This is a genomic window from Pseudomonas sp. AIG (assembly GCF_977020205.1).
This window is the reverse complement of sequence record NZ_CDROCK010000045.1, coordinates 1-57,230: the sequence shown is the minus strand read 5'-3', so window position 1 is coordinate 57,230 and position 57,230 is coordinate 1. Positions and strand designations below refer to the sequence as shown.

Annotated in this window: 53 protein-coding genes (1 of these 53 running past the window's edge); 25 read left to right on the top strand and 28 right to left on the bottom strand. The window is 58.7% G+C overall.

The features are described 5' to 3' along the window. Positions 1 to 92 carry the end of a hypothetical protein gene (locus ACWR1S_RS22965; protein WP_454565105.1) on the top strand. Its footprint begins 205 nt before the window's first position, so the window shows 92 of its 297 coding nt (coding positions 206-297); its start codon lies off the left edge, out of view; it ends in the stop codon at positions 90 to 92. Between the two features lie 50 nt (positions 93 to 142). Here the strand turns inward: ACWR1S_RS22965 and nagE are convergent, their stop codons facing one another. From nagE to ACWR1S_RS22930, 7 genes are all read right to left on the bottom strand, one after another. Then, entirely contained in the window at positions 143 to 1,888 is a 1,746-nt protein-coding gene (nagE, locus tag ACWR1S_RS22960) for an N-acetylglucosamine-specific PTS transporter subunit IIBC (RefSeq protein ID WP_454565104.1), read from the bottom strand. Between the two features lie 23 nt (positions 1,889 to 1,911). Further along, positions 1,912 to 4,425, bottom strand: coding sequence for a phosphoenolpyruvate--protein phosphotransferase (gene ptsP / locus ACWR1S_RS22955; protein WP_454565103.1), 2,514 nt, complete (start codon positions 4,423 to 4,425; stop codon positions 1,912 to 1,914). A gap of 142 nt (positions 4,426 to 4,567) precedes the next feature. Beyond that, on the bottom strand, positions 4,568 to 5,590 hold the full coding sequence (locus tag ACWR1S_RS22950) for an SIS domain-containing protein (RefSeq protein WP_454565102.1): 1,023 nt from the start codon (positions 5,588 to 5,590) through the stop codon (positions 4,568 to 4,570). Then, the gene (nagA, locus tag ACWR1S_RS22945; RefSeq protein WP_454565101.1) at positions 5,571 to 6,677 is read right to left on the bottom strand and encodes an N-acetylglucosamine-6-phosphate deacetylase; all 1,107 of its coding nucleotides are present in this window, start codon (positions 6,675 to 6,677) and stop codon (positions 5,571 to 5,573) included. Before nagA ends, ACWR1S_RS22950 begins: the two co-directional genes overlap by 20 nt. Positions 6,678 to 6,700: 23 nt before the next feature. Then, positions 6,701 to 7,432, bottom strand: coding sequence for a GntR family transcriptional regulator (locus ACWR1S_RS22940; protein WP_454565100.1), 732 nt, complete (start codon positions 7,430 to 7,432; stop codon positions 6,701 to 6,703). A 283-nt stretch (positions 7,433 to 7,715) separates the two neighbouring features. Beyond that, a complete protein-coding gene (locus ACWR1S_RS22935; RefSeq protein WP_077571251.1) occupies positions 7,716 to 8,231 on the bottom strand; it encodes a L,D-transpeptidase family protein in 516 nt (171 codons plus the stop codon). An 87-nt stretch (positions 8,232 to 8,318) separates the two neighbouring features. After that, positions 8,319 to 8,870, bottom strand: coding sequence for an NUDIX hydrolase (locus ACWR1S_RS22930; protein WP_077571252.1), 552 nt, complete (start codon positions 8,868 to 8,870; stop codon positions 8,319 to 8,321). Positions 8,871 to 9,017: 147 nt separating this feature from the next. Between ACWR1S_RS22930 and ACWR1S_RS22925 the strand changes: the two genes are divergently transcribed. From ACWR1S_RS22925 to purT, 5 genes are all read left to right on the top strand, one after another. Continuing rightward, a complete protein-coding gene (locus ACWR1S_RS22925) occupies positions 9,018 to 9,617 on the top strand; it encodes a CoA pyrophosphatase (RefSeq protein ID WP_077571253.1) in 600 nt (199 codons plus the stop codon). 47 nt (positions 9,618 to 9,664) lie between these two features. After that, entirely contained in the window at positions 9,665 to 10,189 is a 525-nt protein-coding gene (locus tag ACWR1S_RS22920; RefSeq protein ID WP_034154816.1) for a gamma carbonic anhydrase family protein, read from the top strand. Next, positions 10,186 to 10,401, top strand: coding sequence for a DUF1289 domain-containing protein (locus tag ACWR1S_RS22915; protein WP_454565099.1), 216 nt, complete (start codon positions 10,186 to 10,188; stop codon positions 10,399 to 10,401). Before ACWR1S_RS22920 ends, ACWR1S_RS22915 begins: the two co-directional genes overlap by 4 nt. Positions 10,402 to 10,538: 137 nt before the next feature. Next, positions 10,539 to 11,006, top strand: coding sequence for a preQ0 transporter (locus ACWR1S_RS22910; protein WP_454565098.1), 468 nt, complete (start codon positions 10,539 to 10,541; stop codon positions 11,004 to 11,006). 100 nt (positions 11,007 to 11,106) lie between these two features. Further along, entirely contained in the window at positions 11,107 to 12,288 is a 1,182-nt protein-coding gene (gene purT, locus ACWR1S_RS22905; RefSeq protein WP_102900595.1) for a formate-dependent phosphoribosylglycinamide formyltransferase, read from the top strand. Positions 12,289 to 12,390: 102 nt separating this feature from the next. Here purT and ACWR1S_RS22900 read toward each other — a convergent pair whose 3' ends face one another. The 3 genes from ACWR1S_RS22900 to ACWR1S_RS22890 all read right to left on the bottom strand — a co-directional run bounded on the left by ACWR1S_RS22900 (position 12,391) and on the right by ACWR1S_RS22890 (position 16,040). Beyond that, positions 12,391 to 13,707, bottom strand: coding sequence for an MFS transporter (locus tag ACWR1S_RS22900; RefSeq protein WP_454565097.1), 1,317 nt, complete (start codon positions 13,705 to 13,707; stop codon positions 12,391 to 12,393). Positions 13,708 to 13,973: 266 nt separating this feature from the next. Beyond that, a complete protein-coding gene (locus ACWR1S_RS22895; protein WP_454565096.1) occupies positions 13,974 to 15,215 on the bottom strand; it encodes a transporter associated domain-containing protein in 1,242 nt (413 codons plus the stop codon). A gap of 12 nt (positions 15,216 to 15,227) precedes the next feature. Continuing rightward, a complete protein-coding gene (locus ACWR1S_RS22890; protein ID WP_454565095.1) occupies positions 15,228 to 16,040 on the bottom strand; it encodes a cytochrome C assembly family protein in 813 nt (270 codons plus the stop codon). Positions 16,041 to 16,250: 210 nt separating this feature from the next. Between ACWR1S_RS22890 and ffh the strand changes: the two genes are divergently transcribed. The 6 genes from ffh to ACWR1S_RS22860 all read left to right on the top strand — a co-directional run bounded on the left by ffh (position 16,251) and on the right by ACWR1S_RS22860 (position 20,543). Beyond that, on the top strand, positions 16,251 to 17,627 hold the full coding sequence (gene ffh / locus ACWR1S_RS22885) for a signal recognition particle protein (protein WP_053117442.1): 1,377 nt from the start codon (positions 16,251 to 16,253) through the stop codon (positions 17,625 to 17,627). A gap of 410 nt (positions 17,628 to 18,037) precedes the next feature. Continuing rightward, positions 18,038 to 18,289 (top strand): 30S ribosomal protein S16, encoded by a 252-nt coding sequence (rpsP, locus tag ACWR1S_RS22880; protein WP_003185073.1) that lies wholly within the window; start codon positions 18,038 to 18,040, stop codon positions 18,287 to 18,289. Between the two features lie 5 nt (positions 18,290 to 18,294). Then, complete coding sequence (gene rimM / locus ACWR1S_RS22875; RefSeq protein WP_064393256.1) at positions 18,295 to 18,831, top strand: ribosome maturation factor RimM; 537 nt, start codon at positions 18,295 to 18,297, stop codon at positions 18,829 to 18,831. 2 nt (positions 18,832 to 18,833) lie between these two features. Further along, a complete protein-coding gene (gene trmD / locus ACWR1S_RS22870) occupies positions 18,834 to 19,586 on the top strand; it encodes a tRNA (guanosine(37)-N1)-methyltransferase TrmD (protein ID WP_077571260.1) in 753 nt (250 codons plus the stop codon). Positions 19,587 to 19,631: 45 nt separating this feature from the next. Beyond that, positions 19,632 to 19,982 carry a 50S ribosomal protein L19 gene (rplS, locus tag ACWR1S_RS22865; RefSeq protein WP_003175895.1) on the top strand — a complete coding sequence of 117 codons (351 nt, stop codon included), beginning with the start codon at positions 19,632 to 19,634 and terminating at the stop codon, positions 19,980 to 19,982. A gap of 147 nt (positions 19,983 to 20,129) precedes the next feature. Continuing rightward, positions 20,130 to 20,543, top strand: coding sequence for an acyl-CoA thioesterase (locus ACWR1S_RS22860; protein WP_454565094.1), 414 nt, complete (start codon positions 20,130 to 20,132; stop codon positions 20,541 to 20,543). A gap of 118 nt (positions 20,544 to 20,661) precedes the next feature. On the opposite strand, the gene ACWR1S_RS22855 is transcribed toward ACWR1S_RS22860, so the two are convergent. Beyond that, a complete protein-coding gene (locus ACWR1S_RS22855) occupies positions 20,662 to 22,470 on the bottom strand; it encodes a cation:proton antiporter (protein WP_454565093.1) in 1,809 nt (602 codons plus the stop codon). Between the two features lie 108 nt (positions 22,471 to 22,578). Here ACWR1S_RS22855 and xerD point away from each other — a divergent pair, with 108 nt between their 5' ends. The 7 genes from xerD to ACWR1S_RS22820 all read left to right on the top strand — a co-directional run bounded on the left by xerD (position 22,579) and on the right by ACWR1S_RS22820 (position 29,793). Next, positions 22,579 to 23,475 (top strand): site-specific tyrosine recombinase XerD, encoded by an 897-nt coding sequence (xerD, locus tag ACWR1S_RS22850; RefSeq protein ID WP_123594924.1) that lies wholly within the window; start codon positions 22,579 to 22,581, stop codon positions 23,473 to 23,475. A 166-nt stretch (positions 23,476 to 23,641) separates the two neighbouring features. Continuing rightward, positions 23,642 to 24,373: a bifunctional protein-disulfide isomerase/oxidoreductase DsbC gene (gene dsbC, locus ACWR1S_RS22845; RefSeq protein WP_454565092.1), complete on the top strand. Its 732-nt coding sequence runs from the start codon at positions 23,642 to 23,644 to the stop codon at positions 24,371 to 24,373. 131 nt (positions 24,374 to 24,504) lie between these two features. After that, positions 24,505 to 25,809: a homoserine dehydrogenase gene (locus ACWR1S_RS22840; RefSeq protein ID WP_007908972.1), complete on the top strand. Its 1,305-nt coding sequence runs from the start codon at positions 24,505 to 24,507 to the stop codon at positions 25,807 to 25,809. A 109-nt stretch (positions 25,810 to 25,918) separates the two neighbouring features. After that, on the top strand, positions 25,919 to 27,328 hold the full coding sequence (gene thrC, locus ACWR1S_RS22835; protein WP_454565091.1) for a threonine synthase: 1,410 nt from the start codon (positions 25,919 to 25,921) through the stop codon (positions 27,326 to 27,328). A gap of 120 nt (positions 27,329 to 27,448) precedes the next feature. Further along, complete coding sequence (locus tag ACWR1S_RS22830) at positions 27,449 to 28,822, top strand: transporter substrate-binding domain-containing protein (RefSeq protein ID WP_454565090.1); 1,374 nt, start codon at positions 27,449 to 27,451, stop codon at positions 28,820 to 28,822. Positions 28,823 to 28,938: 116 nt separating this feature from the next. After that, positions 28,939 to 29,346, top strand: coding sequence for a response regulator (locus ACWR1S_RS22825; protein ID WP_454565089.1), 408 nt, complete (start codon positions 28,939 to 28,941; stop codon positions 29,344 to 29,346). Between the two features lie 165 nt (positions 29,347 to 29,511). Then, positions 29,512 to 29,793 carry a DUF3509 domain-containing protein gene (locus tag ACWR1S_RS22820; RefSeq protein WP_454565088.1) on the top strand — a complete coding sequence of 94 codons (282 nt, stop codon included), beginning with the start codon at positions 29,512 to 29,514 and terminating at the stop codon, positions 29,791 to 29,793. 175 nt (positions 29,794 to 29,968) lie between these two features. Here the strand turns inward: ACWR1S_RS22820 and ACWR1S_RS22815 are convergent, their stop codons facing one another. Next, positions 29,969 to 30,928, bottom strand: coding sequence for a TIGR02285 family protein (locus ACWR1S_RS22815; protein ID WP_454565087.1), 960 nt, complete (start codon positions 30,926 to 30,928; stop codon positions 29,969 to 29,971). Continuing rightward, the gene (locus ACWR1S_RS22810) at positions 30,876 to 32,075 is read right to left on the bottom strand and encodes a CaiB/BaiF CoA transferase family protein (RefSeq protein WP_454565086.1); all 1,200 of its coding nucleotides are present in this window, start codon (positions 32,073 to 32,075) and stop codon (positions 30,876 to 30,878) included. Before ACWR1S_RS22810 ends, ACWR1S_RS22815 begins: the two co-directional genes overlap by 53 nt. 146 nt (positions 32,076 to 32,221) lie before the next feature. Between ACWR1S_RS22810 and ACWR1S_RS22805 the strand changes: the two genes are divergently transcribed. From ACWR1S_RS22805 to ACWR1S_RS22795, 3 genes are all read left to right on the top strand, one after another. Next, a complete protein-coding gene (locus ACWR1S_RS22805) occupies positions 32,222 to 32,764 on the top strand; it encodes a YaeQ family protein (protein WP_007908961.1) in 543 nt (180 codons plus the stop codon). A 55-nt stretch (positions 32,765 to 32,819) separates the two neighbouring features. Further along, the gene (recJ, locus tag ACWR1S_RS22800; protein ID WP_095119341.1) at positions 32,820 to 34,529 is read left to right on the top strand and encodes a single-stranded-DNA-specific exonuclease RecJ; all 1,710 of its coding nucleotides are present in this window, start codon (positions 32,820 to 32,822) and stop codon (positions 34,527 to 34,529) included. Positions 34,530 to 34,799: 270 nt separating this feature from the next. Continuing rightward, entirely contained in the window at positions 34,800 to 35,906 is a 1,107-nt protein-coding gene (locus ACWR1S_RS22795; RefSeq protein WP_454565085.1) for an NADH:flavin oxidoreductase/NADH oxidase, read from the top strand. A gap of 206 nt (positions 35,907 to 36,112) precedes the next feature. Here the strand turns inward: ACWR1S_RS22795 and ACWR1S_RS22790 are convergent, their stop codons facing one another. Beyond that, positions 36,113 to 37,741: a glucan biosynthesis protein D gene (locus tag ACWR1S_RS22790; RefSeq protein ID WP_454565084.1), complete on the bottom strand. Its 1,629-nt coding sequence runs from the start codon at positions 37,739 to 37,741 to the stop codon at positions 36,113 to 36,115. A 400-nt stretch (positions 37,742 to 38,141) separates the two neighbouring features. Between ACWR1S_RS22790 and ACWR1S_RS22785 the strand changes: the two genes are divergently transcribed. Continuing rightward, the gene (locus ACWR1S_RS22785) at positions 38,142 to 38,327 is read left to right on the top strand and encodes a hypothetical protein (RefSeq protein WP_007908956.1); all 186 of its coding nucleotides are present in this window, start codon (positions 38,142 to 38,144) and stop codon (positions 38,325 to 38,327) included. Between the two features lie 38 nt (positions 38,328 to 38,365). On the opposite strand, the gene ACWR1S_RS22780 is transcribed toward ACWR1S_RS22785, so the two are convergent. The 3 genes from ACWR1S_RS22780 to ACWR1S_RS22770 form a co-directional block, all read right to left on the bottom strand. Further along, complete coding sequence (locus tag ACWR1S_RS22780; protein ID WP_223026401.1) at positions 38,366 to 38,656, bottom strand: type II toxin-antitoxin system RelE/ParE family toxin; 291 nt, start codon at positions 38,654 to 38,656, stop codon at positions 38,366 to 38,368. Further along, positions 38,634 to 38,882 (bottom strand): CopG family ribbon-helix-helix protein, encoded by a 249-nt coding sequence (locus tag ACWR1S_RS22775; RefSeq protein WP_454565083.1) that lies wholly within the window; start codon positions 38,880 to 38,882, stop codon positions 38,634 to 38,636. Before ACWR1S_RS22775 ends, ACWR1S_RS22780 begins: the two co-directional genes overlap by 23 nt. Before the next feature lie 203 nt (positions 38,883 to 39,085). Continuing rightward, positions 39,086 to 39,592 carry a BRO-N domain-containing protein gene (locus ACWR1S_RS22770; protein ID WP_454565109.1) on the bottom strand — a complete coding sequence of 169 codons (507 nt, stop codon included), beginning with the start codon at positions 39,590 to 39,592 and terminating at the stop codon, positions 39,086 to 39,088. Between the two features lie 438 nt (positions 39,593 to 40,030). On the opposite strand from ACWR1S_RS22770, the gene ACWR1S_RS22765 reads away from it, so the two are divergent. After that, complete coding sequence (locus ACWR1S_RS22765) at positions 40,031 to 40,195, top strand: hypothetical protein (RefSeq protein ID WP_160056119.1); 165 nt, start codon at positions 40,031 to 40,033, stop codon at positions 40,193 to 40,195. On the opposite strand, the gene ACWR1S_RS22760 is transcribed toward ACWR1S_RS22765, so the two are convergent. From ACWR1S_RS22760 to ACWR1S_RS22725, 8 genes are all read right to left on the bottom strand, one after another. Further along, on the bottom strand, positions 40,192 to 41,676 hold the full coding sequence (locus ACWR1S_RS22760) for an APC family permease (RefSeq protein ID WP_007908950.1): 1,485 nt from the start codon (positions 41,674 to 41,676) through the stop codon (positions 40,192 to 40,194). The genes ACWR1S_RS22765 and ACWR1S_RS22760 overlap by 4 nt on opposite strands. A gap of 232 nt (positions 41,677 to 41,908) precedes the next feature. Next, positions 41,909 to 43,333 carry a gamma-aminobutyraldehyde dehydrogenase gene (locus tag ACWR1S_RS22755; RefSeq protein WP_454565082.1) on the bottom strand — a complete coding sequence of 475 codons (1,425 nt, stop codon included), beginning with the start codon at positions 43,331 to 43,333 and terminating at the stop codon, positions 41,909 to 41,911. Positions 43,334 to 43,498: 165 nt separating this feature from the next. Continuing rightward, positions 43,499 to 44,326: an ABC transporter permease gene (locus ACWR1S_RS22750; protein ID WP_454565081.1), complete on the bottom strand. Its 828-nt coding sequence runs from the start codon at positions 44,324 to 44,326 to the stop codon at positions 43,499 to 43,501. Further along, positions 44,316 to 45,236, bottom strand: coding sequence for an ABC transporter permease (locus ACWR1S_RS22745; protein ID WP_454565108.1), 921 nt, complete (start codon positions 45,234 to 45,236; stop codon positions 44,316 to 44,318). The genes ACWR1S_RS22750 and ACWR1S_RS22745 overlap by 11 nt, the downstream gene beginning before the upstream one ends. A 16-nt stretch (positions 45,237 to 45,252) precedes the next feature. Beyond that, positions 45,253 to 46,290 (bottom strand): ABC transporter ATP-binding protein, encoded by a 1,038-nt coding sequence (locus ACWR1S_RS22740; protein ID WP_454565080.1) that lies wholly within the window; start codon positions 46,288 to 46,290, stop codon positions 45,253 to 45,255. Positions 46,291 to 46,650: 360 nt separating this feature from the next. Then, the gene (gene ydcS, locus ACWR1S_RS22735; RefSeq protein WP_454565079.1) at positions 46,651 to 47,802 is read right to left on the bottom strand and encodes a putative ABC transporter substrate-binding protein YdcS; all 1,152 of its coding nucleotides are present in this window, start codon (positions 47,800 to 47,802) and stop codon (positions 46,651 to 46,653) included. A gap of 83 nt (positions 47,803 to 47,885) precedes the next feature. Then, on the bottom strand, positions 47,886 to 49,343 hold the full coding sequence (locus ACWR1S_RS22730; RefSeq protein WP_414916573.1) for a gamma-aminobutyraldehyde dehydrogenase: 1,458 nt from the start codon (positions 49,341 to 49,343) through the stop codon (positions 47,886 to 47,888). A 131-nt stretch (positions 49,344 to 49,474) separates the two neighbouring features. Beyond that, positions 49,475 to 50,389, bottom strand: a complete 915-nt coding sequence (locus tag ACWR1S_RS22725; RefSeq protein WP_007949637.1) for a LysR family transcriptional regulator — start codon at positions 50,387 to 50,389, stop codon at positions 49,475 to 49,477. Positions 50,390 to 50,567: 178 nt separating this feature from the next. Here ACWR1S_RS22725 and ACWR1S_RS22720 point away from each other — a divergent pair, with 178 nt between their 5' ends. Then, a complete protein-coding gene (locus ACWR1S_RS22720) occupies positions 50,568 to 51,287 on the top strand; it encodes a tellurite resistance TerB family protein (RefSeq protein WP_454565078.1) in 720 nt (239 codons plus the stop codon). A gap of 9 nt (positions 51,288 to 51,296) precedes the next feature. Here ACWR1S_RS22720 and ACWR1S_RS22715 read toward each other — a convergent pair whose 3' ends face one another. From ACWR1S_RS22715 to tssI, 3 genes are all read right to left on the bottom strand, one after another. Continuing rightward, positions 51,297 to 51,968 carry a hypothetical protein gene (locus ACWR1S_RS22715; RefSeq protein ID WP_454565107.1) on the bottom strand — a complete coding sequence of 224 codons (672 nt, stop codon included), beginning with the start codon at positions 51,966 to 51,968 and terminating at the stop codon, positions 51,297 to 51,299. 551 nt (positions 51,969 to 52,519) lie between these two features. Continuing rightward, positions 52,520 to 55,792, bottom strand: coding sequence for a hypothetical protein (locus tag ACWR1S_RS22710; protein WP_454565077.1), 3,273 nt, complete (start codon positions 55,790 to 55,792; stop codon positions 52,520 to 52,522). Further along, the coding region (gene tssI, locus ACWR1S_RS22705) for a type VI secretion system tip protein TssI/VgrG (protein WP_454565076.1) at positions 55,789 to 57,230 on the bottom strand (1,442 nt) is incomplete at its 5' end. The genes ACWR1S_RS22710 and tssI, both read right to left, overlap by 4 nt.

Here is a 57,230-nt window from a genome sequence, read left to right as displayed (position 1 = left end):
CGGGTCTGATGCTGGGTACTCATTCGGTTATGGCCAAAGGAAGCGCTGGTATGTCATCTACTCGTACGTTTGCCGTTGTTGCAGCGAAGTAACTGCCGATAAAAAAGCCGCTGTGCTTCATAGCCCGGCGGCTTTTCATGGGTCAGTAAGGCTGTTGGACTTTTATTGCGGGTAAAACCTTCGCACTTGGCTCACTGCGATTGAGCAGAGCTTCAAGTGCTCCACTCAAACTCGCAGCTTTGTCACCCACTAACAAGTGCCAAACCCCACCCTCCAACTGGCTGACACCCTGACAACCCAGCTCTTTCAACTGCGCGTCGGACAGAGCCTTGCCATCTGCCAGCAACAAGCGAATCCGGCTCATGGCAATGCAATCCAGTTGCAGCACGTTGTCGCCGCCACCCAGTGCATTCAGCCATTGCTGCGCTTCCGAACTCGCGACCACAAAAGCTTTCGGCTCATCAGCAACAACAGCGGTTTCAACCAAAATCGCACGCCCCAGCGCCGGCATCGCCAGGCGAATCTCATCCGCAATGCTGTCCGCCATCGGCCCGACCACCACCTGCAAACTACCGCCCTTGCCCGGACGCACAACCGCCATCGCACCCAGCGCTTTCAGATCCGCATCCGACGCCTTATTGCGATCGACCATTTCAAGTCGCAGTCGAGTGGTGCAGGCGCCGACCGTCAGCAAATTTTCCGCTCCGCCGAGTGCCTTGATGTAAGCACTGGCGCGTTCGTTCTGAGTCAACACGGCTTTTTCACTGACCGCCACATCCTCACGCCCCGGCGTCTTCAGATTGAAGCGACGAATACAGAAATCAAACACCGCGTAATACACCACGGCATAGGCCAGCCCGACCGGAATCACCAGCCAGCCATTGGTCGAACGCCCCCAACCCAGCACCATGTCGATGAAACCGCCGGAGAAGGTGAAGCCGAGGTGAATGTTCAGCGCATTGGTAATCGCCATCGACAACCCGGTCAGCAGCGCATGCAGCAGATACAGCAGCGGTGCCAGGAACATAAAGGCGAATTCGATCGGCTCAGTTACCCCGGTGAGGAATGACGTCAGCGCCATCGACAGAAAGATCCCGCCCATCACCTTGCGCCGCTCCGGCAGGGCATTGCGATACATCGCCAAACATGCGGCAGGCAGGCCGAAGATCATCATCGGGAACATGCCGGTCATGAACTGGCCACCCTTCGGATCGCCAGCGAAGTAGCGCGACAAGTCGCCAGTCACCAGTGCACCCGTGGTTGGATCGGTGAAGTTGCCGAACACAAACCACGCCATGTTGTTGAGGATGTGGTGCAGGCCGGTGACGATCAGCAGGCGGTTGAACACGCCAAACACGAACGCGCCGATACTGCCGCTTTCCATCATCAGCGCACCGAAAGCATTGATGCCGTGCTGGATCGGCGGCCAGATATAGCCGAACACCACGCCCAGACCGACCGCCGCGAACCCGGTGACAATCGGCACAAACCGTCGGCCACCAAAAAAAGCGAGGTACTCCGGCAGCTTGATGTCCTTGAAGCGGTTGTACAGCGCGCCGGCCATCAGGCCGCTGACGATCCCGGCGAGCATGCCCATGTTGATGCTTGCGTCGAGCACCTTGAGCGTGGAGATCATCACCAGATAACCGATCACTCCGGCAAGACCGGCGGTGCCGTTGTTGTCCTTGGCGAAACCGACGGCGATGCCGATGGCGAAGATCATTGCCAGGTTGGCGAAGATCACTTGGCCGGCATCGTGGATGATCGCGATGTTCAGCAGGTCGGTGTCACCCAGGCGCAGGAGCAGGCCGGCAATCGGCAGGATCGCGATCGGCAGCATCAGCGCGCGCCCGAGGCGTTGCAGGCCTTCGATAAAGAGTTGATACATGGCGGTTCTCCTTCTTGTTGTTATTAGCGCAGAGGCCAGTGTTGATGGCAGGCGTGACGCACGGCGGCGGCGCTGCTCAACTTGAGCAGGTCGCGGCTGAGGCGCTGGCATTCGGCTTCGTGCACCTGGCGCACGCGATCCTTGATTTCACCGATCTGCACCGGGCTGACCGACAGTTCGGTAACGCCCAAGCCGATCAACACGGGTGTGGCCAACGGATCAGAGGCGAGTGCACCGCAGACGCCGACCCAACGCTTGTGCACGGCCGCGCCTTCGCAGGTCATGGCGATCAATCGCAGCAGCGCCGGGTGTAGGGCGTCGACGCGGGCGGCCAGACCGGCGTGATCGCGGTCCATGGCCAGGGTGTATTGCGACAAATCGTTGGTGCCAATCGAGAGGAAGTCAGCGTGTTCGGCCAGTTGTTCAGCTTGCAGCGCGGCGGCGGGGACTTCGATCATCACGCCGATTTCTGGACGCTGGCTGATACCGAGTTCGTTGCACAGCGCATCGACGCGTTGGCGTATGTGCAGCAGTTCGTCGACTTCGGTGACCATCGGCAACAGGATCCGGCAGCGGTGCAGCGGGCTGACTTGCAGCAGTGCGCGCAGTTGCTGATCGAGGATTTCCGGGCGGGCCTGAGCCAGACGAATACCGCGCAGGCCGAGCACCGGGTTGGCTTCGATGGGCAGCGGCAGGTAGTCGAGTTGCTTGTCGCCGCCGACGTCGATGGTGCGGATGATCACCGACTTGTCGCCCATCGCATCGATCACGGCTTGATAGGCGCAGCGCTGTTCTTCGACATCCGGCGCGGTCTGGCGATCGACGAAGAGAAACTCGGTGCGCAGCAGACCGACGCCATCGGCGCCGTTGGCAAAGGCGTCTGCCGCTTCAGCGCTGGAGGCGACGTTAGCGACGACTTCGATGTGTACGCCATTTCGCGTTTCGGCCGGCAGGTGAGCTTTAGCCTGTTGAGCATCGCGACGTTGCTGACGATCAATTTGCGCCTGTTGAACTTCAGCCAAGCGCTCAGCGTTTGGCGTCAGTTCCAGACGACCGCCATCGGCATCGAGCACCACCGATTGACCTTGCGGCTGATCAAGCAATGCCGAACCCAGCGCCACCATGCACGGCAAACCTTTGCCGCGAGCGAGAATCGCCACGTGCGAAGTCGCGCCACCCTCGGCCATGCACAATCCGGCGACACCTTGCGCGCTGAGTTGCAGCAGATCCGACGGCGTCAGTTCATGCGCCGCGACGATGGCGCCGGCCGGCACATCGTAATTCCAGGCTTCGCCGAGCAATGCCCGCAGCACGCGTTGCTTGAGGTCGCGCAGATCATTGGCGCGTTCCGCCAGCAAAGCGCTGCCGGTGTGTTGCAGCATTTCGCACTGCACGTCGATCGACTGGCTCCAGGCGTGAGTCGCCGCAGAACCTTGTTCGATGGATTGCTGCGCGGCGTCGAGCAGCGCCGGGTCTTCGAGCAGTGCCAGATGCGCGGCGAAGATCGCTTCTTCATCGGCATTATTGTGTTTTTTCGCTTGAACAAGGGTGCCGTCGATTTTGTTGCGTACCTGAGTCAGCGCCGCTTCGAGCACCTGCTGTTGCTGCAGCGGATCATGATTGCCCGCATCCGTTGGCAAACTGATTGCGTTCAAACGAAACAGCGGCCCGCCAACCAGTCCCGGCGCAGCGCAGACACCGTGTAATACGCCTGCTTCGGCCGGGCGTTTAATAGCGGCAACATTGACCGGCGCCGCCGCGTGATGATCATCCGGCAACGCGGTGGCCAGCGCCGAGAGCAACGCTTGCAACGCCGCTTCGGCATCCGGGCCATGACAGCTGACTTGCACTTCATCCTGCTCGCCAACCGCCAGGCCCATCAAACCGATCAGGCTGTCGCACGGCGCCGATTTGCCAGCGAAATGCAGTTGCGACTGGCTTTTGAAACCTTGCGCGGTCTGCCGAATCAGCGCTGCCGGGCGCGCATGCAAACCACCGCGATGAGCCACCAACACATGACCCTGAACCTCCGGCCCACCGATAACTGCAGCGCTCGCTGCCGAACCATTGCGCGCCACAATGTGCAGCAACGGCTCGCCAACCTTCACCGCTTTGAGCGTAATCGGCCGTACCTGAAAATCCTGGCTGTTGGTCAGAATCAACAGGCTGACGAGGCTTTTGCATTGCTGGCCGACCTTGTCCAGGTCATAGCGCAACAACGGCTGACCCTTGCTGACACGCGTGCCATCCTTGACCAGCATCGAGAAGCCTTCGCCGTTCAACTCAACGGTGTCGAGCCCCAGATGCAGGAGGATTTCCGCGCCGTTGTCGGCCCGCACAGTGAGCGCGTGGCCGGTGCGCGCGACGTGAATGATCACCCCGGCGCACGGCGAGTACAGGGTGTCGTTGATCGGGTCGATGGCAATGCCGTCGCCCATCGCGCCGCTGGCGAACACCGCGTCCGGGACTTTGGCGAGCGTGAGCACCGGGCCGCTGAGCGGGGCGCTGAGGGTCAGCTCTTTATTGTTGTTGTGCATGGCTCGGTCTCATCAGTAATTTCGCTGATCCTTGTAGGAGCTGCCGCAGGCTGCGATCTTTTGATCTTGGTTTTTGTGAATCTAAATCAAAAGATCGCAGCCTTCGGCAGCTCCTACATGGAGTTACATCCTTTAGCCGTTATCAGTGCGTGCGGGTCACTTTGCTCAGGTGGCGCGGCTGATCCGGGTCCATGCCACGGGCCACGGCCAAACCGGCGGCCATCACGTAGAAGCTCTGAATCGCCAGAATTGGATCGAGGGCCGGGTGTTCGGCGCGGGTCAGCGTCAGATCGCGCTCGGCGATGTCATCCGGCGCAGCCAGCAAGACGCGGGCGCCGCGTTGACGCATCTCCGCCGCAAGACTCAGCAGGCCAGCCTGCTCGGCGCCGCGTGGCGCGAAGACCAGCAACGGATAGTGTTCGTCGATCAGCGCCATCGGGCCGTGACGCACTTCGGCGCTGCTGAACGCTTCGGCCTGAATCGCCGAGGTTTCCTTGAATTTCAGCGCCGCCTCCTGAGCAATGGCGAAACCGGCGCCACGACCGATGACCATCAAACGCTCGCAATCGCGCAGCGCTTCGATGGCCACGCTCCAGTCCTGTTTCGCCGCTTCGCGCAGGCCTTCAGGCAGGGCGTTACCGGCCTCGAGCAATTCGCTGTCCTCTTTCCAGTGCGCGATCAAACGGGCGCTGGCGCTGAGGGTGGCGATAAAGCTTTTGGTCGCGGCGACGCTGCTTTCAGTCCCTGCGAGCAGCGGCACGCTGAATTCACACGCGGCTTCCAGTGGCGAGTCGGCGGCATTGACCATCGACACACTGAGCGCGCCACGCTTGCGCAGCAGACGCAGGCTGTTGACCAGATCCGGGCTCTGCCCCGATTGCGAAAACGCGAACGCGACCTGACCGCTGACCTTCAACGGCGCTTGTTGCATGGTCACCACCGACATCGGCAACGACGCCACCGGCACACCCAGTTGCTGCATGGTCAGGTAGGCGAAGTAGCTCGCCGCGTGGTCGGAGCTGCCGCGCGCAACGGTCATCGCCACTTGCGGTGGCTGACGGCGCAGACGGCCGGCGATCTCGATCATTTGCGGGTCGAGCTGTTGCAGTTGGGCTTGCACGGCCTCGAACGAGGACAGTGCCTCTTCAAGCATTTTTGAAGTCAATGTCTTCTCCTTCGACCATGACGGCGGTCAGTGTGAGTGAGCGATCCAGCCGCACGCAGTCGGCCCAGGCACCCGGTTGCAGGCGCCCGCGTTCGTTGATGCCGAGGTAGTCGGCGGGGAATTGCGACAGGCGTTGCGAGGCCTCGGCGATCGGCAAACCGATCTTCACCAGGTTGCGCAGGGCCTGATCCATGGTCAGCGTGCTGCCGGCCAGCGTGCCGTCGGGCAGGCGCACGCCGCCCAGGCATTTGGTCACGGTGTGGCTGCCGAGCTTGTATTCACCGTCGGGCATGCCGGCGGCAGCGGTCGAATCGGTCACGCAATACAGGCACGGGATCGAGCGCAGGGCCACGCGGATGGCGCCGGGGTGCACGTGCAGCAAATCCGGAATCAGCTCGGCGAATTTGGCGTGGGCCAGCGCAGCGCCGACGATGCCCGGTTCGCGGTGATGCAGCGGGCTCATGGCGTTGTAGAGGTGGGTGAAACTGGTCGCGCCGGCCTCCATTGCAGCAACGCCTTCCTCGTAGCTGCCAAGGGTGTGGCCGATCTGCATGCGCACGCCACGGCTGCTCAGTTCGCGGATCAAACCGTCGTGGCCGGCGATTTCCGGGGCGATGGTGAGCACCCGGATCGGCGCCAGTGCCAGATATTCTTCGACTTCGGCCATCAATGCGGTGTGGGCGAAGTTCGGTTGCGCACCGAGTTTGCCGGGGTTTATGTATGGGCCTTCGAGGTGGACGCCGAGGACGCGCGCGGCACCTTTCGGACGCTGTTCGCAGAACTCTCCTACTTCCTTCAGGACGCTGGAGATCTCGGCACTCGGCGCGGTCATGGTGGTGGCCAGCAGCGAGGTGGTGCCGAAACGCACGTGGGTTCTGGTGATGGTTTCGAAAGCGCTGGCGCCTTCCATGATGTCTTTGCCACCGCCGCCGTGAACGTGCAGGTCGATGAAGCCCGGCAGCAGATACGGCAGGTCATTGCTCGCCGGATCGCAGGGCACGCCTTCGATCGACACGACTTTGCCGTGTTCGTGGATCAGCCGGCCGCGAATCCAGCCGCTGGCGGTGAGGATGTTGTCTTCGGACATTTCGGTTCTCGCTTTGGGCCGTTTTAGCGGCGCAGCTCTGCAACAAAGTCGTAATAGTCGTTGCGGCAATAGGTGTCGGTGACTTCGATTGGCGTGTTGTCTTCCAGATAGCCAACCCGGGTCATCAGCAACATGGCGGTGCCGGGGGCGATGCCGACCAGCGCGGCGAACTCGTCCGAGGCGTTGATTGCCTGAATGTGCTGCAAGGCGCGGACGATCGGTTTGCCGATGCCGTCGAGGTATTCGTAGAGCGAATCGCCGACCAATTGTGGTTTGGGCATGACCGAGGCGGGCAGGGTGCTCATTTCGATCGCCATAACGGTGTCATCGGCTTTGCGCAGACGTTTCATGCGCGCGACCTTGTCGTTCGGCGACAGGCTCAGGCGGATCAGTTCTTCGTGAGTCGGCAAAGTGATTTCGCGTTCCAGCCATTGCGAGCTGGGCACGAAGCCCTTCAGCCGCAGCATCTCGCTGAAACCGGAGAGGCGCGACAGCGGTTGTTCGAGGCGTGGCGTGATGAAGGTGCCGGAACCTTGCAGACGACGGATCAGGCCTTGATCGAGCAGGACTTCCAGCGCCTTGCGTGCGGTGACACGAGAGATGCCGAGCATTTCACTGAGATTGCGTTCGGACGGCATCGCCTGCTCGGACTTCCACTGCCCGGCATGAATCGCGGCTTCCAGATTGCGCGCCAGCTGCAGGTACAGCGGCGTCGGCTGGGAGTCGTCCGGGCGTAGGGTATGGAGGTCGTTCATGTAGGGCATTTCCGTCGCGAGTATAGGATTGTTGTGGCTCGCTTGTGGGGCGGAAATTAATACCACTTGAATACCATGTCAACGCGCGAAAATGGGCTTTGGCCCAGTAGGATGGCGGGTTTCAGGGGGTATGGTTTCAAGTGGTATTAGTGGTGGCCTGTAAAAAACAAAAGATCGCAGCCTGCGGCAGCGCCTACAGTTGAGAGTGGTATCACCTCTGTAGGAGCGGCCGCAGGCTGCGATCTTTTGATTTATTTTTTTGCGGGTGACCAGCGGTCGCTGGTTAAGGGCGGATTTCGACCATCGTGCCGTCTGGCACCAGATTCCACACTTCGCGCATGTCGACGTTACGCATGGCGACGCAGCCGTCAGTCCAGTCCAGGGTGTGGAACAGGTCTTCCGGGGTTTCTTCCGAATCCGGCGTGCCGTGGATCATGATCATCCCGCCGGGCTCGACGCCTTCACGTCGGGCGCGGGCCGAATCGCTGATGTTCGGGTAGGAGATGTGCATCGACAGATTGAATTTGTCGCTGGTCTTGCGCCAGTCGATCCAATAGAAACCTTCCGGCGTGCGTTTGTCGCCTTCTATCAGTTTCGGACCTTTTTTCGCGCCTTTGCCCAGGGAAATGCGATAGGTCTTCAGTGGCTTGCCGTCGGCGATCAGTTGCAGTTGATGCGCCGATTTGAGTACCAGGACTTTCTCGATGAGCGGGGTATTCGCAGGCGTCACGGTGGTCACGAATGACGCTTGGGAGACGGTAACGAACGACAGGCAGAACAGGGCAAGCAACCAGCGCATTGAAACGATTCCCCAGGAATGAAGCAGATACATGATTTATAGGTGTTGTGCAGACGTGCTCGGGTTATCGGCTGGCCGGCGACGAAATCAAGTAATGGCAGGCTGAGCGAGCGGCGGAATCGATTCCGAACGAACCGGATACACCTCAACACGCCGATCAGCGAAGAAGCATTCTAAGGTACGCCCCACCGTGCGGAAAGCCAGCTCGTCCCAGGGAATGTCGGCTTCGTCGAATAGTTGTACTTCGAGGCTTTCGGGGCCGGCGGCAAAGTCCAGATCGACCAGCTCGGCACGGAAGAACACATGCACCTGACTGATGTGCGGCACATCGATCAGCGTATAGATGCTCAGGTTGCGCACCCGGGCGCAGGCTTCTTCGGCAGTCTCGCGCTCGGCGGCCTGCTCGATGGTCTCGCCGTTTTCCATGAAACCGGCAGGCAGCGTCCAGTAACCGAGGCGCGGCTCGATGGCGCGGCGGCAGAGCAATACTTTCGTGCCCCAGGTCGGCACGCAACCGGCAACGATATTGGGGTTCTGATAGTGAATGGTCTGACAGCTGTCACAGACAAATCGCAGCCGCGAATCGCCTTCGGGAATGCGCTGGGTGACCGGGTTACCGCAGTGGCTGCAAAATTTCATGCTGGGCTTCCTGAATGCTGCGCCTATCTTGGCGTGCAGCGGTGTCGGTCGGCAAGTTGTCGTTTCGCGACACGACGGGTTTCGGGGGCTTGGGCGCTCGCAATGATTGGTGCATGATGCAGGGTAAGGCACTGATCGAGAACACTCATGCTGGACGAGCTACTGCATAGGGTAAGCAACCACACACCGCGCACGCTGGAGACCGACACACGTTTCCCCGAGGCCGCCGTTCTGGTGCCGATCACCCGCAGTGACCAACCGGAACTGGTGCTGACCTTGCGTGCCAGCGGGCTCTCGACCCACGGCGGCGAAGTCGCCTTCCCCGGTGGGCGCCGCGATCCGGAAGACCCGGATTTGATCTTTACCGCGCTGCGTGAGGCTGAAGAAGAAATCGGCCTGCCGCCCGGACTCGTCGAAGTCATCGGCCCGCTCAGCCCACTGATCTCCCTGCACGGCATCAAGGTCACGCCTTATGTCGGCGTTATTCCCGATTTTGTCGAATACCGCGCCAACGATGCCGAGATTGCCGCGGTCTTCAGCGTGCCGCTGGAATTCTTCCGCAAAGACCCTCGCGAGCATACCCATCGCATCGACTATCAGGGCCGCAGTTGGTATGTGCCGAGCTATCGCTACGGCGATTTCAAGATCTGGGGCCTGACCGCGATCATGATCGTCGAGTTGATCAATCTGCTCTATGACGCCAAGATCAGTCTGCATCAACCACCGAAAAGCTTTATTGACACCTAAGCCATCGCTCGAATGGCCATCACACCGTGAGCCCTGAGGAAAACAAGATGAAATACCGCCTGGGCGACGCCCGTGTCGAGACCCACCCACAGAGCTGGGTCGCCCCCAATGCCGTGCTAGTGGGCAAGGTCAAACTGGAAGAGGGCGCTAACGTCTGGTTCAACGCCGTACTGCGTGGCGATAACGAACTGATCCTGATCGGCAAGAACAGCAATGTGCAGGATGGCACGGTGATGCACACCGACATGGGCTTTCCGCTGACCATCGGCACCGGCGTGACCATCGGCCACAACGCGATGCTACATGGCTGCACCGTTGGCGATTACAGTCTGATCGGCATTAATGCGGTGATTCTCAACGGCGCGAAGATCGGCAAGAACTGCATCATCGGCGCCAATTCGCTGATCGGCGAGGGCAAGGAAATTCCGGATGGCTCGCTGGTGATGGGCTCGCCGGGCAAGGTCGTGCGTGAGCTGACCGAGCCGCAGAAGAAGATGCTCGAAGCCAGCGCCGCCCACTATGTGCATAACTCCCAGCGTTATGCGCGCGATCTGGTTGAGCAGGAAGAATGACTACGCCCGAAAGACCGGTTGCCTCGCCCTGCGTAAATATCTGTGCGCTGGATGAGGCTGATATCTGCACGGGCTGTCAGCGTACGGTTGCAGAGATCACCCGCTGGGGCCGCATGACCAACGACGAGCGCCGGCTGGTGCTGGGGTTGTGTCATGAGCGGGCGAAGGCGAGTGGGTTGGTGTGGATGATTGGGTCGGCCCCGAACAAATAGCAAAGAGCAAAAGATCGCAGCCTTCGGCAGCTCCTACATTTGAAATGCGTTCCCTTGTAGGAGCTGCCGCAGGCTGCGATCTTTTGATTCTGCTTTGGCTGAAGTAATCTGTGCGCCAATCTGCCAGGTCGCCCGCCATGATTTTCCTCATCGCCTACATCAGCAGCGTCGTGCTGATCAACTTCGCCTTTTCCACCGCACCGCACCTGGACATCATCTGGTCGGCCTGGGGCGGTCTGGTCTTCATATTGCGCGACATGGTGCAGACCCGTTTCGGCCACGGCGCGCTCGTGGCGATGCTGGCGGCGTTGGTGCTGTCCTACGTCACGTCAGATCCTTCCATTGCCCTTGCCAGCGCCACAGCGTTCGCGGTGTCCGAGATCATCGACTGGCTGGTGTTCAGCATCACCAAGCGGCCGTTGCGCGACCGCTTGTGGATCAGTTCGGCGCTGAGCATTCCTATCGACACTTTCATCTTCTTCGGCATGATCGACCTGCTGACGCCACCGGTGATCATCACCGCTCTGCTGTCGAAATTCGCCGGGGTTACCGCCGTCTGGCTGATCATGGCCTGGCGCGAGCGTAAACAGGCCGTCGCCAGCTGAAGCCAAACCCTCGGGTTCATGTAAAATGCCGCGCTTTCTCCCCATGGAAAGCGCGTCCGGCGTTGCTTTCCTCGATGATCCGCTTCTTTGAGGACCTGAGATGACCCGTATCGGAACTCCATTGTCGCCAACCGCGACCCGCGTATTGCTGTGTGGCTGTGGTGAGTTGGGCAAGGAAGTGGTGATCGAGCTGCAACGCTTGGGCGTTGAAGTGATTGCCGTCGACCGCTACGCCAACGCGCCGGCCATGCAAGTTGCGCATCGCAGCCACGTGATCAACATGCTCGACGGCGCCGCTTTGCGCGCGGTGATCGAAGCCGAGAAGCCGCACTTCATCGTGCCGGAAATCGAAGCCATCGCCACCGCCACCCTGGTTGAGCTGGAAGCCGAAGGCTTCACCGTGATCCCGACCGCGCGCGCTGCGCAATTGACCATGAACCGCGAAGGCATCCGTCGTCTGGCCGCTGAAGAGCTGGATCTGCCGACCTCGCCTTACCACTTTGCCGACACCTTCGAGGACTACAGCAAAGCCGTTGAGGACTTGGGTTTTCCGTGCGTAGTCAAGCCAGTGATGAGTTCATCGGGCAAAGGCCAGAGCCTGCTGCGCAGCGCCGATGACGTGCAGAAAGCCTGGGATTACGCGCAAGAGGGCGGTCGTGCCGGCAAGGGTCGGGTGATCATCGAAGGCTTTATCGATTTCGACTATGAAATCACCCTGCTGACCGTGCGCCACATCGGCGGCACCACCTTCTGCGCGCCAGTTGGCCACCGTCAGGAGAAGGGCGACTATCAGGAATCCTGGCAGCCACAGGCCATGAGTCCGATTGCCTTGGCTGAATCCGAGCGCGTTGCCAAAGCGGTGACTGAAGCGTTGGGCGGTCGTGGCCTGTTCGGCGTTGAGCTGTTCATCAAAGGTGATCAGGTGTGGTTCAGCGAAGTCTCGCCGCGCCCGCATGACACCGGCCTGGTGACCTTGATTTCGCAGGACCTGTCGCAGTTCGCCCTGCACGCTCGCGCGATTCTGGGCCTGCCGGTGCCGCTGATTCGTCAGTTCGGGCCTTCGGCTTCGGCGGTGATTCTGGTGGAAGGGCAGTCGACGCAGACCGCGTTCGCCAATCTGGGAGCTGCGTTGAGCGAGCCGGACACGGCGTTGCGACTGTTTGGCAAGCCGGAAGTGAATGGTCAGCGTCGCATGGGCGTAGCGCTGGCGCGGGATGAGTCGATCGAGGCTGCTCGTGCCAAGGCGACCCGTGCTGCTCAGGCGGTTGTCGTAGAGCTGTAAACCGAGTCGCGGCATTCGCGAGCAGGCTCGCTCCCACAGGGTTCTGTGTATGTCACAGACCTAATGTGGGCGCGAGCCTGCTCGCGAAGCTTTGATCTTCTGTCAGGCAACCCGATTCAGATCGTTATCCCTCGTCTCTTTCAGACACAGCACCGCAATCAAACTCAGCACCGCCGCCGCCGACACATACCCGCCGACATAACTCAAACCACCCATCGCCACCAGTTTCTGCGCAAAGAACGGCGCCGCCGAGGCCCCGACAATCCCGCCCAGGTTATACGCCGCCGAAGCGCCGGTATAACGCACGTGGGTCGGAAACAGCTCCGGCAACAATGCGCCCATCGGTGCAAACGTCACGCCCATCAAAAACAACTCGATACACAGAAACAGCGCCACGCCCCAGGTCGAACCCTGCGTCAGCAACGGCTCCATCAGAAACCCGGAAAGAACCGCCAGCACACCACCGATGAGCAGCACCGGTTTGCGTCCATAACGGTCGCTGGCCCACGCCGACAGTGGCGTCGCGGCGGCCATGAACAGCACGGCAAAGCACAGCAATCCCAAGAATGTCTCGCGGCTATAGCCCAGCGTGGACACCCCATAACTCAGGGAAAACACCGTCGAGATATAGAACAGCGCATAGCAGACCACCATCGCCGCCGCGCCCAACAAGGTCGGTGCCCAATACTGGCTGAACAGCTCAACCAGCGGCACTTTCACCCGCTCCTGACGCGCGATGGCGTTGGCGAAGACCGGGGTTTCGTGGAGTTTCAGGCGCACATACAGGCCCACCATGACCAGAACGGCGCTGAGCAGAAACGGAATACGCCAGCCCCAGCTGCGGAACTGCTCGTCATCCAGGGTCATGGCCAAAGTCAGAAACAAGCCGTTGGCCGCGAGAAAACCAATCGAAGGGCCGAGCTGTGGAAACATGCCGAACCACGCGCGCTTACCTTTCGGCGCGTTTTCCGTGGCCAGCAGCGCAGCACCGCCCCATTCACCGCCCAATCCCAGGCCCTGACCAAAGCGCAGCACGCACAGTAGAATCGGTGCCCAGGCGCCAATCGTGGCGTAACCCGGCAGCACGCCGATCAGCGTCGTACATACGCCCATCAACAATAGCGAAGCGACCAGCGTCGACTTGCGCCCGATGCGGTCACCGAAGTGGCCGAACAACGCCGAGCCCAGCGGTCGGGCGAGGAAGGCAATGCCAAAGGTCAGAAATGCCGACAGCATCTGCGCGGTGCCGGAGGTCTGCGGAAAGAACACCGGCCCGATCACCAGTGCAGCGGCCGTGGCGTAAACATAGAAGTCGTAAAACTCGATCGCGGTGCCGATAAAACTTGCCGTCGCGACTCGGGTGGCGGAGTTGCTCGGTTGGGCAGGCGCGGTGGCGCTGTAAGCGGTACTGGTCGTCATGCGGTGATCCCTGACAGTCATGAGCTCCGTTGGAGCGAATTATTATGGTCGAACACCCAGGGATGTGGGATGAGGCGCGGTCGCTGTTTCAGGTAGGAACAGTCGCCGGTGTACAGCTGAAATGGCCGAAGCCTGTCGGGTGCGGGGTAAGCACGAGGTTCGGCGGCGCTTGGGTAAGCGCCTCGATTATAGGAAGGGGGCTAACAATCAAACAAGAGCAAAGATTGCAGGGTAGGAGCTGCCGAAGGCTGCGATCTTTTGATCTTTTACCTGGCAGGCACCACAGCAGGCACAGAAGAGGTATGCCAGATCAACACCTTGCTCACGCGGTTCTCCTCGGTCTCGAGAATTTCCAGGCGATAACGCCCGATTTTCAGGCAAACCGAGCTTTCCGGAATGGTTTCCAGCGCCTCAGTGACCAGACCATTGAGGGTCTTAGGCCCATCACTCGGCAAATGCCAGCCGAGGCATTTGTTCAATTCGCGGATCGACGCGGTACCGTCAATCACCATCCGCCCGTCAGCCTGCGGATGAATGTGCGGGTTCTCCAGGCTGTGCTCGCTTTCGAATTCGCCGACAATTTCTTCGAGAATGTCTTCCAGCGTGACGATGCCAAGCACTTCGCCGTACTCGTCGACCACCATGCCGAGCCGCCGCTGCTGTTTATGGAAGTTCAGCAGTTGCAGTTGCAGCGGCGTGCTTTCCGGCACGAAATACGGTTCGTAACTGGCCGCCAGCAGCGCTTCGCGGGTCAGATCATCGTTGTTCAGCAGGTGGCGGATCTGTCGGGTGTTGAGCACCGCTTCAACCTGGTTGATGTCGCTGTGAAACACCGGCAGGCGCGTGCGCTTGTTATGGCGCAGTTGTTCGATGATCTCTTCGATCGAATCGTCGAGGTTGATGCCGTCGACATCGCTGCGCGGCACCAGAATGTCATTGACCGTGATGTTATCCAGCGCATGAATGCCCGAAACCGGGTGCGCGCGAACCGGATGTTCGGGGTCGTCGTGGCGATCCGACTGCACATCGTCTTCGCTTTGCTGCACGACCTGAGCCTTACGCGTAAACGGGCTCATCAGCAAAGCGCTGATACGACTGAACAGCCAGGCAAACGGGTAAATGATTTTCAGCGGCACGGCCAGCAAGGTGTTACCGAACGCCAGCACCGCGTCGGGATAACGCTGGGCCACGGTGCGCGGGAAGTAATCGGCAAACACCAGCAGGATTGCCCCGGCGCCGAGGCACGCGGCCCAAGGGCCGTTTTCTTCGCAAAGGAATATTGCCAGCAACGTCGCGATAACCACGGCGAGGGCGCGACACAGGGTGTTGCAGAGAATCAGGCTGTCGAGCGGGAAGCTCAGCTTCGCCAGCGGTTTATCGCTGGCGCGCGAGGCGGTGCGTTGCGCCAGCAGGTGCTGCTGCGCGATTTCGACGGCGGTAAACAGCCCCGACCACAAAATCAGCAGGACAAATACCGCGAGCATCGGCCCTAGGGGCAAACCGTCCATTTATGCCGCCCGTCAGATGTGCAGGATGTATTCACGAACCAGTTTGCTGCCGAAATACGCCAACATCAGCAGGCAGAAACCGGCGAGGGTCCAGCGAATCGCCTTGTGGCCGCGCCAGCCGAGGCGGTTGCGGCCCCACAGCAGCACGCTGAAGACGATCCAGGCCAGGCACGCCAGCAGGGTCTTGTGCACCAGATGCTGGGCGAACAGGTTCTCGACGAACAGCCAGCCGGAGATCAACGACAGCGACAACAGTGTCCAGCCGGCCCAGAGGAAACCGAACAACAGGCTTTCCATGGTTTGCAGCGGCGGGAAGTTTTTGATCAGCCCGGACGGGTGCTTGTGCTTGAGCTGGTGGTCTTGCACCAGCAGCAGCAAGGCCTGGAACACCGCGATAGTGAACATGCCGTAGGCGAGGATCGACAACAGAATGTGCGCGAGGATGCCTGGCTCTTCATCGATGATCTGCACCGTGCCGGTCGGCGCGAACTGCGCCAGTAGCACGGTGATCGCGCCCAGCGGGAACAGCAGCACCAGCAGGTTTTCCACCGGAATCCGCGAACAGGCGATCAGGGTCAGGGCGATCACGGCCGCCGCGATCAGGCTTGAGGCGCTGAAGAAATCCAGGCCCAGACCGATCGGGGTCAGCAGATGAGTGAGCAGGCTGGCGCTGTGGGCCACCACGGCGAGGACGCCGAGTGTAACCAGCAGGCGCTTGTTCGCCTTGGCGCCGGTGGCCAAGCGGGTGCTCTGATAAAAGGTCGCAGCGGCATAAAGAAGGGCGGCGGCGAGGGTGGTCAGCAAACTGGGTGACAAGGGGAGCATAAATCCTGTTAGGCAAGCCCGAAAGGGGCTGAGTTTGGCATAGAACCGCCATGGCACGAAAGACTCAGGAAGCTGACAGCGAGGTGTCCGCCAGCCGCAGTCTTCGCTATAATCCGCGACCTGCCCACGCCGCAGGCTCGCCGAGCACATGTTGATTCCGGTCTGGGCCGCCATTATCCCGGTCTACACAGGGCCTGAAAGGATCGCGCAATGTTTGAAAACTTAACCGACCGTCTCTCGCAGACGCTGCGCCATGTCACCGGCAAGGCGAAGCTGACCGAGGACAACATCAAAGACACCCTGCGTGAAGTGCGCATGGCGTTGCTCGAAGCCGACGTCGCCCTGCCGGTGGTCAAGGACTTCGTCAATTCGGTCAAGGAACGCGCTGTCGGCACCGAGGTGTCGCGCAGCCTGACGCCGGGCCAGGCGTTCGTGAAGATCGTCCAGGCCGAACTCGAAAGCCTGATGGGCGCGGCCAACGAAGACTTGAACCTGAGCGCTGTGCCGCCTGCCGTCATTCTGATGGCCGGTCTGCAGGGTGCCGGTAAAACCACCACCGCTGGCAAACTGGCGCGCTTCCTTAAAGAGCGCAAGAAGAAGTCGGTCATGGTTGTGTCGGCGGACGTTTATCGTCCTGCGGCGATCAAGCAACTGGAAATGCTCGCCGGTGAAGTGGGTGTGACCTTCTTCCCGTCCGACCTGAGCCAGAAGCCGGTTGACATCGCGCAAGCCGCTATTAAAGAAGCAAAACTGAAATTCATCGACGTGGTCATCGTCGACACCGCCGGTCGTCTGCACATCGACGAAGAGATGATGGGCGAGATCAAGGCGCTGCACGCCGCGATCAACCCGGTCGAAACCCTGTTCGTGGTCGATGCCATGACCGGCCAGGATGCCGCCAACACGGCCAAGGCCTTCGGTGATGCCCTGCCGCTGACCGGTGTGATCCTGACCAAGGTCGACGGCGATGCCCGTGGCGGTGCTGCTCTGTCGGTTCGCGCCATCACCGGTAAGCCGATCAAGTTCATCGGTATGGGCGAGAAGAGCGAAGCGCTCGATCCGTTCCACCCTGAGCGTATCGCCTCGCGCATTCTCGGCATGGGCGACGTGCTCAGCCTGATCGAACAGGCCGAAGCGACCCTCGATAAAGACAAGGCCGACAAACTGGCCAAGAAGCTGAAGAAGGGCAAGGGCTTCGACCTCGAAGACTTCCGCGATCAGCTGCAACAGATGAAGAACATGGGCGGCCTCGGCGGCCTCATGGACAAACTGCCGAGCATCGGCGGCGTCAACCTGTCGCAAATGGGCAACGCCCAGAACGCTGCAGAGAAACAATTCAAACAGATGGAAGCCATCATCAACTCCATGACCCCGGCCGAGCGCCGTGACCCTGAGCTGATCAGCGGTTCGCGCAAGCGCCGGATCGCCATGGGTTCCGGCACTCAGGTGCAGGACATCGGCCGCTTGATCAAGCAGCACAAGCAGATGCAGAAGATGATGAAGAAATTCACCGCCAAAGGCGGAATGGCGAAAATGATGCGCGGCATGGGCGGAATGTTGCCCGGCGGCGGCATGCCAAAGATGTGAGGTGTCCCGTCTCACCCATTCTGCTCACTTATGGCGGCGCCTGATGCCCTCATGATGCGTTGCCGCTCCTCGCCATAGCGAGCTATGACTCGTCGCGGCGCCTTGCTTGAGGGCATCAGTCACTCGCCAAAAGTGAGCGAAATGGGTGAGACAGGACACTAAGACTTCGCCGGTCGTCGCACCGGCGCAGACCCTGCAAGGACGCAGGATCAACAGCAAACCCGCACTCGGCGGGAGCTGACTGGCCGTTTTCATCGACGGCTCTATATGCAGATCTGCACGGCATGCCATAGGCGCCGGAAAAAGTCATTTGCAAAAGTCCGGATATTCCTTAGAATATGCGGCCTTTCGGGCACCCATGCCCGCTGTGCATTTAGATTTGCAGCACCGACTACAGGAACGATGTTCACATGCTAACAATCCGTCTTGCCCTTGGCGGCTCCAAAAAGCGCCCGTTTTACCACCTGACCGTAACCGACTCGCGTAACCCGCGTGACGGCTCCCACAAAGAACAGGTTGGTTTCTTCAACCCTGTTGCCCGTGGTCAGGAAATCCGTCTGTCCGTGAACCAAGAGCGCGTAGCCTACTGGCTGAGCGTTGGTGCACAACCTTCTGAGCGCGTTGCTCAGTTGTTGAAGGAATCTGCCAAGGCTGCGGCCTGAGCAATATGAACGCGACGCCTGCTGTTGCCGATGATTTGATCGTTATTGGCAAAATTTATTCTGTTCATGGCGTTCGCGGCGAAGTGAAGGTTTATTCCTTTACTGATCCGACTGAAAACCTGTTGCAGTACAAAACCTGGACGCTCAAGCGCGAAGGCAATGTGAAACAGGTCGAGCTGGTCAGTGGACGCGGGAGCGACAAGTTCCTGGTCGCAAAGCTCAAGGGTCTTGATGATCGTGAAGAAGCTCGTCTTCTGGCCGGTTATGAGATCTGCGTGCCGCGCAATCTGTTCGCTGAATTGACCGACGGTGAGTACTACTGGTACCAGCTGGAAGGTCTGAAGGTCATCGACACCCTTGGGCAATTGCTCGGGAAAATCGATCATCTTCTGGAAACCGGCGCCAATGATGTAATGGTCGTCAAGCCTTGCGCTGGCAGCCTGGATGATCGCGAACGCCTGTTGCCCTATACGGAGCAATGCGTGTTGGCCATCGACCTGGCAGCGGGCGAGATGAAGGTGGATTGGGACGCGGACTTCTAAACGTGGCTAATTTGCGCGTAGAAGTGATCAGTTTGTTTCCCGAGATGTTTTCCGCCATCGGCGACTACGGCATCACCAGTCGTGCGGTCAAACAGGGGCTCTTGCAGCTGACCTGTTGGAATCCGCGGAACTACACGACGGATCGGCATCACACTGTGGACGATCGCCCGTTTGGCGGTGGTCCGGGCATGGTGATGAAGATCAAGCCCCTGGAGGATGCTCTGGTTCAGGCCAAGGCAGCAGCCGGGGAGGCGGCGAAGGTGATTTACCTGTCCCCCCAAGGCCGTCAACTGACTCAGTCGGCGGTACGCGAGCTGGCACAATCGGATGCATTGATCCTGATTGCCGGCCGCTATGAAGGCATTGACGAGCGCTTTATTGAGGCTCATGTCGATGAAGAGTGGTCGATTGGCGACTATGTACTGTCTGGCGGCGAGCTGCCGGCGATGGTCCTGATCGATGCGGTTACACGGCTGCTGCCTGGAGCTTTAGGGCATGCGGACTCCGCCGAGGAAGATTCCTTTACGGATGGTCTGCTGGATTGCCCGCACTACACCCGACCTGAGGTGTATGCGGATCAGCGTGTACCCGACGTGTTGCTGAGTGGCAACCACGCGCATATCCGGCGTTGGCGTTTACAGCAGTCCCTTGGTAGGACCTTTGAACGACGCGCCGATCTTCTGGAAAGCCGCTCGCTTTCTGGAGAAGAGAAGAAGCTGCTCGAGGAATACATCCGCGAGCGGGACGATAGTTAACAACGTATCGATGGTAGATCGAACGATTTACCTTAGGAGCACAGCATGACCAACAAAATCATCCTTGCACTCGAAGCAGAGCAGATGACCAAAGAAATCCCTACCTTCGCCCCAGGCGACACTATTGTCGTTCAGGTGAAAGTGAAGGAAGGCGATCGTTCCCGTCTGCAAGCGTTCGAAGGCGTTGTAATCGCCAAGCGTAACCGCGGCGTGAACAGTGCGTTCACCGTTCGTAAAATCTCCAACGGTGTTGGCGTAGAACGTACTTTCCAGACCTACTCCCCGCAGATCGACAGCATGGCTGTTAAACGTCGCGGTGACGTACGTAAAGCCAAGCTGTACTACCTGCGCGACCTGTCGGGTAAAGCAGCTCGCATCAAGGAAAAACTGGCTTAAGCCCAGCTTCCGATGCAGAAAAAAGCAGCCTACGGGCTGCTTTTTTGTTGCCCGAAATTCCTCCCATTCCCCTGTAGGAGCTGCCGAAGGCTGCGATCTTTTGATCTTGCTTTCGATCCGCGATCCACTGTTTACGAGCTGTTCGACATGACCCCCCGCGACCAGGAAATCCAACGCCGCACCGAACTCTCGGTGACCCGCGTAACCAAAGCCGTCTTCCCGCCCACCACCAACCACCACAACACCCTGTTCGGCGGTACCGCGCTGGCATGGATGGACGAAGTCTCGTTCATCACCGCCACGCGTTTCTGCCGACTGCCACTGGTGACCGTTTCCACCGACCGCATCGACTTCAATCACGCGATCCCGGCCGGTTCCATCGTCGAGTTGGTCGGGAAGGTGATCAAGGTCGGCAATACCAGCCTCAAGGTCGAGGTGGAAGTGTTTGTCGAGAGCATGAGCTGTGATGGTCGCGAGAAGGCCATTCATGGGCAGTTCAGCTTTGTCGCCATTGATGATGACAAGCGGCCGGTACCGGTGCTGCCGGGTTTTGCTGTCTAAGCCGAATGCTAGTCGAGCCCTTCGCGAGCAAGCTCGCTCCCACAGGATGTGTGTCGCTCACAGATTTTGTGTTCAGCGCGAACCCTGTGGGAGCGAGCTTGCTCGCGAAGGCATAAAGTCATGCGCCGCTGCTCTCAGGCTGAATCAACGCCAACAACGTCCATCCCGCCCCAGGTTTCAACGCCGTCTCCGGCGTCACCACATGCACCCAGCCACTGTCATCGCGCATGAACAGCAAGGTCGCACGATTACCATGCAGCGCCCGGTAATCCTCCCAGCCAAAGCCATCCGTCAATGTCGTGCTGTACAGTTCGGCTCCCTGGCCCATCTGGCTGGCCAGTTTCGCGTAGGTATACGCCTCGCTGCCCAACTGATTGCCGCGATGCTCAAGGCTGGCGCGGTGTTTGTCGCTGCGTCGGCTCTCATGACCACTGGCCAGACCAAACAAGCGCTGATGACCAAAATCATGACGAAAGCGCATCGCGGCCAAGGTATTCAGCTCACCTGACGGCGACAGCGCGAGCAAATGCCCAAGTCCGACCAGATCCAGATGCGCATCGGCATGTTGCGAAGCCGGGTTGCCGAAGTAGGTCGGCAAACCCTCCATGCGTGCCGCACGAATGTTTTCCCAGCTTGAATCGGTCAGCAGCACGCGACTACCCAGTTGCTGCAGCGACTTGCCCAGCGCCCGCGCCGGGCCGTTGGCACCGACGATCAGGAAGCCACTCGGCGCTGGCTCCGCAACTTTGAGCAGTCGTGCCAGTGGCCGCGCAGTCGCACTTTGCAGGACCACAGTGCCGATGATCACCGCAAACGTCAGCGGTACCAGCAGCAATGCGCCCTCGTGTCCCGCTTCATGCAGACGAATCGCGAAAATCGCCGACACCGCCGCCGCGACGATCCCGCGTGGCGCGATCCAGCAGAGCAACGCGCGCTCACGCCAACTCAGGCTGGAACCGGCCGTGCTGAGCAGAACGTTCAGCGGTCGAGCGATCAGTTGAATTACCAGCAGCAGAATCAGCACCAACGGCCCCAGACCGATCAAGGCGTACAAGTCCAGTCGCGCCGCCAGCAAGATGAACAACCCGGAAATCAGCAGCACGCTGAGGTTTTCCTTGAAGTGCAGAATGTGCCGTACATCCACGCCCTTCATGTTCGCCAGCCACATGCCCATCAGTGTTACCGCCAGCAGGCCGGACTCGTGCATCACTTCGTTGGACGTGATGAAAATCCCCAGCACCGCCGCCAGCGAGGCGAGGTTATGCAGATACTCCGGCAGCCATTGCCGGCGAATTACCGTGCCGAGCAGCCAGCCACCGACAATGCCGAACACTGCGCCGCAGAGAATCACGCCGCCAAAGGTCAACAGGCTCTGCTTGAGGCCATGGCCCTCGGCACTGGCGATGATGAAGCTGTAGACCACCACGGCGAGCAGGGCGCCGATCGGGTCGATGACAATGCCTTCCCAGCGCAGAATGTTGGCGATCGAGGCTTTCGGCCGCACTACTCGCAGCATTGGCACGATCACCGTGGGGCCGGTGACCAGCGTCAGGCTGCCGAAGAGAATCGCCAGCATCCAGTCGAAATCCAATAGAAAGTGAGTCGCCACCGCGATGACAACCCAAGTGGAAATAGCGCCAAGGGTCACCAGTCGATGGACGACGCTACCGATCTCCTTCCATTCAGACAGATGCAGCGTCAAACTGCCCTCGAACAGAATCAGCGCTACAGCAAGCGACACCAGCGGCATCAGCAGCGGGCCAAACATTTCCTGCGGATCGAGCCAGCCGAGCACCGGACCGACCAGAATGCCGGTCAACAACAGAAACAGAATCGCTGGCAGCTTCAGGCGCCAGGCCAGCCATTGGCAACCCAGCGCCGCCGCGCCAATCCCGCCAAATGCCAATAGGATTTGCTGCTCGTTCATTGATGCTCCCTGTTCCTTGAAATAGCGGGCTATGAAAGACTAGCGCCCATTCCTACAGTTCACTCTACATTTGCGCGCAGTCTTTGAAGCTGTGTGTCTTGAGCGCCCATGCCTGCCATCGACCATCCATTGATTGACCAATTCCTCGACGCTTTATGGCTGGAGAAGGGCCTGTCCGATAATACCCGTGGTGCCTATCGCAGTGATCTGGCGCTGTTTAATGGCTGGTTGCAGGAGAAAAACCTGGAACTGATCAATGCCGGTCGCGAGTTGATTCTTGATCACTTGGCCTGGCGTCTGGAGCAGAACTACAAACCGCGCTCCACGGCGAGATTTCTCTCCGGCGTGCGTGGCTTTTATCGCTATCTGCTGCGGGAAAAGCTGATCAGCGTCGACCCGACCTTGCGCGTCGACATGCCGCAACTTGGTAGGCCATTGCCCAAATCTCTGTCGGAAGCCGATGTCGAGGCGCTGCTCAAGGCACCCGATTTGAGCGAAGCCATCGGCCAGCGTGACCGCGCCATGCTCGAAGTGTTGTACGCGTGCGGTTTGCGGGTGACTGAGCTGGTCAGTCTGACGCTGGAGCAGGTCAATTTGCGCCAGGGCGTATTACGAGTGATGGGCAAGGGTAGCAAGGAACGATTGGTGCCGATGGGCGAGGAGGCGATTGTCTGGATCGAGCGCTATATGCGTGATGGCCGTGGCGAACTGCTCGGCGGTCGGCCCAGTGATGTGCTGTTCCCCAGCCAGCGCGGCGAGCAGATGACTCGCCAGACGTTCTGGCACCGGATCAAGCATCAGGCCAAGGTAGCGGGCATCGGCAAGTCGCTGTCGCCGCACACCTTACGCCATGCGTTTGCCACACACCTGCTCAACCATGGCGCGGATTTGCGCGTGGTGCAGATGCTGCTCGGCCACAGCGACCTTTCCACCACGCAAATCTACACCCACGTCGCGCGCGCGCGCCTGCAAGACCTGCACGCCAAACACCACCCGCGCGGCTGAACACAAATCTCCCTCCATGAGGTGGGTGTGCTGTGTGGCGACAGGCGCATTCGGCCACCGTGGCCTTATGTGTTAGGCTTTGCCGGTTTGCACGATGGACGGTTATGACCCGGTGTTCCGACACGGGCGTTCTGATCGTTTCATTTGTCCGCCTTCAGGAGTTCTCATGCGTCTGACCCAGATTTTCGCCGCCGCAGCCATTGCGTTGGTCAGCACCTTTGCCGTCGCCGATGACGCGGCCGACAAAGCCATTCGTCAAAGCCTGGAAAAACTCGAACTCGAGGTTCCGGTAGAAAGCATCAGCGCCAGCCCGCTGCCGGGCATGTACGAAGTCAAGCTCAAGGGCAGCCGCGTGCTCTACGCCAGCGCCGATGGCCAGTACATCGTGCAGGGCTACCTGTTCGAGCTCAAGGACGGCAAACCGGTCAACCTGACCGAGAAGACCGAACGCCTGGGCATCTCCAAACTGATCAATGCCATCCCGGTGGCCGAAACCGTGGTTTACCCGGCCGTGGGCGAAACCAAATCGCACATTACCGTGTTCACCGACACCACCTGCCCGTACTGCCACAAGCTGCACGCCGAAGTGCCTGAGCTGAACAAGCGCGGCATCGAAGTACGCTATGTCGCGTTCCCGCGTCAGGGTCTGAACTCGCCGGGTGACGAGCAACTGCAAGCCGTGTGGTGCTCGAAAGACAAGAAAGCCGCCATGGACAAAATGGTCGATGGCAAGGAAATCAAGGCCGCCAAGTGCGAGAACCCGGTTGCCAAACAGTTCGCCCTTGGTCAGTCGATCGGCGTGAACGGTACACCGGCCATCGTTTTGGCTGACGGACAAGTGATTCCGGGCTACCAGCCTGCGCCACAAGTCGCCAAACTGGCGCTGGGCGCGAAGTAAATTCGCATCGTCACGGTCAGCCCTGACGATCATGGTCCGGCAGCAGCATCGCCGGGCCATTAATAGAGAGCCGCGAGCACGCGGTTGTTTTCCGGCCGACTCCGCGTCGGCCGTTTTATGGGGAGTTCACAGTGAATCCGGTCAAAGTAGGCATCTGTGGGTTAGGGACCGTCGGTGGCGGTACCTTCAACGTACTTCAGCGCAACGCCGAGGAAATTGCTCGTCGTGCCGGGCGTGGGATCGAAGTGGCACAAATTGCCATGCGCACGCCAAAGCCTCAGTTCCAGACGACCGGTATTGCGATTACCAACGATGTCTTCGAAGTGGCCACGAACCCTGAGATCGACATCGTCATAGAGCTGATGGGCGGCTACACCGTTGCCCGCGAGCTGGTACTCAAGGCCATCGAGAATGGCAAGCATGTGGTCACCGCGAACAAGGCTCTGATTGCCGTTCACGGTAATGAAATTTTCGCCAAGGCACGCGAGAAAGGCGTGATCGTGGCGTTCGAAGCGGCCGTGGCCGGTGGCATTCCGGTGATCAAGGCGATCCGTGAAGGCCTGTCCGCCAACCGCATCAACTGGGTCGCCGGGATCATCAACGGCACCGGCAACTTCATCCTCACCGAAATGCGCGAGAAGGGCCGTACCTTCGAAGACGTGCTGGCCGAAGCCCAGGCACTGGGTTACGCCGAAGCCGATCCGACCTTCGACGTTGAAGGCATCGACGCCGCGCACAAGCTGACGATTCTGGCCTCCATCGCGTTCGGCATTCCGCTGCAATTCGACAAGGCTTACACCGAAGGCATCACCAAACTGACCACCGCTGACGTCAACTACGCCGAAGCGCTGGGCTACCGCATCAAGCACCTCGGCGTGGCGCGCAGCACTGCCGCTGGCATCGAGTTGCGCGTGCACCCGACGCTGATCCCGGCCGATCGCCTGATCGCCAACGTCAACGGCGTGATGAACGCGGTGATGGTCAACGGTGACGCCGCCGGTTCGACGCTGTTCTACGGCGCGGGCGCTGGCATGGAGCCCACCGCTTCGTCGGTGATCGCTGATTTGGTCGATGTGGTTCGCGCCATGACTTCCGATCCGGAAAACCGTGTACCGCATCTGGCCTTCCAGCCGGACTCGCTGTCGGCCCATCCGATCCTGCCGATCGAAGCCTGCGAAAGCGCGTATTACCTGCGTATTCAGGCCAAGGACCATCCGGGCGTACTCGCTCAGGTGGCGAGCATCCTCTCGGAGCGCGGCATCAACATCGAGTCGATCATGCAGAAGGAAGTCGAGGAACACGACGGTCTGGTGCCGATGATCCTGCTGACCCACCGTGTGGTCGAGCAGCGCATCAACGATGCCATCGCCGCCCTCGAAGCGCTGGCCGGCGTGAATGGTCCGGTTGTGCGGATCCGCGTCGAGCACCTGAACTAAACAGAAGCAGCTGCAAGCTTCGAGCTGCAAGCGGCAAGAGAAAAGCGGTCTGGCTTTTACTTGCAGCTTGTAGCTCGTAACTTGAAGCTCAAACCGAAGGTTTGAAATCATGCGTTATATCAGTACCCGCGGCCAGGCACCGGCCCTGAATTTCGAAGATGTCCTGCTGGCCGGTCTGGCGACCGACGGCGGTCTGTACGTTCCGGAAAACCTGCCACGTTTCACCCAGGAAGAAATCGCTTCCTGGGCCGGCCTGCCCTATCACGAGCTGGCCTTCCGGGTGATGCGCCCGTTCGTCACCGGCAGCATCCCGGACGCCGATTTCAAAAAGATTCTTGAAGAAACCTACGGCGTGTTCTCGCACAGCGCCGTCGCGCCGCTGCGTCAGCTGAACGGCAACGAATGGGTGCTGGAGCTGTTCCACGGCCCGACCTTGGCGTTCAAGGACTTCGCCCTGCAACTGCTCGGTCGTCTGCTCGACTACGTGCTGGAAAAGCGCGGCGAGCGCGTCGTCATCGTTGGCGCTACTTCCGGTGATACCGGTTCGGCCGCCATCGAAGGCTGCAAGCACTGCGAGAACGTCGATATCTTCATCCTGCACCCACACAATCGTGTGTCCGAAGTGCAGCGCCGGCAGATGACCACGATTTTCGGCGAGAACATCCATAACATCGCCATCGAAGGCAACTTCGATGACTGCCAGGAAATGGTCAAGGCGAGCTTCGCCGATCAGAGCTTCCTCAAAGGTACGCGTCTGGTGGCGGTGAACTCGATCAACTGGGCGCGGATCATGGCCCAGATCGTTTACTACTTCCACGCAGCCCTGCAGTTGGGCGGCCCGGCGCGTTCGGTATCGTTCTCGGTGCCGACCGGCAACTTCGGCGACATCTTCGCCGGTTACCTGGCACGCAACATGGGTCTGCCGATCAACCAACTGATCGTCGCCACCAACCGCAACGACATCCTGCACCGCTTCATGAGCGGCAATCAGTACGTCAAGGACACCCTGCACGCCACGCTGTCGCCGTCGATGGACATCATGGTCTCGTCGAACTTCGAACGCCTGCTGTTCGACCTGCACGGTCGCAACGGCGCGGCGATTGCCGGTTTGATGGATTCGTTCAAGCAGGGCGGTGGTTTCAGCGTCGAGCAGGAGCGCTGGACTGAAGCACGCAAACTGTTCGACTCGCTGGCCGTGGACGATGCACAGACCTGCGAAACCATTGCTGAAGTCTACGAGCAGACCGGCGAAGTGCTGGATCCGCACACCGCGATCGGCGTCAAGGCTGCACGCGAATGCCGGCGCAGCCTGGACATCCCGATGGTCATCCTCGGCACTGCGCACCCGGTGAAATTCCCGGATGCAGTAGAGAAAGCTGGTGTAGGAAAAGCGCTCGAACTACCTGCACATCTTTCTGATTTGTTTGAGCGAAACGAGCGTTGCACCGTTTTGCCAAATGAGCTGAAAGCCGTGCAAGCCTTTGTCAGCCAGCATGGCAACCGCGGCAAGCCGCTTTAAGCTTGCAAAAGCTGTCACATTTTGAAGCCCGTCTCCTGACGGGCTTTTTTGTTTCTGCTGCCACACTGCTCGGGTTTTCACCCACGAAGGACGGGTGAGTCGATCACGAAGGAAGTGGCAATGCTGTTTTATAGAGGTTTGAAACCGGCACTGGGTGTGGTGTTTTTGTTCGGATTACTGGGGTTGATGCGCTGCAGCGTGGCGGCTCAATTGGCGCTGCACGACGACGGCGTGGCGTCCAGAGTCCAGCCCATCGAACTGGCTGCGCATGAGCGCCAATGGATTCGTGACAACCCCAAAGTGACGGTGACGTCGGTGCAGTACCCGTTGTATCTGTTTCAGGATGAACACGGGCAGTGGAGCGGTTTGAACAACGATGTGCTCAAGCACGTGACGGCGATGACCGGACTGCAGTTTGTGCATCAGGAGTCGTTTTCCACCGATCACATGCTTGAACGTCTGGAGAGCGGAGCGGCCGATATCAGTACGACCCTGGCCATGAGCGAGGAGCGCAAAGCCTTTCTGGATTACAGCCACGCTTTCGGCGGCGCAGGCTGGGTGTTTGTCGGTCATGCTGACGCACCGCGGCTCGAATCTTTCGAGCAATTGAGCAAACGGGTTTTGGTGTTGCCGGCCCGCCATGCGCTGGAAGACATGATCCGGCGTGATTTTCCTTCAATCGAGATTCGCTCGGTCAAGACCTACGCCGAGGCAAGGGCGCTGGTCGAGAGCGGTGATGCCTACGCCACCATCGAAAACGAAATCGGCGCGCAACTTTACCCCTTGGGCATGCTCAAGGTAGGCGGTCTGGTCGAGGGCAAATGGGAAGCCGATAACCTCGCCGTGCGCAAAGGCATGCCGGTGCTGCTGAGTATTCTCAACAAGGCGCTTGAGGCGTTTCCTGCGGCGGAATTGCGCGCCATCCGCCTGAAATGGCTGGAAGGTATTGCACCGGCGCCCGTGCCGTCGGTCTGGCAGCAGCTGCTCGAGTGGGGCTGCTGGGGCATGGGCGGACTTGGCGTATTCGGCCTGCTGTCTCTGGTGTGGAATCGGCGTCTGGCGGCAGTGATCAAGCTGCGGCGCGAGGCGGAACAGGATCTGGGCGATCAACTGGCGTTTCAGCATGCACTGATCGATTCCATGCCCGATCCGGTGTTTGTCCGCGATCTGCAAGGGCGACTGATCATGTGCAACCGCAGTTATGAGGACGCACTGTCGATTCGACTTGATCAAGTGCTGGGGCGGTTGTTGATCGAGGTCAACGCGTTGCCCGAAGCGACGGCGCTGATGTTGCACGATGAGTTCATGGTGCAGTTGCGCACGCGCAAGTCGCGTTTCAGCAAACGGCGATTGCAGTTCAAGAGCGGCACCCGTGAGGTCTATCAATGGACGGTGCCGTTCTACAGTGCCGACGGTAAATTGCGTGGGCTATTGGGTGGCTGGACGGACATCACCCAGCGCCGCACTGAGAGTGGGTGTCGATGTCCGCAGTGAAGATGGGAAATGTCCTATACGACGCGGCTACTTTTCCGATGGGAGGCTTAGGACGGCTGCCCTAGAGTGACAACCACTGCGGTGAGAGTCCGCGATTGTCGCTTCAGAGGTCGCTTATGCGCTCGCTTAAAGTCCTGATACTTGAACCCAATCCGTTCCAGCTGATGGCATTGCATCAAATGCTCAATGCCATCGGCATCTATGACGTACTGACGGCGCCGTCGCTGGCGTCAGCTCTGTCTTCATTGGGCCATCGCGGTGTGGTCGATATCGCCATTTGCGATCCGCAGCTCAAGGGTGGCGATGGTCTGGCGCTGATCCATCATCTGGCGGTTCAGCATGAGGCACACGCGCTGATCCTGCTGGGAACGGTCGCACCGAGCTTGCTGAACGATCTCCAGCCTTTGCTTGGCGAACATCACGTGCGCCTGCTGGGGCGTCTGCAAACCCCGGTGTCGGCGGTGTTGATGCGCGGTTTGCTCGACAGTTACCTGATCGCCGCTTCGCCACCGCGCGGGGTCTGACGCGATGGTTATTTTTTTGTCATCTTCGCCGTGCATGCTCTGACAGACCGGTGACACTCCAGGAACGGGGCAATCGGTATGCAGAACTTTCTTCTCGGGCCGGTGGTCATTTATTGTGAACACGCCCCAGGCACACAGTTTTCGGACTATTGAGTGGAGATCGAGATGGAAAGTATCAGTCTATTGCTCGGTGAGGCTCTGAGCCCGTATCAGGTTTCGTTGTCTCCAAGCGGTTCCCATGGCGAATGCCTGGTGACCTTGAAGAACAGCAGCGGCGCCATTGTGGTGGAACGCGAATTCAATCAGACGCAACTGACCGACAAGCGCCAGTTGACCGATGTCGTTGACGGCTTGCACCGCGATGTTCTGATCGCTGAAGGAAGGCTGGAGCCCTGTGTGATCGCGGCATTGCGCAACGCAGCCCTGGACAAACGTCCGGCGCTGTAAACATGAAATATTTTTTGTGGGAACCTTCCTGCATCCCTGTCAGTCAGACCCCATAACAGCAGGATCAAGCATTGTGCTCCGGTGCTTGTCGCTTGCTGCTACGGGTCCTTTGTAGACCACGTTTAACCCCGAGTCGTCTCCCCACTTCTCGGGGTTTCTTTTGTCCGGCGTTTGCTTATTGCGCTGCCTGATGTTCGAAAAACCTGCGGGCCTCCTGCAGATAATCCTCACGTCTTTCAGGGTCCAGCCATGCGGCGTAGAGCTGATTCAGCTGTTCATGCGGCAGGGTGCGCAGCAGATGGTTGATCTCGGTAATGGCCTGACGACCCTGCGTGGTGTCGGAACAGGCGACGTAACCTGACAGATACTTCCCGTTGCCCTGAATCGGATAGAACTCCAGCTCATCTTCATTGATCTGCGCCTGTTTCGCCTGATAGCGAATCTCTGGCCAATAGCCCAACACCACCTGCAACCGCCCGAGGCGCTGCATCGACAGCAGATTGGTCAGCGCATCGTTGCCGTAATGCGCAGTCAGCGCGCCACTGGGCGCTTGATGCAAAAGGGTGTCGATGTACTCGCCATAGCTGCGCTCCGCCACCACACCGACTTTGCGCTCCGTAGCGGCCAGCAGCGCGGACAGATCGACCTCACCGTCGATCAGATACGGTTCGAGTACCGAGCGATCTTGCTGGCGAACGACCAGACCATTGCTCACGGCACGGATCGCCGGAATCGAATACGCGACCCACTGCGCGCGCTCCTTGTTCCACAGCAGCGCGGGGTCACAGGCAAATGGATTTTCGTGGAGCATTTGCAGACCGCGGGCGCGATTGACCCGCATCAGCGTGTGTTCATATTGCGGCATGCCGGCGATCAGCAACGGCATCAGTTGGTCGATCACGCCCTGACCTTTTTTCGGGCCTTCGAAAATGGTCAGTGGCGGCAAGTCGCGCAGCAGCCAGATCAGCGTCGGTTTTGCCTGTACGCCAGTCGACACAGCGAGCAAAAACAACAGGCCGAACAGTCGCCACGTCCACCAAGGGTGGGCGCGGTTGGCGTGCGATGGCGGTGGACGCTTCAGCTTAAATGGCTCCGTCTTCGCGCAGCTTGGCGATCTGTCTCTCGTCGTAGCCAAGGTCGTGAAGTACCTGCGTATTGTGTTCACCCAGTTGCGGTCCGACCCATTCTGAACTGCCCGGTGTCTCAGAGAGTTTCGGCACGATGCCCGGCATCTTGAAGTCTTTGCCGTCCGGCAGCTTGGCATGCAGGAACATTTCGCGGGCCAGGTACTGCGGGTCGTTGAACATGTCCTCGGCGCTGAAGATCCGGCTGGCCGGTACTTCGGCCTGATTGAGCAGGTCGAGTACGCTTTGCAATGGCAGCGAATTGACCCAGCGATCAATCACGCCATACAGCTCGTCGCGGCGATTATCGCGCCCGTCGTTGCTGGCCAGTGTCGGATCGTTGGCCAGGTCTTCGCGGCCGATGATCAGCATGAAGCGTTTGAAGATCGCGTCACCGTTGGCGCCGATCTGCACATGTTTGCCGTCAGCGCTGGTGTGAATCGAAGAGGGTGTAATGCCTGGCATGATGTTGCCGCTGCGCTCGCGGATAAAACCGAACACGTCGAATTCCGGCACCATGCTTTCCATCATTGCGAAAATCGCTTCATACAGCGCCACATCGACTACCTGGCCGAGGCCACCGTTGACCTCGCGATGACGCAGTGCCATCAGCGCACCGATCACGCCCCACAGTGCGGCAATCGAATCGCCGATGGAGATGCCGGTGCGCACCGGCGGCCGGTCCTCGAAACCGGTGATGTAGCGCAAACCGCCCATGGACTCGCCGACCGCGCCGAAGCCCGGCTGATCCTTCATCGGCCCGGTCTGGCCGAAACCGGACAGGCGCACCATCACCAGTTTCGGGTTCAAGGCGTGCAGGGTTTGCCAGCTCAGGCCAAGCTTTTCCAAAACGCCGGGGCGGAAGTTCTCGATGAGGATGTCGGCTTCGCTGAGCAGTTTTTTCAGGATCGCCAAACCGTCAGGGTGTTTGAGGTTCAGCGTCAGCGACTTCTTGTTGCGTGCCTGAACGAACCACCACAAGGACGTGCCTTCGTACAGCTTTCGCCATTTACGCAACGGATCACCGCCGTCCGGTGACTCGATCTTAATCACCTCGGCGCCGAACTCGCCACAGATACGCGAAGCAAATGGCCCGGCTATCAACGTACCCAATTCAATGACTTTCAGACCCGAGAGCGGTTTGCTGGTGAACGGCATGCGAAATCCTGTAGGACAAGGCTGAGCGGATACAGCGTTTTAACATAGCCGGCTGTCAGACGCCGCAGGTTGATCGCCATCAATTCGATGATTGCCTACCGCATCGGTTAGACTTGCCGACTTTCCTCGTATCAAGAAGCCCGTTCATGGCCCAGCCGTCCACTACCTACAAATTTGAACTGAACCTCACCGACCTCGACCGCAGTGTCTACGAGAGCGTCAAGCAGACCATCGCCCGTCACCCTTCGGAAACCGAAGAGCGCATGACCGTGCGCCTGCTGGCCTACGCCCTCTGGTACAACGAGCAGTTGTCGTTTGGTCGCGGTCTGTCAGACGTGGATGAACCTGCGCTGTGGGAAAAGAGCCTGGACGACCGTGTTCTGCACTGGATCGAAGTCGGCCAGCCAGACGCCGACCGTCTGACCTGGTGCTCGCGTCGTACCGAACGCACTAGCCTGCTCGCCTACGGCAGCCTGCGCGTCTGGGAAACCAAAGTGATCCCGGCAATCAAGAATCTGAAGAACGTCAACATCGCAGCAGTCCCGCAAGAAGTGCTGGAAACCCTGGCCAAGGACATGCCCCGCGTTATCAAGTGGGACGTGATGATCAGCGAAGGGACGATCTTCGTCACCGACGACCGTGGTCAGCACGAAGTCCAGTTGCAATGGCTGCAAGGTGAGCGCGGCTGATCCCGCGTCACCACCGGAATAATCCCACGTAATCAAGAGAAGTCTCCGTCACCCCATGCGTATCGAACCTCGTCAACTGCCCGAAACTCTGCCTTTTCTCGGTGATATTCCGCCGCTGCTGACCCGCCTGTACGCGGCGCGGGGCGTGCAATCCGAGGCAGAGCTGGACAAGAGTCTGGCGCGGTTGATCCCGTTCCAGCAACTCAAGGGCATTGATGCGGCGGTGGACTTGCTGGTGACGGCGCTGGAGCAACGCCAGCGCATCCTCATCGTCGGCGACTTCGATGCGGACGGTGCGACGGCCAGCACTGTTGGCATGCTTGGCTTGCGTCTGCTCGGTGCAGCACATGTTGATTATCTGGTACCGAACCGCTTTGAATATGGCTACGGCTTGACCCCGGAAATCGTCGAAGTTGCGATGACCCGCGAGCCGCATTTGCTGGTCACCGTGGACAACGGCATCTCCAGCGTCGAAGGCGTGGCTGCCGCCAAACGCCATGGCCTCAAAGTGCTGATCACCGATCACCACTTGCCGGGCGATGAACTGCCATTGGCCGACGCGCTGGTCAATCCGAATCAGCCAGGTTGCGAGTTTCCGAGCAAGGCATTGGCCGGCGTCGGGGTGATTTTCTATGTGTTGATGGCGTTGCGCGCGCGCCTGCGCAGCCTCGGCTGGTACGAGAACAAACCGCAGCCGAACATCGGCGAACTGCTCGATCTGGTGGCGCTGGGCAGCGTCGCCGACGTGGTGCCGCTCGATGCCAACAACCGGATTCTGGTGCATCAAGGCCTCGAACGCATTCGCGCCGGTCGCGCACGGCCGGGGATCAAAGCGATCCTTGAAGTGGCCAAGCGTGACGCTGCACGCATTACTTCAACGGATCTCGGCTTCATCGTCGGCCCGCGCCTCAACGCCGCCGGGCGTCTGGATGACATGAGCCTGGGCATCGAATGCCTGCTCACCGCCGACGCCAATCTGGCCCGGGAAATGGCCGCGCAACTGGACGGCATGAACCAGGATCGCAAATCCATCGAGCAGGGCATGCAGCGTGAAGCGCTGGCGCAGCTCAAGGACTTGCCGGTCGAGTCGATGCCGTTTGGTCTGTGCCTGTTCGATCCTGAGTGGCACCAGGGCGTGATCGGTATTCTCGCGTCGCGGATGAAAGAGCGTTACTTCCGCCCGACCATTGCCTTTGCGGATGCGGGTGATGGTTTGCTCAAGGGCTCGGGGCGCTCTGTTCAGGGCTTCCATATTCGTGATGCCCTGAGTGTGGTCGCGGCGCAGCACCCCAACCTGATCGCCAAGTACGGTGGCCACGCTATGGCGGCCGGTCTGACCTTGCCGCAGGAGAATTTTCCGCTTTTCGCCGAGGCATTCGACGCTGAAGTGCGTAGGCAACTTCGCGAAGACGACCTGACCGGACGGATGCTGACCGATGGCACGCTGGCGGTCGAAGAATTCCACCTCGAACTGGCTCGCGCCCTGCGCCATGCCGGGCCTTGGGGACAGCATTTCCCGGAGCCGCTGTTTCATGGCGTGTTTCAGTTGGTCGAACAGCGGGTGGTCGGCGAGCGGCATTTGAAAGTGGTGCTGAAGAGCGAGTGTGGTTCGGTGAAGCTGGATGGCATTGCCTTTGGCGTTGATCGCGATATCTGGCCGAACCCGACGATTCAGTGGGTTGAACTGGCTTATAAGCTCGACGTTAATGAGTTTCGGGGTAATGAAACCGTTCAGTTGATGATTGCCCACATCGAACCGCGCTGAAGATCAAAAGATCGCAGCCTGCGGCAGTTCCTACATGGGAATGCGGTTTCCTGCAGGAGCTGCCGAAGGTTCGGGCCGCGATCGGACGATCTTTTCTTGAATTTCCCGCGATCCCCCGTTGTCGACTAGGCTCTAAGCACTGCTTGATTGGCCTTGTGACGTCTTGTCGAATTTTTTGCCCGCGGGGGCGGGTGCTGCACCTTTTTCCTGTCACTCGTCGACTATTCAAACAGAACCCTGGAGCCTGCCCACTGATTTGAGAGGTGCCCCATGAGTCTGCTGCTTGAACCCTTCACCCTGCGCCAACTGACCCTGCCCAACCGCATCGCCGTCTCCCCGATGTGCCAATACTCGAGCGTCGATGGCCTGGCCAACGACTGGCACTTGGTGCACCTCGGCAGCCGCGCCGTGGGCGGCGCCGGTCTGGTCTTCACCGAAGCCACGGCGGTCACGGCCGACGGGCGGATCACCGCCGAAGACCTGGGCCTGTGGAACGACGAACAGATCGAACCGCTGCAACGCATCACCCGCTTCATCACGTCCCAGGGCGCAGTCGCCGGTATTCAATTGGCCCACGCCGGGCGCAAGGCCAGCACCCATCGGCCGTGGATCGGCAAGCATGGCAGCGTCAAACCGGATGATGGCGGCTGGACCCCGGTCGGGCCGTCGCCGATTGCCTTTGATCCGCAACACACGCAGCCCAGACAGCTGGATGAAGGGCAGATTGCCGACGTCATTCAGGCGTTTGTCGATGCCGCGAAACGAGCGTTGACGGCGGGTTTCAGCGTGGTTGAGGTACACGCCGCGCATGGTTATCTGCTGCATCAGTTTCTATCGCCGTTGAGCAATCAGCGCCGGGATCAGTACGGTGGTTCGTTTGAAAACCGCATTCGTCTGGTGCTGCAAGTGACCGAAGCGGTGAGGGCGGTCTGGCCTGAGGAGTTGCCGGTGTTTGTTCGCGTATCCGCCACCGACTGGGTTGAGGACGGCTGGAACCCGGATGAAACCGTGGAGCTGGCGCGACGTCTGCACACTTTGGGCGCGGATCTGATCGATGTGTCGTCGGGTGGAACGGCAGCCAACGCGGAAATTCCGGTTGGGCCGGGTTATCAGACACGCTTCGCCGAACGTGTGCGCAAGGAGTCAGGCATCGCCACCGGCACCGTGGGAATGATTACCGAGCCGGCGCAGGCCGAGCACATTCTGCGCACCTGTCAGGCTGATATCATCTTCCTCGCACGGGAACTGCTGCGTGATCCGTACTGGCCGTTGCATGCCGACGATGATCTCGGTGGGCGCAAAGCGGTGTGGCCGGCGCAGTATCAGCGTGCGACTCATCGGGATCAGCCGATTCATGAGTCTGATTTGCGCGATTGAGTCAGTCGCAATAAAGCAAAAAGCCCCGGTCAGTGATGGCCGGGGCTTTTTTTCTGGTGAGTGGTTTTGTGTTGACTGGGCGGATGCTATCGCGAGCAGGCTCACTCCTACAGGGATTCTGCCGTACACAGAATGTGTGTTCGACGCAGATTAAATGTAGGAGTGAGCCTGCTCGCGATGAGGCCCAATCAGACGCTAAAGAATCATCAAGGGTACTTACGCTTATCCGGCGCCGGCGGGAAGTACTGATACAACCAGGTCTCGCTCAACGTGCGGTCATTGGTGCGAATGAACAAACGCAGCTCCACCGGCTCCACACTGTCATTGGTCGGGTACCAGTCAAACAGGATGCGGTAACCCTTGATGTCATCCAGCACCAGCACGCTGAAGTCCTGCACTTTACCGTTCGAGCACGTCACCACCGGCTCGATCCCGGTACCTTGCGGCAGTCGATCCAGACCGCCCCCGGTGAAGTCCACGGCAAAACGACGCGCCCAGACCGGCGGATAATGCTCGCCCGGTGCCCAGCCTTCAACGAAACCGCCCATGCCGGAACGGGTTGCCTGCACTCGCGCCAGCGGCGTACTCACCGGCGGCAGCGCGCTCCAGTAAAGCTTGTAGCCATAATTCAACGAATCCCCGGCAGCCACCGGTTTTTTCGGTGTCCAGAACGCCACGATGTTGTCGAGGGTTTCCCCGGTGGTAGGAATTTCCAGCAGATCGATAGAGCCTTCGCCCCACGCGGTGGTCGGTTCTACCCACAGGCTCGGACGCTTGCTGTACCAGTCGACGGTGTCCTGATAGTTGGCGAATTCGTGGTCGGTCTGCACCAGACCAAAACCTTTCGGATCGGTGTCGGCAAAGGCGTTGAACTGCAGCGTCGCCGGGTTGTTCAGCGGCCGGCAGATCCACTCGCCGTTGCCGCGCCACATGGCCAGGCGATCCGAGTCGTGGATTTGCGGGTGAATGGTGTCGCACATGCGCCGTTCGTGGTTGCCGCAGCTGAACATGCTGGTCATCGGCGAGATGCCCAGTTGCTCGATGGCGGTGCGTGCATTGATGTGCGCGTCGATCTCCATCACCACGCGCTCGGCCTGGCAATCGATATCAAAGCGATAGGCGCCGGTCGCACTCGGCGAGTCGAGCAGGGCGTAGACCACAAAACGCGTGGCGTTCTTGTCCGGTGTCTCGAACCAGAACTTGGTGAAGTCAGGGAACTCTTCGCGTTTCTTCGCATAAGTGTCGATCGCCAGACCGCGCGCGGAGAGGCCATATTGGCCAGTCGCATCCACTGCGCGGAAATAACTGGCGCCGAGGAACGACACCACGTCATGGCGATCGAGTTCCGGCGCCTTGAACAGCTTGAATCCGGCAAAACCCAGATCGCCTTTGAGCTGCTGAGTGTCGACCGAGGTGTTTTCATAGTTGAACAGCGCCGGGCGGAAATGCACTTCGCGGGCTGTGCGGGTCTTGGGGTCGACGCTGTACATGCGCACCGGCTGGCGGAACCCCATACCGACGTGGAAGAACTGCACGTCCAGCTGACCCTTGTTCTCCTTCCACAGCGAATGCTCGCCGTCATAGCGGATCGCGTTGAAGTTTTGCGGGGTCATGGTCGCCAGCGTCGGCGGCAGCACCTGCTTGGTGTCCTGATAGGCACTGCCAGCCAGTTGCTTGGCCTGGCGCTTCAGCGCTTCGAAGTCAAACGCCTGCGCCTCGCCATCGGCGGCGCCACCATTGGCCGCCCACGCTCGGGTGGCCAGCAGGCCAGTGGCCGAAAGACCGGTGTAAGCCGCAATGGCCATGGACGCTTTGAGCAAATTCCTGCGGTGCATAAATACAACCTGTCGTGTGCAATCCCGCGCCTTTCCTGGCACGTGCTGGATCAGAAATAACGGTTCGGACAAGCCTTCGGCCAAACGCAACGGACTATAAACAGATGCCGGCTAGCTTAAACGGTTCGCTCGCAATGCAAAATTCGTTGATTCACCGCGCCAGTGTGTCAATGAAACAAGACATGTCGGTTAAAAATCTGACAGCGCGTTCTGATTTACACGGCATATCTGCTTTTTTCGACTAATTACTCTAAAAACCGCTTTTCAGCGCCGATTTAATTTCTATTCTATGGGTATGACCGGTGCGACCCATCTGACCGGTAGGGCACACGGCGCTGCTGTAAGGGGCAGGGCGATGTGGCGTTTTAGCAATTCTTTGAAGTATTGAAGGACATCGTCCATGGCAAAAATACAAGGTATCACCGACATGCTGGGCATCTTTCCGTGCCTGGGCAGCGGCCGCAAAAGGCGTCGGCTCAGCTCTGACGAAGTGAAGTTGGTGGAGCGTTATCGAGAGCTTTCGGAGAATGACCGGATTGCGATGCGGTATCTGGTGGATGCGATGCGGAGTGTTTCGCGGTTTTGAGTGAGGTGTGAAGTAACCAGCCGTCCTTTACGGCTGGTTCACCAATCCCGCGATCGTTCTGCCCGCTGGTGCAGAACACGAAGTATTTGAATGCGTCCGTGCATCAATCGGTAGGGAGCAATGAATGGATAGCGAGTCATCACCAACTCTCGAATATCGGGGGCGACCGACGGCCGCCCTGATCCCGGAAATTGTTCAAGTTGATGAAATGTTTTAAGAATCGAATCGATGATTTCTAAGGAGCCCTCTGAACCTAAAAGGCCTTGGTAGTGCTCATGGATGACATCGAGATCATTTTCAGCCCTTTTAGTCAGTACTACGTTCGGCACGTTTTGCCCACTTAGCCTTCACGGCATCCAGATCGGTGAGATTTCCAGCATCGGCATCTGCGATACCTTCGCTGATAGCTTGTAGATGCCATGACTCGGCTTCTACGTATCGAACCAGTGCACGCTTGAGATGGTATTGACGGTCTCTGTCCGTTGCCGCAGCCAGTTCATCCAGCTGCTGTGCCAACAATTCTTCGACGCGGAAAGATAGAACTGGCGAGGCCATGTCAGAATTCCTATGTATACGTTGTAAACGACGTAAACACCCTAGGCTGCTGCCAGAGCTTCGTCAACCGGTGAGCGTGCGACAGTCCAAGAAAACTGTAGCGGGCCATAATGGAACGAAGCGTCGAGATGTGTTGCGAAATGCTTGGCGCAACACTCTGACGTCAGAATCGACGCCAGAGATATACCGGTTTTGACGAGGATTTAGTTACAAGTCCCCTGAACCGGATACGGCCGCTGGCCGTGCATCAACTCCGGCACATCCCGCCATTTGACCCACGCCTGCTGTTGCCAGTGCAGCAACGGCACGGTGACGCCTGCCCAATGCATTGAACTCAAGCTCGGGTGGTTTTCCACAGGGCTTGATTGGGTTTCGCGCAGCATCGGGATGACTTCATGGCTCAGCCAATGGCGCAGGTGACGGTTTTCCGGAACGAAGTGATGGACGAGCAGCGCGAACAGGCCGGATTCGCTGACCATCGCGCAATCGACGATTTCGCCGTCCCTGCGCAGAAGCACATGGCGACGCTGGTCGGGATCGAGTTTCAGGGTGAGACGTTCGTTTAGCGGATAGCCCATCAAGCGACCGAGATCCTGAACACAGAACCAAGCTTCGTGATCTTGCATGAAGGCGTGGAGGAAGCGGTTGTGGCGGGTGAAGATGGTGGGGGTGAAGTGGGTCGACGATGAATTTTGGATTTGCGCAGACATGTAGTGACTTCCGGTTTGAGTAGGAAAGTCGCCATCAACTCTTCGACAAGTTGGGTGGCGAACCGCGTGGCGTTCGAAGTCGGGATACTTCCCGTCAAACGCGGCAAAGCCGGAAGGCCCGCGCCACACGGCCCGCCATAAAGCAAAACTGAAGCTGCGAAACAGCCACAATTCAATGGAGGGCATGCAAGCACCGCGTTGACAGTTTCCGGCTTCGACCCCGGGTCGCTGAATGAACAGCGACGGGATAAAGCCTATCGGTCAGGCGCTTGCGGCGACAAGTCTACCCTTTCGCCACACATCGTAGGAAATGGGGCTTTTTCAGGCAGGCTGTGTCTGTAGGAAATGCCTGTTTTTTTAGATTCCGCTGCTAAACCATCCCTGCACCGAAGATTTTCCTTTATGAGTTAGCAATCGGGAAAAGGGAGAAGCAATTCTGTGAGCAAAGATGAAGCGAAGGGTAAAAAGAGAAAGGTGATCGATCTGGATCGCTTCGAAGCTGTTAGAGGTAAAGCCGATATCAAATGGCGTACTGATGAATTGATGACAGTGCTTCGAGGAGACCCCGGAATCAAATCTCGATTCCGGGGTGATTCTTCTTAGCGACTCACCTTCCAAGCATCCCCAGCCGGCGCCTTGCCATGGTCATACGGCTTGCCAATCCACATGTAAACCAAGCCCAAGCCAATCACGATCGCCGTGCTCAACACCATCGCATAGTTCACATACCACGCTGCATCCGGCGTACGTGGCCAAGCCATGTTGATGATTGCGCCAACGCCATACACCAGCGCGCCGATGTTCACCGGCCAGCCCCAGGCGCCGAGGGTGAATTTGCCGCTTGGTTTCCAGCCTTTGCTGCGGGCGTACAGCGCGGCCAGCACGATCATCTGGAACGCGAGGTAGATGCCGATGGCGGCGAAGCTGACGATGGTTGCGACGGCGTCTTGCAGGAAGAAGCCGAGGGCGATGATCAGGGCCGGCAGGACGCCGGACACGAACAGTGCGGCAACCGGTACTTGGGTGGTAGGAGAAATCTTTTTCAGCAGTCGGCTGCCGATGACCATTTCGTCGCGAGCGTAGGAGTACAGCAGACGGCTCGCCGCTGCTTGTAGGCTGATGACGCAGGAGATGAAGGAAATCATCACCACGCCCATCACCACTTTCGAACCGACCGGGCCGAAGGCGTTGTTGAGGATGGTGGTGACCGGGTCTTTGTCGGTGCCGTTAATCACCGCTTGCATGTCCGGTACGGCGAGGATCAGTGCCAGGCAGGCGAACATCGCCGCGATGCCGCCGATGTAGATGGTCATGCGCATGGCCACCGGGATTTTTGCGCTCGGGTTCGGGGTTTCTTCGGCAACGTCGCCGCAGGCCTCGAAGCCGTAGTAAAGGAACATCCCCGCCAGCGAAGCAGTGAGGAAGGCCGGCAGGTACGAGCCGTCGACGCTGATGTCGAAGGTGTTGAACAGCACGCTGAGCGGTTGATGGCGTTCGAACACCAGCAAATAAACGCCGACGATCACCGCGCCCACCAGTTCGCAGAGAAAACCGAACATGGCGATGCGCGCCAGCACTTTGGTGCCGCTGAGGTTGACCAGTGTGGCGAACAGGGTCAGCACCAGCGCGATGACGATGTTGGTGTTGTTGCTCGGCTCAAAACCGAGCATGGCGGCCAGATACGGGCCAGCACCGACGGCGACCGCAGCGATGGTGACGCAGAGGGCGATGGAGTAGATCCAGCCGACCATCCATGCCCATTTTTTACCGACCAAGCGGCGTGCCCAAGGGTAAACGCCGCCGGAAATCGGGAACTGCGAAACCACTTCGCCGAAGATCAGGCACACCAGCAGCTGGCCGCAACCGACCAGCAAGTAAGCCCAGAACATCGGTGGGCCGCCGGCGGCGAGGCACAGGCCGAAGAGGGTATAAACCCCTACGACCGGTGACAGATAAGTGAAGCCCAGAGCGAAGTTTTCCCACAGGCTCATGCTGCGGTTGAAGTTCGAGGTGTAGCCCAGTTTGCGTAGTTGTTCGGCATCGCTGTCGGCAACGGCTGTGGCGAGATCGGGTGAGGAACTCATGTGTGTTTGCTCCGTGAAATCGGCAGATTTCGGATGGCCGAGGCCGTGGCGGGGCCATGCAGGCGCCGCCCGGGTCGGTAGTTATTGTTTTGGGATCCTGGTGGTGCGTAGTGCCGGTTTCTGCCTTGAAGCCGGAGTTGACGCCATCGCGAGCAGGCTCACTCCTACAGGTTGAAATGCAATTCCATGTAGGAGTGAGCCGGCTCCGGGCGGCGATCCGACGATGCTTTTTTTAATGCTTGAACATCACATGCCGAACCGTGGTGTAGTCCTCCAGCCCGTACATGGACATGTCCTTGCCGTAACCGGACAATTTCTGACCGCCATGGGGCATTTCGCTGACGAGCATGAAGTGCGTATTCACCCACGTGCAGCCGTACTGCAAACGCGCCGACATGCGATGCGCGCGTCCTACATCGGCGGTCCACACGGAGGAGGCGAGGCCGTAGTCCGAATCGTTAGCCCACTCCAGCGCCTGAGCTTCATCGGTGAACTGGGTCACCGAAACCACCGGCCCAAACACTTCGCGACGAACGATTTCGTCGTCCTGCTGCGCATCGGCCAGAACGGTTGGTTCAAAGAAGAAACCATTGCCCTCGACAGCCTTGCCGCCAGTGATCAAACGAATGTGCGACTGCGCCACAGCACGCTCGACGAATCCGGCCACACGGTCGCGATGTTGTGCAGTGATCAGCGGCCCCAGCTCGGTCGACGGATCATCCTGCAAGCCGTACTTGATGCTGCTGACCGCCGCACCGAGCTTCTCGACAAATTTGTCGTAGATACCTTGCTGCGCATAGATCCGGCACGCCGCCGTGCAATCCTGCCCGGCGTTGTAGAAACCAAAGGTACGAATGCCTTCCACCGCCGCATCGATATCGGCGTCATCGAAAATGATTACGGGTGCCTTGCCGCCCAGTTCCATGTGCATGCGTTTAACGCTGTCGGCAGTGCTGGAAATGATGTTGGCGCCCGTGGCGATGGAGCCGGTCAGCGAAACCATGCGCACTTTCGGGTGCGTGACCAACGGACTGCCGACGGTAGGACCGCGACCAAATACCAGATTGAGTACACCCGCCGGGAAGATTTCCGACGCCAGTTCGGCCAGACGCAACGCGGTCAGCGGGGTTTGTTCCGACGGCTTGAGCACCACGGTATTACCGGCGGCCAGCGCCGGGGCGATTTTCCAGGCGACCATCATCAACGGGTAGTTCCACGGCGCGATGGAGGCGATGACGCCGACCGGGTCGCGACGGATCATTGAGGTGTGGCCGGGCAGGTATTCGCCCCCGGCCGAACCGCTCATGCAACGGCTGGCGCCGGCAAAGAAACGGAACACGTCGGCAATTGCCGGAATCTCGTCGTTGAGCGCGGCGCTGTAGGGTTTGCCGCAGTTGTCGGATTCGAGTTTGGCCAGCTCTGCGCCGTGGGCTTCGATGGCGTCGGCGAGTTTGAGCAGCAGCAGTGAGCGGTCTTTCGGCGCGGTTTGCGACCACTCGGCGAAAGCGTTGTCGGCGGCGCGCACGGCGGCATCGACCTGGGCTTCAGTGGCTTCGTTGATTTCTACCAGGACTTCGCCGAGCGAAGGGTTGAGCACCGGTTGCGCCGGGCCTTCGCCGTTGACCAGTTGGCCGTTGATCAAGAGTTTGGTTTGCATGTCTGTTGTCCTCACTAACACTTTTATTGTTCTGGCCGAATCGAGAACCCTGTGGGAGCGAGCTTGCTCGCGAAAGCGATGTGTCAGTCGACATCAATGTCGGATGTGACGGCCTCTTCGCGAGCAGGCTCGCTCCCACGGGGATTTTTGGTGTTTGTTAGATATTTATTTGCCACCGCTTCCGGCAACGCTTTCGCCGCCGCGCGTCAGGTAATACGCGCCGAGGATCGGCAGCATCGTCACCATCATCACCAGCATCGCGACGACGTTGGTCACCGGCACGTCCCGTGGCCGGCTCAACTGATTGAGCAGCCACAACGGCAACGTGCGCTCATGCCCGGCGGTAAACGTGGTGACGATGATTTCGTCGAACGACAGCGCAAACGCCAACATGCCGCCGGCCAGCAACGCCGAGCCGAGGTTCGGCAAGATGATGTAGCGGAAGGTCTGCCAGCCATCGGCGCCGAGGTCCATCGAGGCCTCGACCAAACTGTGCGAAGTACGGCGTAGGCGGGCGATAACATTGTTGTAAACAATCACCACGCAGAAGGTCGCGTGGCCGACGATGATGGTGAACATCCCCGGCTCGATCCCCAGCGTCTTGAACGTCGCCAGCAGGGCGATCCCGGTGATGATCCCCGGTAACGCAATCGGCAAAATCAGCATCAGCGAAATGCCCTGTTTGCCGAAGAAGTCACGGCGGTACAGCGCTGCCGAAGCCAGCGTGCCGAGCACCATCGCAATCAGCGTGGCGATGGCTGCGATCTGCAGTGAAAGCTTGATCGACTCCAGAACATCCGGCCGCGAAAACGCCACACTGAACCAGTGCAACGTGAAGCCTTTCGGTGGAAAACTGAACGCGGCTTCTTCGGTGTTGAAGGCATAGAGGAAGATGATCAGTATCGGGAAGTGCAGAAACACCAACCCGCCCCAGGCTGCGATGCGCAAACCTAAAGAAGCTTTCTCCCCCTGCTTTTCTGAATTAGAGCGCATCGAAGGCCCCCAGACGTTTGACGATGGACAGGTAAACCGCGATCAACACAATCGGCACCAAGGTGAACGCCGCCGCCATCGGCATATTGCCGATCGCACCTTGCTGCGCGTACACCATGCTGCCGACGAAGTAGCCCGGCGGCCCGACCAGTTGCGGCACGATGAAGTCGCCCAGGGTCAGCGAAAACGTGAAGATCGAACCCGCGGCAATGCCCGGAATCGACAGCGGCAAAATCACCTGCATAAAGGTCTGACGCGGCTTTGCACCAAGGTCAGCAGAGGCCTGCAACAGCGACGGCGGCAGACGCTCCAGCGAAGCCTGAATCGGCAGGATCATGAACGGCAGCCAGATATAAACGAACACCATGAATCGCCCGAGATGCGAGGTCGACAAGGTGCTGCCGCCGACGCCGGGAATCCCCAAAATAAACTGCAAAACCGGCTCCATCCCCAAGTGCTGCACGAACCACTGCGCCACGCCGCCCTTGGCCAGCAGCAACGTCCACGCATAGGCCTTGACGATGTAACTCGCCCACATCGGCATCATCACCGCGATGTAGAAAAACGCCTTGGTTTTGCCGGTGGTGTAGCGCGCCATGTAGTAGGCAATCGGGAAGGCGACGATGGCGCTGGCGATCGACACGACGACGGCCATGCTCAGCGTGCGCAGGATGATGTCGAAGTTCGACGGCTGAAACAGCGCGGCGAAATTGGCCAGGGTCAGGTCCGGCGTGACCGCCATGGTGAAGTCGTCGAAGGTGTAGAAACCCTGCCACAACAGCACCAGCAGCGAGCCGAGATAAATCGCGCCGAACCACAGCAGTGGCGGCACCAGCAGCATCGATAAGTACAGGTTGGGCTTGCGATAGAGCAGGTTGGAAAACCTGCGCAACGGCGGCGATGCAGTCATCGCGAGCGTGCTCATGTCACACCCCGCTCGCCACGGTGTCGTGCAACGGAATCATCGCTTCCCGCGCCCAACGCGCGCTCAGGCGCTGGCCGGTCTGATGCTGTGCGCTGCTGTCGATCCACTGATTGTTGGCGTGGCTGATGCTCAGGGTCTGGCCGTTTTCCAACTTCAATTCATAGCGCGTGGCGCTGCCCTGATACTGGATGTCATGGAGCACGCCGCTGACTTCGATCTCGTGGCTGGCCAGTGGGCCTTCGGCGAAACGCACATGTTCCGGGCGGATTGAAAACGGCTGCGGATGGCCGCTGATTTCACGCGCCAGATCGCCACGAATCACGTTCGAGGTGCCGACGAATTCGGCGACAAACGTGGTGGTCGGTTTCATGTACAGATTGCGCGGCGTGTCGACCTGTTCGATGCGGCCCTTGTTGAACACGGCGACGCGATCGGACATCGACAGCGCTTCGGTTTGATCGTGGGTGACGAAGATGAAAGTGATGCCGAGCTGGCGTTGCAGCTTCTTCAGTTCGCTCTGCATTTGTTCGCGAAGTTTTAGGTCGAGCGCGCCCAAAGGCTCATCAAGCAACAGCACGCGCGGACGATTGACCAAGGCGCGGGCGAGGGCCACACGCTGGCGCTGACCGCCGGACAATTGCACCGGTTTGCGCGCGCCATAACCGCCGAGGGCGACCATGTCCAAGGCTTCTTCGGCGCGTTTGTGCCGTTCGGTCTTGCCGACGCCTTTGACCTTCAAGCCGTAGGCGACGTTGTCGAGGACGTTCATGTGCGGGAACAGCGCGTAATCCTGAAACACCGTGTTGACGTCACGCTGATACGGCGGCAATCCGGCCGCTTCGGCGCCGTGGATGCGGATCGAGCCGGCGCTCGGTTGTTCGAACCCGGCGATCAGGCGCAGGCACGTGGTTTTGCCCGAGCCGGAAGGGCCGAGCATGGAAAAGAACTCGCCGTCCTCGATATCGATGGAGACCCGGTCAACGGCTTTTACGTCGCCGAACTGCCGGGAAACGTTGGTGAACTGGACTGCAAGCGTCATGGTGCGGTGCTCCAAAAAGGCGAGGGCCGTCGCAGCGGCCCAGCCTGGACTTCTTCCGAATGATCGTTCCCACGCTCTGCGTGGGAATGCAGCCTGTGACGCTCTGCGTCACTTCGTGCGAATGGACGCGGAGCGTCCGGTGATGCATTCCCACGCAGAGCGTGGGAACGATCGACATCTAACGGTGAATGCGATCTGCTTTTAGCTCCCTCTCCCTCCGGGAGAGGGCGGGGGGTGGAGGGTGGCTTTATTGGCCGTTGCTCTGAAGTCAAAGGCAAGGTCAAAAGCTACCCCCTCACCCCAGCCCTCTCCCCCAGAGGGGCGAGGGGGAAAGGGAGCTCGATCGAGTCGCTCCCGGGCTTAGCGGCCGCCCATGATCGCGATGTAATCCTGGGTCCAGCGGCTATACGGCACGAACTTGCCACCTTCAGCCTGCGGGGTTTTCCAGAAGGCGATCTTGTCGAACTGGTCGAAACCGTTGGTCTTGCAACCTTCAGCGCCAAGCAATTCGCTCTCCTTGCACGCCGCCGGCACCGCCGGCAACGAACCAAACCACGCCGCCACATCACCCTGGACTTTCGGTTTCAGCGACCAGTCCATCCACTTGTACGCGCAGTTCGGGTGCTTGGCCTCGGCGTGCAACATGGTGGTATCAGCCCAACCCGTTGCGCCTTCTTTCGGAATGGTCGACGCGATCGGCTGCTTCTCGTTCATCAGGCCATTGACCTGATACGGCCAGGCGCTCGACGCCACCACGCCTTCGTTTTTGAAGTCGCTCATCTGCACCGTGGTGTCGTGCCAGTAGCGGTGGATCAGCGGCTGCTGCGCGCGCAGCAGGTCGAGTACGGCTTTGTACTGATCTTCGGTGAGTTGGTACGGATCCTTGATGCCGAGTTCTGGTTTAGTCGATTTCAGATACAGCGCCGCGTCGGCGATGTAAATCGGGCCGTCATAGGCCTGCACGCGGCCCTTGTTCGGCTTGCCATCCGGCAGATCCTGCGCGGCGAACACCACGTTCCAACTGGTCGGCGCAGTCTTGAACACGTTGGTGTTGTACATCAGCACGTTCGGGCCCCACTGGTACGGGGTGCCGTAAGTCTGCTTGTTGACCACGTACCACGGCGCGTCTTTCAGGCGCGGGTCGAGGGTGTTCCAGTTCGGGATCAACGCGGTGTTGATAGGCTGCACACGCTTGCCGACGATCAGCCGCAACGACGCATCGCCCGACGCGGTGACCAGGTCGTAACCGCCCTTGGCCATCAGGCTGACCATTTCGTCCGAGGTCGCAGCGGTCTTCACATTGACCTTGCAGCCGGTTTCTTTTTCGAAACCGGTCACCCAGTCGTAGGCTTTGTCGCTCTCGCCACGTTCGATGTAACCCGGCCACGCAACGATATCCAGCTGACCTTCGCCAGCGCCAACAGCCTTCAACGGCTCGGCGGCTTGCAGGCTGGCGCTGGCCAGCAAGGCCGTGGTGATTGCACTGAGCAGTGCGGTCTTGTGCACGAACATGGTTGAACCCTCTTCTTTAAATTATGGTCGGGGCAGTTGTGAACGCGGTGAAGCATGCCGTTGGCGGCTTGTTATTAGCGTAGTCAGAGATGCTGGCCGTGGCGGGCCATGATGTGCCGCACCACGCTGTAGTCCTGCAGCGAATCACTGGATAAGTCTTTGCCGTAGCCGGAGCGTTTCAGCCCGCCGTGGGGCATTTCGCTGACCAGCATGAAATGGCTGTTGATCCACGTGCAGCCGTACTGCAAGCGCGCGGCGACTTGCATCGCTTTGTCCAGATTTTGCGTCCACACCGACGAGGCGAGGCCGTATTCCGAATCATTGGCCCAGTCGACGGCCTGCGCGAGTTCGTCGAAACGGGTCACGGTGACCACCGGGCCGAACACTTCGCGCTGGACGATTTCGTCGCTCTGTTTGCAACCGGCGAGCAAGGTCGGTTGATAGTAGAAACCGGCGCCGGAATGCACCGCCGCACCGGTCACGCGTTCGATGTGCGGTTGACCGAGGGCGCGCTCGACGAAACTGGCGACGCGGTCACGCTGGCGGGTGCTGATCAGCGGGCCGATCTCGTTGTCGGCATCACGTTTGCCGGCGAAGCGCAGGCTGCTGACGGCGGCGCCGAGTTCGGCAACCAATTTGTCGTGAATCCCGGCCTGCGCGTAGATCCGGCACGCGGCGGTGCAGTCCTGCCCGGCATTGTAATAACCGTAGGTGCGCACGCCTTCGACTACGGCTTGAATGTCGGCGTCGTTGCAGACGATCACCGGGGCTTTGCCGCCGAGTTCGAGGTGCGTGCGTTTCAGGGTTTTCGCGGCGGCCTGGAGGATTTTCTGGCCGGTGACGATATCGCCGGTCAGCGAAACCATGCGCACTTTGGCGTGGCCGACCAAGTGGCTGCCGACGCCTTCGCCGCCACCGCAGATGATGTTGATCACCCCGCGCGGGAGGATTTCAGCCAGCGCTGGCGCCAGAGCGAGGATCGACAGCGGCGTGTGTTCGGACGGTTTGAACACCAGCGTGTTGCCGGCGGCGAGGGCCGGGGCGATTTTCCACGCGGCCATCATGATCGGGTAATTCCACGGCGCAATCGAGGCGACCACGCCAATCGGATCGCGGCGCACCATGCTGGTGTAGCCCGGCAGGTATTCGCCGCTGAGCTGACCGGTCTGGCAACGCACGGCGCCGGCGAAGAAGCGGAACACATCGACGGTCGCGGTCAAATCGTCCTGACGCGCCAGGTGCAACGGCTTGCCGCAGTTCAGCGATTCGAGGCGGGCGAGGTGGTCGGCGTGTTTTTCCACGGCGTTGGCGATCTCGAGCAACAGGTTCGAACGTTGCTGCGGCGTGGTGCGCGACCACTCGGCAAAGGCGCGGTGGGCGGCGAGGATGGCGGCTTCGACTTGCTCGGTGCTGGCCTCGGCGATGTGCGTGAGGATTTCGCCGGTGGCCGGATTGAGAATCGGCTCGACAAAACCTTCCCCAGCGACCAATTCGCCATCGATCAACAACGCGGTACACATCGGGGTCTGCGCGCCAGCCATTTTCCGCGATCTCTTTTCTTGTGTGGCCATTGTTGCTCCCTGATATCGGGAGCCGACCGTCTTATAGATGCAGCAAGACTAGTGCGCGGCTCCGAGGTCGACAAATTCTAAATACTGAAGGCAGCATTCGATTAAATAGATGGCTTGCGTCCGCCGTGGGGTTGCTCGCGGGCGACGGTGAGAAATGGATCGACCAGCGCCGGACGCGCGGTGCCACGGCGCCAGGCCAGACCGACGTCCAAGGTCTGGTTGAGGTCGGCGATGGGCCGTGCTTCGATGATGTCGCCCTCCAGTGACCACGGGCGATAGGTCATGTCCGGCTGAATCGACACGCCCAAACCGGCGGCGACCAGACTCCGCACGGCCTCGGTGGACGCGGTTCTCAGAGTGATCTTCGGTTGCAGCCCGGAACCGCGCCAGAAACGCTGGGCGTTGCGATCCATTTCATCGACGTTGAGTTGAATCAACGGCTCGCGGGCGACATCGGCGAGGTTGATGCTGTCGTGTTCCAGCAATGGGTGCTGCGCTGGCAGCCACAAACGGTGCGGCGAATGGGTTAGCACCTCGGTCTGCAAGGCGTGGCGGTCTTCGAGGTTGGAGAGGATCAGCACGCCGACATCGATTTCGCCGCTGACCAGCAAATGCTCAATGTAAGGGCGCTCGTCTTCCATCACGCGGATTTCGACGTTGGGATAGGCGCGTTGAAAACGGGTGAGCAAATCTGCCAGGTAATAACCGGCGACCAGACTGGTCACGCCGACGATCAACTGGCCGGCGACCTGATCGGTGCTCTGTTGCAGGCTGCGTTTGGCGTTGTCCACAGTCGCCAGAATCAGGTGCGCCTGGCGTAGGAATTGGTGACCCTGGTGCGTAAGGGTCATGCCCTTGGCATGGCGGCTGAACAGACTGACACCGATTTCTTCTTCCAGTTGCTGGATCGCCAGGGTCAGGGTCGATTGGGAAATGAACGCGGTTTGTGCGGCGGCGGAGATCGAACCGGTTTCGGCCACGGCGATGAAGTGACGAATCTGACGCAGGGTCATCATGAGAAGGGCTACCCAGTGGGCGGTTTTTATCGATTGGCCTGAGTGTATATCTATTTTCGCGAACGGCTTGGCCGTACTGAGCAACATCTGGAAGCACACTCGCAAGCAGGGCAGGGGCACTTTCGAACTAGGCTGGAGGCCTTATAGATCCGGATAACCCCTGTTTTGGAGGCGGAACATGAACACCCGTGGATTGCTCGATCAACTGCTCAAGTCCGGCCAGGATCTGTTGCAGAACAAGGCCGGTGGCACTCAGAACAAACCGGCTGGCGGTGGCTTGGGCGGTTTGCTTGGCGGCGCTTCTGGCTCCGGTGGACTCGGCAGTCTGCTGTCAGGTGCGGGCGGTGGTGCGTTGGCGGCTGGCGCGATGGGCCTGCTGCTCGGTAACAAGAAGGTGCGCAAGGTTGGCGGCAAGGTCGCGATCTACGGTGGCCTCGCGGCGCTCGGCGTGCTGGCTTACAAGGCTTATGGCAACTACAACGCGCAGAAAGGCACCGCCCCACAAAGTGAACCGCAGACCCTTGATCGTCTGCCACCGGCGCAGGCCGAACAACACAGCCAGGCCATCCTCAAGGCGCTGGTCGCTGCCGCGAAGGCCGACGGCCACATAGATGACCGCGAACGCGAACTGATCGAAGGCGAATTCACCAAACTCGACAACGACCAGGAACTGCAACACTGGCTCCACGCCGAACTCAACAAACCCCTTGATCCCACAGACGTTGCTCGCGCTGCGAGTACGCCGGAGATGGCGGCTGAGATGTACATCGCCAGCGTGATGTTGGTGGATGAGGAAAACTTTATGGAGAAGAGCTACCTGGATGAACTGGCGCGGCAATTGAACCTGGAGCCGGGGTTGAAGGTGGAGTTGGAGAAGCAGGTGCGACAGTCGAACTGAAGCGCTACATCATCCGGGCCGATGAACGTCATCAAAATCATCGGCCTTCGGAGTAGCAACTATGCCTTTCGCTTCTTGAGAGCGGTAATACGCCTCAATCGTCAACGATGGATCGATACGCGCTTTGACGATGCAAGCCTCCTTTTGCCATGGATACTCTTGCAGTTGCCTGGACAGAGTTTTCAGGCCGCCTGTGGCCCATCCTTTTTCTGACTGATCTCTCCATCGACGTGGGTTGCGGCCTGTTTTTACATCGTGGGCCGCAGTCACGGGATCAAGATGGCGACTTTGCTCAAGCGCAGGCAGGTCAGGCAACGGCTGTGTGACATCCATGTAACGCTGCAGACAATCCCAAAACGCGAGTGCGTTCGACTGATCCAATCCCAGCGAGTGAACCTTGGTCGCCAAGCAAATTTTGTTATCCGTATAACGGTGATGCAACCACAGAGCATAGTCATGGGAGCCAAAGCCATTAGGAAGCAGTTGAAGCACTGGGTCAAACTCTTCAAACGGTGCAACGAATAGCTGACGGAAGCGCCTTTTGAATCTGAGCATGCCATCAGTTCGATTGAATTCGCTGCCATCATGCGTGCTGATTTTACTATGAGTCCACAATAGTGCGTCGGTGCCGAGAGAGGCTACGAAATATAGAAAGGCGCCTGCCCATAGGGCGATACACATTGAGTTTGCACTGAATAATGAGCCTTGTATCCAATAGGTAGTCATTGCACCGGCTACAAATCCCAGGATTTGCATGTAGTGAGCAAATTTATTTCCCTTCATGAATAACACGAGAGAGGTGAGCATCAAAATGGCGGTGGAAATACCAATGAACGCACCTCCTGCAGTGCCAGGGTTGCCATATCCTAGCTCTGCTCCTATAGAACCAAAGACCCCTAGAACCCACGGTGCCCAGATGAACGAATAGCAAACGAGCTTAAGTACGAAAAAAAAATGGGAGACTTTGCTGGAGTTTTGAAATTTCCAGCGTTTATTGCTGCAATAGGTTTCTTCGTCGTGATCGCTTTTTTTATCCCTGACCAAGAGTCTGATAGTTTCAAGTTGAGAACTGACTTCTACCTCCGGCTCTAAGTTGGCGTAATTGCCAAACGCCAAATGAGTGTTAAATATCCCGGTCCGGTTTGCATCTTCCGTGCTGCGAGGTGGAGGCAAAGGTTTTTTGCTGTTGCTTCGGTATGCTCCATTCGCATAGATTTTATCTAGTTCAGTAATCATACTTTAGACTCGATTATTTCAATCTGCCAATAAGCGGGTGCATCCTCGGGAGGAATGTTATCCGGAGGTGTTTGGCGATCTTTAGTAGTAAATGCTTTCCATTTTTTTGGACTAGGTTGAGGCAGCACTAAAATATCTTCTGTTTCGTTAACGCTGAGTTCAAATTGCGCGCTGATTTTAAGCCCCTCAGTCATTTCGAAGCTGTAGCGTTGCAGTGGAGTGAGGTGCGCAACGGGAAGGCTAGGTGACAGAATGTACAGTACGCTGGTCGCATCGAGTGGTAAGGCAGAGATCTTTGGATTTACCGCCGGTACACGGTTATACCGTTTGACAGCTAATAATCCAGACCTCTCTAGTTTGCTTTGGAATTCCTGTGCGATTAATCGGAACTTTTTATCATTTTCAAACATTGACAATAGAGGTGAGCTCAAAACTACAGCCCAATCATTGTCATTCAGTAATTGCTTTTCAGGAAGCACGCATTCCAGTGCTGAGTCAGGCTTTTTTGACCGATTGTTATCTGCGCTTTGTAATGCGATTCGGTGAGCGATAGGCGCCTTCTTGCGCCATTCAGATAAACGCTCAACAAAGATTTGGGGTCTCCCGATGATGCCAAGAAGTTGCTGGTAAGCTATTTTCTGGTCTTTTAAATGTGTAAAGATATCACGCTTGCCAATGAGGCTGTCTAACATTCCCGCCTCGGCAAATTGAACGCCAAAAGGGCCTTTTTTTACGATAATTTCAGTGTCACTGTCAGTGAATATATTCGCAGCAATTGTGCCGCCGATAGTCATTACTACGCCAGCAAGCAAGATGTATGGATTTACAACCAGGCCTAATCCATAAGCGCCCCACAAGCCACTGCCAACTGCAACAACTCCATACGCTGCGGCTGCATCAGTATCGCCTTGACTGAAGGATCGGTAGCTGTCCCATCCACCAAGCACCGCTCCTCCAAGGGTTGCAATACCACCTACCGAGCGGAGTAATGGTAGTTTTGAACTACCCGTTTGATTTTTTAAGTTTCGCGCCCAGTTTATAGAGATTTTTGCTATGTCAAATCGCGGCTTGGTTAACTTTCGCTCCATCGTAGAGCCGAATAGTAGCTTGCTGTGACTTCCCAGTGCTGCGGATAAATCCAGTGTTGCGCTGGCTATTCCTGCGCTGCCTCGAAGTGCCTCATTGCTGGCGCTAAGGTCTTTGTAAGCTTTTATCTGTGCCCAAATATTATATGTTGCAAACGCTACCATTAATGTTGGTATTGCTTTGTTTTTTTCCAGAACTTGCGTTGTTGAGCTCATTTGTACACGAAAGGTGCTGTAGCTTGCCAAGTCTGGATGGTCTTTTGGTATGGCAATTACAGTTAAATTCCGCAAGCTGGGACGTGACGAACGACCTGTTCGTGGACTTGTGCTACCTAAAGTTTCACCTGATTGATTATGCAGCGTCGCATAGCGATAACTTTTTCTTGTTAATGCCTGGCGTTCGACTTCAGTGAGTCCGCCGCGCAAACCAGCGCCTTGTACACCAATAACGACATAATCCTGTGCGAGCGCTTGGCCTTGTTGCATCAGTTTTATAGTTGCTACTTTTGGGAGTAGCGCTGAAAGTGTCGAGAATGCGGGCGTGAATATCCGATCAAGCTGGATTTTTGAGGCATCTTGAGATATTCGGCTAATTTGCGCTACTACGCTTGCACCAAAATTATCGAATAAGTCCGCGAGAAAATAAATGAAACCCTTCCCCGCACTTGGCTGATCCACTGCCCCGGTCAACGTAGATGTCAGGATCAAAGTACTTAGCCCGGTCAATGCTGGATCGGGCGCTTGGGTTTTTTTTCTAAGTTTGATAATTCGTTTTATCGTTTCTGGAAGCTGCTCCTGATTTTTTGCTAATAACAGTGAGCCAAGCGGGTGCTCACCTTTCAATATGGCCTCGCAAATGCGATTTGAGGACGCAGTAATCTCTTTGTATCCTTGGCCGGTGTACATTGCATCGCAACGATTCGGTAATTGATTGAGCGCCTCAAGTATTTCGGTCATTAAGCTGTAAGGCTCTAAGAGACCCTCATCATTTCTATAACACCAGTCGAGAAGGACTGTATGCAATTTTTTGTTAGTTACGTCAATAAGGCGAGACAGTAGTGCTGCCAATTTCTCTCGACATTTTTTTCGCTCGTTTTCGAATACGACACTCTGCAATTTTGGCCAATCGACCTTGTCTTTTAAATCGGCTAATGGCCCTGCGAGCGCGCTGTACAAAACCTGAGCATATTGTCCATGTTGCTGATGGGGAACAAGAGCATTCAGAGTCTGCAGATAATCAACACATTCGCGAATTTGCGCCGTCGCGTGGCGCACTTCGTATAACGGATCGTCGAGAATCATCCCAATCAGATGCGGGTAACCACGCAGTCCGTTTTGGGTTAGCAAATCCTCTCCAGCCTCTAGGGTCGGTAGAGCCGGCGGTGGCGCGTGTTTGATTTTCTGGGCAAGCTCTTCTTTGCGCTTTTGCAGCTTCACGATTAGCGCATCGGGTTTGAAGGCTGCGAAGTCCGGCGTGAACTGCGCAGGATCTTCCATAGCCGCTTCAATGCTGAAGTCGCGTGAACGCAGGCCTTTGGTCAGTTTTGTGATCTGTGTCGCGGGGTGAATTGATGTTGCCTTCCAGATCGTCGTGTCACCCGCTGTTGCTGCCCAGGCGGAGGCCATATTTTGGCTGCGGGCCCTGATTCGGCTTGGGTCTTCTTCCAGCCAGGTGATGTATTCCCACGTCCAGGAAACTTCACTGAAAGCCATGCTGAATTGTCGACCCAAAAAGCGGCCGTCGAGAATCATCGGTACCAGGATCAACTGCTGGTTGACGCCCACCGGCTCACGTTTATCGGCGTTGCCTTTTTGATCCCCCACTTTTCGCCAGTGGGCCAGGTCAACTTCGGCCAACTGCCCTTTGCCATCGGTAACGAGTTCACGCCAAACTTTGTTGTTTTGGAACACATAGACGCGACCCGCGCGCGGCACGCCGCCCTGCAGAGTTTCATTGAGCTTGTCGTGGCCGGGCAGGCGAGCGAGAGGTGTGACGGCAAGCACAATATTTTTCTGGAACCTATCCAGTTCCTCAGTGGTTTTCGCGTCCACCATGATGGGAATCTGCAGGTGCCCGCCGTCGATACGTTCTACGTTAAGCACCAGCCGGTATTTTTGATCATTCTCGTAGTCGACTTTCTTACGCGTTCCTTCGTTAATGGATTTGTCCTTGAACTCACTCATGCCTTGTCCTCTGGCCTCAGCAATTGCAATTGGCTGCCTGATTCGGGATCGCCCCACACATCGACGATGAGGGCCTCTTTACCTTTTTCGCTGGTATTTCTCGCGGCGGGTTTATTTAGCGGTGCATTGCCCAGGAGTTGCCCGACCGGAGCGTTATCTGCTGGCTTGGGTGGCACTGGAAGTGCCGCTGCAGCTCCCGTCCCGCTAACTGGACTGCCGCCGGAGTTCATGTCTATCACCGGGCCGCTCAGTGTAACGCCACTGGCGTCGATCTTGATGAAGCTGCCGCCGCCAATCAGGGTCAGTTCGCTACCGGCTTCCATTACGATTTTGGTGCCACTATCAAGATGAATTTCCTGCCCCGCATCAATGAACTGCCCAGTCCCAATCTTGATGTGCTGATTCACGCCCACGGTGAGATGATCATTCGCCCGCGCTTCGACTTTGCGATCGGCGTAGACGGTGTGGTGTTCTTCGGCCTTGAATTCCGTGTAGCTGTTCTTTTCGACGGTGTCGTGACGTTCGTTGCCGACGCGGATCTTCTGGTCGTGCTCGATGTTTTCATCCCAGTCGCGCTGGGCGTGCAGGTAGATCTGTTCCTGACCTTTTTTGTCTTCGATGCGCAGTTCGTTGTAACCACCGCCGCCCATCGAGCTCAGGGTTTTGAAGGTGCTGCGGGTCTTGTTCGCCGGCAGTTCATACGGGACGGTGTTTTCCTTGTGGTACAGGCAGCCGCTGATCAACGGTTGATCGGGGTCGCCCTCAAGGAAGGTGACCAGCACTTCCATGCCGATGCGCGGGATGGCGATGCCGCCGTACTGGGCGCCGGCCCAGGCGCTGGAGACGCGCAGCCAGCAGCTGGTTTTGTCGTCGGCCTGGCCTTCGCGATCCCAGTGGAACTGGACTTTGACGCGGCCGTATTCGTCGCAGTGGATTTCTTCGCCTTTCGGGCCGGTGACCACGGCGCTCTGGCTGCCGAGGATGCGCGGTTTCGGGTGGCGCAGGGGCGGGCGGTTGGGCACGTCCCACGGCGTGGCCTGGAAGCGGTTGCGGTAGCCCTGGTGGAAATCGTCTTTGAGTGCAGTGGTGTCGCTGGTTACCGACTCTTCGAGGACTTGCGGCTGCTTGCCTTCGTGGTGGACTTCGGTGAGCAGCCAGAGGTCATTCCATTTGGCTTTCGGGTGCGCGGTCAGGGCGAGGAAGTGGCCGCTGACCAGCAACGGTTGATCGCTCTTGCCTTCGGCCAGTTTGAAATCGCTGCGATGGCGTTCGAGGGCGCGTTTGGCCAGGTGTTTGCCGCGTTCGCGGTCAATGAAACGACCCGGATAATCGTAGTCCTCGAGGTCGGGCAGGGCGTCGCTACGGTTTTCGCTTTCCAGCGTCAGGCGCGGTTTTTCGAAGTCGTAATCGCGGCGGGTGGTGCGGCTGGTGCGGGTTT

Coding starts and splice junctions, on each gene's coding strand:
- nagE (WP_454565104.1), bottom strand. CDS start 1,888: ATGTATCAACTCTTTATCGAAGGCCTGCAACGCCTCGGGCGCGCGCTG.
- ptsP (WP_454565103.1), bottom strand. CDS start 4,425: ATGCACAACAACAATAAAGAGCTGACCCTCAGCGCCCCGCTCAGCGGC.
- nagA (WP_454565101.1), bottom strand. CDS start 6,677: ATGTCCGAAGACAACATCCTCACCGCCAGCGGCTGGATTCGCGGCCGG.
- ACWR1S_RS22940 (WP_454565100.1), bottom strand. CDS start 7,432: ATGAACGACCTCCATACCCTACGCCCGGACGACTCCCAGCCGACGCCG.
- ACWR1S_RS22935 (WP_077571251.1), bottom strand. CDS start 8,231: ATGCGCTGGTTGCTTGCCCTGTTCTGCCTGTCGTTCGTTACCGTCTCC.
- ACWR1S_RS22930 (WP_077571252.1), bottom strand. CDS start 8,870: ATGAAATTTTGCAGCCACTGCGGTAACCCGGTCACCCAGCGCATTCCC.
- ACWR1S_RS22925 (WP_077571253.1), top strand. CDS start 9,018: ATGCTGGACGAGCTACTGCATAGGGTAAGCAACCACACACCGCGCACG.
- ACWR1S_RS22920 (WP_034154816.1), top strand. CDS start 9,665: ATGAAATACCGCCTGGGCGACGCCCGTGTCGAGACCCACCCACAGAGC.
- ACWR1S_RS22915 (WP_454565099.1), top strand. CDS start 10,186: ATGACTACGCCCGAAAGACCGGTTGCCTCGCCCTGCGTAAATATCTGT.
- ACWR1S_RS22910 (WP_454565098.1), top strand. CDS start 10,539: ATGATTTTCCTCATCGCCTACATCAGCAGCGTCGTGCTGATCAACTTC.
- purT (WP_102900595.1), top strand. CDS start 11,107: ATGACCCGTATCGGAACTCCATTGTCGCCAACCGCGACCCGCGTATTG.
- ACWR1S_RS22900 (WP_454565097.1), bottom strand. CDS start 13,707: ATGACGACCAGTACCGCTTACAGCGCCACCGCGCCTGCCCAACCGAGC.
- ACWR1S_RS22895 (WP_454565096.1), bottom strand. CDS start 15,215: ATGGACGGTTTGCCCCTAGGGCCGATGCTCGCGGTATTTGTCCTGCTG.
- ACWR1S_RS22890 (WP_454565095.1), bottom strand. CDS start 16,040: ATGCTCCCCTTGTCACCCAGTTTGCTGACCACCCTCGCCGCCGCCCTT.
- ffh (WP_053117442.1), top strand. CDS start 16,251: ATGTTTGAAAACTTAACCGACCGTCTCTCGCAGACGCTGCGCCATGTC.
- rpsP (WP_003185073.1), top strand. CDS start 18,038: ATGCTAACAATCCGTCTTGCCCTTGGCGGCTCCAAAAAGCGCCCGTTT.
- rimM (WP_064393256.1), top strand. CDS start 18,295: ATGAACGCGACGCCTGCTGTTGCCGATGATTTGATCGTTATTGGCAAA.
- rplS (WP_003175895.1), top strand. CDS start 19,632: ATGACCAACAAAATCATCCTTGCACTCGAAGCAGAGCAGATGACCAAA.
- ACWR1S_RS22860 (WP_454565094.1), top strand. CDS start 20,130: ATGACCCCCCGCGACCAGGAAATCCAACGCCGCACCGAACTCTCGGTG.
- ACWR1S_RS22855 (WP_454565093.1), bottom strand. CDS start 22,470: ATGAACGAGCAGCAAATCCTATTGGCATTTGGCGGGATTGGCGCGGCG.
- xerD (WP_123594924.1), top strand. CDS start 22,579: ATGCCTGCCATCGACCATCCATTGATTGACCAATTCCTCGACGCTTTA.
- dsbC (WP_454565092.1), top strand. CDS start 23,642: ATGCGTCTGACCCAGATTTTCGCCGCCGCAGCCATTGCGTTGGTCAGC.
- thrC (WP_454565091.1), top strand. CDS start 25,919: ATGCGTTATATCAGTACCCGCGGCCAGGCACCGGCCCTGAATTTCGAA.
- ACWR1S_RS22830 (WP_454565090.1), top strand. CDS start 27,449: ATGCTGTTTTATAGAGGTTTGAAACCGGCACTGGGTGTGGTGTTTTTG.
- ACWR1S_RS22825 (WP_454565089.1), top strand. CDS start 28,939: ATGCGCTCGCTTAAAGTCCTGATACTTGAACCCAATCCGTTCCAGCTG.
- ACWR1S_RS22820 (WP_454565088.1), top strand. CDS start 29,512: ATGGAAAGTATCAGTCTATTGCTCGGTGAGGCTCTGAGCCCGTATCAG.
- ACWR1S_RS22810 (WP_454565086.1), bottom strand. CDS start 32,075: ATGCCGTTCACCAGCAAACCGCTCTCGGGTCTGAAAGTCATTGAATTG.
- ACWR1S_RS22805 (WP_007908961.1), top strand. CDS start 32,222: ATGGCCCAGCCGTCCACTACCTACAAATTTGAACTGAACCTCACCGAC.
- recJ (WP_095119341.1), top strand. CDS start 32,820: ATGCGTATCGAACCTCGTCAACTGCCCGAAACTCTGCCTTTTCTCGGT.
- ACWR1S_RS22795 (WP_454565085.1), top strand. CDS start 34,800: ATGAGTCTGCTGCTTGAACCCTTCACCCTGCGCCAACTGACCCTGCCC.
- ACWR1S_RS22790 (WP_454565084.1), bottom strand. CDS start 37,741: ATGCACCGCAGGAATTTGCTCAAAGCGTCCATGGCCATTGCGGCTTAC.
- ACWR1S_RS22785 (WP_007908956.1), top strand. CDS start 38,142: ATGGCAAAAATACAAGGTATCACCGACATGCTGGGCATCTTTCCGTGC.
- ACWR1S_RS22775 (WP_454565083.1), bottom strand. CDS start 38,882: ATGGCCTCGCCAGTTCTATCTTTCCGCGTCGAAGAATTGTTGGCACAG.
- ACWR1S_RS22770 (WP_454565109.1), bottom strand. CDS start 39,592: ATGTCTGCGCAAATCCAAAATTCATCGTCGACCCACTTCACCCCCACC.
- ACWR1S_RS22760 (WP_007908950.1), bottom strand. CDS start 41,676: ATGAGTTCCTCACCCGATCTCGCCACAGCCGTTGCCGACAGCGATGCC.
- ACWR1S_RS22755 (WP_454565082.1), bottom strand. CDS start 43,333: ATGCAAACCAAACTCTTGATCAACGGCCAACTGGTCAACGGCGAAGGC.
- ACWR1S_RS22750 (WP_454565081.1), bottom strand. CDS start 44,326: ATGCGCTCTAATTCAGAAAAGCAGGGGGAGAAAGCTTCTTTAGGTTTG.
- ACWR1S_RS22745 (WP_454565108.1), bottom strand. CDS start 45,236: ATGACTGCATCGCCGCCGTTGCGCAGGTTTTCCAACCTGCTCTATCGC.
- ACWR1S_RS22740 (WP_454565080.1), bottom strand. CDS start 46,290: ATGACGCTTGCAGTCCAGTTCACCAACGTTTCCCGGCAGTTCGGCGAC.
- ydcS (WP_454565079.1), bottom strand. CDS start 47,802: ATGTTCGTGCACAAGACCGCACTGCTCAGTGCAATCACCACGGCCTTG.
- ACWR1S_RS22730 (WP_414916573.1), bottom strand. CDS start 49,343: ATGGCTGGCGCGCAGACCCCGATGTGTACCGCGTTGTTGATCGATGGC.
- ACWR1S_RS22725 (WP_007949637.1), bottom strand. CDS start 50,389: ATGATGACCCTGCGTCAGATTCGTCACTTCATCGCCGTGGCCGAAACC.
- ACWR1S_RS22720 (WP_454565078.1), top strand. CDS start 50,568: ATGAACACCCGTGGATTGCTCGATCAACTGCTCAAGTCCGGCCAGGAT.
- ACWR1S_RS22715 (WP_454565107.1), bottom strand. CDS start 51,968: ATGTGTATCGCCCTATGGGCAGGCGCCTTTCTATATTTCGTAGCCTCT.
- ACWR1S_RS22710 (WP_454565077.1), bottom strand. CDS start 55,792: ATGAGTGAGTTCAAGGACAAATCCATTAACGAAGGAACGCGTAAGAAA.